This is a genomic window from Polaribacter vadi (assembly GCF_018861005.1).
In the GTDB taxonomy this organism is placed as follows: Bacteria; Bacteroidota; Bacteroidia; order Flavobacteriales; family Flavobacteriaceae; genus Polaribacter; species Polaribacter vadi_A.
The window spans coordinates 1-57,671 of the sequence record NZ_JAHKQL010000017.1; the positions used below are offsets into that span (position 1 = coordinate 1).

Annotated in this window: 49 protein-coding genes (1 of these 49 running past the window's edge); 16 read left to right on the forward strand and 33 right to left on the reverse strand. The window is 28.8% G+C overall.

Features of this window, described 5'->3' with window-relative positions; all coding sequences use genetic code 11:
- Positions 1–104 precede the first annotated feature (104 nt).
- The 15 genes from KO506_RS09680 to KO506_RS09750 all read right to left on the reverse strand — a co-directional run bounded on the left by KO506_RS09680 (position 105) and on the right by KO506_RS09750 (position 13,362).
- On the reverse strand, positions 105–353 hold the full coding sequence (locus tag KO506_RS09680) for a glutaredoxin family protein (RefSeq protein ID WP_215994709.1): 249 nt from the start codon (positions 351–353) through the stop codon (positions 105–107).
- A 2-nt stretch (positions 354–355) separates the two neighbouring features.
- Entirely contained in the window at positions 356–889 is a 534-nt protein-coding gene (locus KO506_RS09685) for an NADPH-dependent FMN reductase (RefSeq protein ID WP_215994710.1), read from the reverse strand.
- Between the two features lie 116 nt (positions 890–1,005).
- On the reverse strand, positions 1,006–1,413 hold the full coding sequence (locus tag KO506_RS09690) for an OsmC family protein (RefSeq protein ID WP_215994711.1): 408 nt from the start codon (positions 1,411–1,413) through the stop codon (positions 1,006–1,008).
- Positions 1,406–1,765, reverse strand: coding sequence for a DoxX family protein (locus KO506_RS09695; protein WP_215994712.1), 360 nt, complete (start codon positions 1,763–1,765; stop codon positions 1,406–1,408). The genes KO506_RS09690 and KO506_RS09695 overlap by 8 nt, the downstream gene beginning before the upstream one ends.
- A gap of 344 nt (positions 1,766–2,109) precedes the next feature.
- On the reverse strand, positions 2,110–3,798 hold the full coding sequence (locus KO506_RS09700) for a hypothetical protein (protein ID WP_215994713.1): 1,689 nt from the start codon (positions 3,796–3,798) through the stop codon (positions 2,110–2,112).
- 65 nt (positions 3,799–3,863) lie between these two features.
- Positions 3,864–4,391: a hypothetical protein gene (locus tag KO506_RS09705; RefSeq protein WP_215994714.1), complete on the reverse strand. Its 528-nt coding sequence runs from the start codon at positions 4,389–4,391 to the stop codon at positions 3,864–3,866.
- Between the two features lie 249 nt (positions 4,392–4,640).
- Positions 4,641–5,876 (reverse strand): DUF6638 family protein, encoded by a 1,236-nt coding sequence (locus KO506_RS09710; protein ID WP_215994715.1) that lies wholly within the window; start codon positions 5,874–5,876, stop codon positions 4,641–4,643.
- A 71-nt stretch (positions 5,877–5,947) separates the two neighbouring features.
- Complete coding sequence (locus tag KO506_RS09715) at positions 5,948–6,400, reverse strand: RDD family protein (protein WP_215994716.1); 453 nt, start codon at positions 6,398–6,400, stop codon at positions 5,948–5,950.
- Positions 6,397–6,987: an NUDIX domain-containing protein gene (locus tag KO506_RS09720; RefSeq protein WP_215994717.1), complete on the reverse strand. Its 591-nt coding sequence runs from the start codon at positions 6,985–6,987 to the stop codon at positions 6,397–6,399. The genes KO506_RS09715 and KO506_RS09720 overlap by 4 nt, the downstream gene beginning before the upstream one ends.
- Positions 6,988–6,999: 12 nt before the next feature.
- Positions 7,000–7,767: a YwqG family protein gene (locus KO506_RS09725; protein ID WP_215994718.1), complete on the reverse strand. Its 768-nt coding sequence runs from the start codon at positions 7,765–7,767 to the stop codon at positions 7,000–7,002.
- A 6-nt stretch (positions 7,768–7,773) separates the two neighbouring features.
- A complete protein-coding gene (locus KO506_RS09730; RefSeq protein ID WP_215994719.1) occupies positions 7,774–9,735 on the reverse strand; it encodes an AAA family ATPase in 1,962 nt (653 codons plus the stop codon).
- Positions 9,736–9,883: 148 nt separating this feature from the next.
- Positions 9,884–10,210 carry a four helix bundle protein gene (locus KO506_RS09735; protein WP_354667552.1) on the reverse strand — a complete coding sequence of 109 codons (327 nt, stop codon included), beginning with the start codon at positions 10,208–10,210 and terminating at the stop codon, positions 9,884–9,886.
- A 41-nt stretch (positions 10,211–10,251) separates the two neighbouring features.
- Positions 10,252–11,295 (reverse strand): hypothetical protein, encoded by a 1,044-nt coding sequence (locus KO506_RS09740; protein ID WP_215994720.1) that lies wholly within the window; start codon positions 11,293–11,295, stop codon positions 10,252–10,254.
- Positions 11,296–11,847 (reverse strand): hypothetical protein, encoded by a 552-nt coding sequence (locus KO506_RS09745; RefSeq protein WP_215994721.1) that lies wholly within the window; start codon positions 11,845–11,847, stop codon positions 11,296–11,298.
- Positions 11,848–12,018: 171 nt separating this feature from the next.
- A complete protein-coding gene (locus tag KO506_RS09750) occupies positions 12,019–13,362 on the reverse strand; it encodes a microtubule-binding protein (RefSeq protein ID WP_215994722.1) in 1,344 nt (447 codons plus the stop codon).
- 245 nt (positions 13,363–13,607) lie between these two features.
- Here KO506_RS09750 and KO506_RS09755 point away from each other — a divergent pair, with 245 nt between their 5' ends.
- The 4 genes from KO506_RS09755 to KO506_RS09770 all read left to right on the forward strand — a co-directional run bounded on the left by KO506_RS09755 (position 13,608) and on the right by KO506_RS09770 (position 23,159).
- Positions 13,608–18,074 carry a T9SS type B sorting domain-containing protein gene (locus KO506_RS09755; RefSeq protein WP_215994723.1) on the forward strand — a complete coding sequence of 1,489 codons (4,467 nt, stop codon included), beginning with the start codon at positions 13,608–13,610 and terminating at the stop codon, positions 18,072–18,074.
- 72 nt (positions 18,075–18,146) lie between these two features.
- On the forward strand, positions 18,147–19,775 hold the full coding sequence (locus tag KO506_RS09760) for an acyl-CoA carboxylase subunit beta (RefSeq protein WP_215994724.1): 1,629 nt from the start codon (positions 18,147–18,149) through the stop codon (positions 19,773–19,775).
- A 100-nt stretch (positions 19,776–19,875) separates the two neighbouring features.
- Positions 19,876–21,969 carry a phosphate acetyltransferase gene (gene pta, locus KO506_RS09765; RefSeq protein WP_215994725.1) on the forward strand — a complete coding sequence of 698 codons (2,094 nt, stop codon included), beginning with the start codon at positions 19,876–19,878 and terminating at the stop codon, positions 21,967–21,969.
- A 2-nt stretch (positions 21,970–21,971) separates the two neighbouring features.
- The gene (locus KO506_RS09770) at positions 21,972–23,159 is read left to right on the forward strand and encodes an acetate/propionate family kinase (protein ID WP_215994726.1); all 1,188 of its coding nucleotides are present in this window, start codon (positions 21,972–21,974) and stop codon (positions 23,157–23,159) included.
- 62 nt (positions 23,160–23,221) lie between these two features.
- Here KO506_RS09770 and KO506_RS09775 read toward each other — a convergent pair whose 3' ends face one another.
- Complete coding sequence (locus tag KO506_RS09775; protein WP_215994727.1) at positions 23,222–24,352, reverse strand: T9SS type A sorting domain-containing protein; 1,131 nt, start codon at positions 24,350–24,352, stop codon at positions 23,222–23,224.
- Between the two features lie 160 nt (positions 24,353–24,512).
- Between KO506_RS09775 and KO506_RS09780 the strand changes: the two genes are divergently transcribed.
- Positions 24,513–25,229 (forward strand): YebC/PmpR family DNA-binding transcriptional regulator, encoded by a 717-nt coding sequence (locus tag KO506_RS09780; protein WP_215994728.1) that lies wholly within the window; start codon positions 24,513–24,515, stop codon positions 25,227–25,229.
- A 240-nt stretch (positions 25,230–25,469) separates the two neighbouring features.
- Positions 25,470–26,732, forward strand: coding sequence for a helix-turn-helix transcriptional regulator (locus KO506_RS09785; protein ID WP_215994729.1), 1,263 nt, complete (start codon positions 25,470–25,472; stop codon positions 26,730–26,732).
- Positions 26,733–26,796: 64 nt separating this feature from the next.
- Here KO506_RS09785 and KO506_RS09790 read toward each other — a convergent pair whose 3' ends face one another.
- Together KO506_RS09790 and KO506_RS09795 are read right to left on the reverse strand one after the other, a co-directional pair.
- Complete coding sequence (locus KO506_RS09790) at positions 26,797–27,597, reverse strand: TIGR00266 family protein (protein ID WP_215994837.1); 801 nt, start codon at positions 27,595–27,597, stop codon at positions 26,797–26,799.
- A 99-nt stretch (positions 27,598–27,696) separates the two neighbouring features.
- Entirely contained in the window at positions 27,697–27,915 is a 219-nt protein-coding gene (locus KO506_RS09795; RefSeq protein WP_215994730.1) for a hypothetical protein, read from the reverse strand.
- 356 nt (positions 27,916–28,271) lie between these two features.
- Here KO506_RS09795 and KO506_RS09800 point away from each other — a divergent pair, with 356 nt between their 5' ends.
- Complete coding sequence (locus KO506_RS09800) at positions 28,272–28,418, forward strand: hypothetical protein (protein ID WP_215994731.1); 147 nt, start codon at positions 28,272–28,274, stop codon at positions 28,416–28,418.
- Here the strand turns inward: KO506_RS09800 and KO506_RS09805 are convergent.
- A complete protein-coding gene (locus tag KO506_RS09805; RefSeq protein ID WP_215994732.1) occupies positions 28,415–28,876 on the reverse strand; it encodes a DUF4442 domain-containing protein in 462 nt (153 codons plus the stop codon). The genes KO506_RS09800 and KO506_RS09805 overlap by 4 nt on opposite strands.
- 232 nt (positions 28,877–29,108) lie before the next feature.
- Between KO506_RS09805 and KO506_RS09810 the strand changes: the two genes are divergently transcribed.
- The 7 genes from KO506_RS09810 (at position 29,109) to KO506_RS09840 (ending at position 36,593) form a co-directional block, all read left to right on the forward strand.
- A complete protein-coding gene (locus KO506_RS09810; RefSeq protein WP_215994733.1) occupies positions 29,109–29,549 on the forward strand; it encodes a DUF4870 domain-containing protein in 441 nt (146 codons plus the stop codon).
- Positions 29,550–29,657: 108 nt separating this feature from the next.
- Complete coding sequence (locus tag KO506_RS09815) at positions 29,658–30,002, forward strand: PadR family transcriptional regulator (protein WP_068358205.1); 345 nt, start codon at positions 29,658–29,660, stop codon at positions 30,000–30,002.
- Positions 29,995–31,680, forward strand: coding sequence for a PspC domain-containing protein (locus tag KO506_RS09820; RefSeq protein WP_215994734.1), 1,686 nt, complete (start codon positions 29,995–29,997; stop codon positions 31,678–31,680). The genes KO506_RS09815 and KO506_RS09820 overlap by 8 nt, the downstream gene beginning before the upstream one ends.
- A gap of 96 nt (positions 31,681–31,776) precedes the next feature.
- Positions 31,777–32,502: a head GIN domain-containing protein gene (locus tag KO506_RS09825; protein ID WP_215994735.1), complete on the forward strand. Its 726-nt coding sequence runs from the start codon at positions 31,777–31,779 to the stop codon at positions 32,500–32,502.
- A 73-nt stretch (positions 32,503–32,575) separates the two neighbouring features.
- Positions 32,576–33,079, forward strand: coding sequence for a nuclear transport factor 2 family protein (locus tag KO506_RS09830; protein WP_252726833.1), 504 nt, complete (start codon positions 32,576–32,578; stop codon positions 33,077–33,079).
- Between the two features lie 271 nt (positions 33,080–33,350).
- Positions 33,351–35,684, forward strand: a complete 2,334-nt coding sequence (gene eutB, locus KO506_RS09835) for an ethanolamine ammonia-lyase subunit EutB (protein WP_215994736.1) — start codon at positions 33,351–33,353, stop codon at positions 35,682–35,684.
- 120 nt (positions 35,685–35,804) lie between these two features.
- On the forward strand, positions 35,805–36,593 hold the full coding sequence (locus KO506_RS09840; protein WP_215994737.1) for a T9SS type A sorting domain-containing protein: 789 nt from the start codon (positions 35,805–35,807) through the stop codon (positions 36,591–36,593).
- A gap of 200 nt (positions 36,594–36,793) precedes the next feature.
- Here KO506_RS09840 and KO506_RS09845 read toward each other — a convergent pair whose 3' ends face one another.
- The 12 genes from KO506_RS09845 to KO506_RS09900 all read right to left on the reverse strand — a co-directional run bounded on the left by KO506_RS09845 (position 36,794) and on the right by KO506_RS09900 (position 51,277).
- Positions 36,794–37,624, reverse strand: coding sequence for a prohibitin family protein (locus KO506_RS09845; RefSeq protein WP_252726834.1), 831 nt, complete (start codon positions 37,622–37,624; stop codon positions 36,794–36,796).
- Positions 37,625–37,687: 63 nt separating this feature from the next.
- Positions 37,688–39,715, reverse strand: a complete 2,028-nt coding sequence (locus KO506_RS09850) for a VWA domain-containing protein (RefSeq protein WP_252726835.1) — start codon at positions 39,713–39,715, stop codon at positions 37,688–37,690.
- A gap of 161 nt (positions 39,716–39,876) precedes the next feature.
- A complete protein-coding gene (locus KO506_RS09855) occupies positions 39,877–40,086 on the reverse strand; it encodes a hypothetical protein (RefSeq protein ID WP_215994738.1) in 210 nt (69 codons plus the stop codon).
- A gap of 216 nt (positions 40,087–40,302) precedes the next feature.
- A complete protein-coding gene (gene fabG / locus KO506_RS09860; RefSeq protein ID WP_215994739.1) occupies positions 40,303–41,049 on the reverse strand; it encodes a 3-oxoacyl-[acyl-carrier-protein] reductase in 747 nt (248 codons plus the stop codon).
- Between the two features lie 179 nt (positions 41,050–41,228).
- A complete protein-coding gene (locus KO506_RS09865; protein ID WP_215994740.1) occupies positions 41,229–44,192 on the reverse strand; it encodes a M16 family metallopeptidase in 2,964 nt (987 codons plus the stop codon).
- Between the two features lie 104 nt (positions 44,193–44,296).
- Entirely contained in the window at positions 44,297–45,169 is an 873-nt protein-coding gene (gene sucD / locus KO506_RS09870; protein WP_215994741.1) for a succinate--CoA ligase subunit alpha, read from the reverse strand.
- A gap of 70 nt (positions 45,170–45,239) precedes the next feature.
- Positions 45,240–46,157 (reverse strand): UDP-3-O-(3-hydroxymyristoyl)glucosamine N-acyltransferase, encoded by a 918-nt coding sequence (locus KO506_RS09875; RefSeq protein WP_215994742.1) that lies wholly within the window; start codon positions 46,155–46,157, stop codon positions 45,240–45,242.
- 61 nt (positions 46,158–46,218) lie between these two features.
- On the reverse strand, positions 46,219–46,785 hold the full coding sequence (gene efp / locus KO506_RS09880; protein WP_215994743.1) for an elongation factor P: 567 nt from the start codon (positions 46,783–46,785) through the stop codon (positions 46,219–46,221).
- 9 nt (positions 46,786–46,794) lie between these two features.
- A complete protein-coding gene (gene lpxA / locus KO506_RS09885; protein ID WP_215994744.1) occupies positions 46,795–47,580 on the reverse strand; it encodes an acyl-ACP--UDP-N-acetylglucosamine O-acyltransferase in 786 nt (261 codons plus the stop codon).
- Positions 47,581–47,583: 3 nt separating this feature from the next.
- Complete coding sequence (locus KO506_RS09890; protein WP_215994745.1) at positions 47,584–48,975, reverse strand: bifunctional UDP-3-O-[3-hydroxymyristoyl] N-acetylglucosamine deacetylase/3-hydroxyacyl-ACP dehydratase; 1,392 nt, start codon at positions 48,973–48,975, stop codon at positions 47,584–47,586.
- Positions 48,968–50,008: a UDP-3-O-(3-hydroxymyristoyl)glucosamine N-acyltransferase gene (gene lpxD / locus KO506_RS09895; protein WP_215994746.1), complete on the reverse strand. Its 1,041-nt coding sequence runs from the start codon at positions 50,006–50,008 to the stop codon at positions 48,968–48,970. Before lpxD ends, KO506_RS09890 begins: the two co-directional genes overlap by 8 nt.
- Positions 50,009–50,053: 45 nt before the next feature.
- A complete protein-coding gene (locus KO506_RS09900; protein ID WP_215994747.1) occupies positions 50,054–51,277 on the reverse strand; it encodes an HD domain-containing protein in 1,224 nt (407 codons plus the stop codon).
- Positions 51,278–51,527: 250 nt separating this feature from the next.
- Between KO506_RS09900 and KO506_RS09905 the strand changes: the two genes are divergently transcribed.
- The gene (locus tag KO506_RS09905) at positions 51,528–53,075 is read left to right on the forward strand and encodes a bifunctional response regulator/alkaline phosphatase family protein (RefSeq protein WP_215994748.1); all 1,548 of its coding nucleotides are present in this window, start codon (positions 51,528–51,530) and stop codon (positions 53,073–53,075) included.
- Positions 53,076–53,097: 22 nt separating this feature from the next.
- A complete protein-coding gene (locus tag KO506_RS09910) occupies positions 53,098–53,667 on the forward strand; it encodes a DUF1287 domain-containing protein (protein ID WP_215994749.1) in 570 nt (189 codons plus the stop codon).
- A 75-nt stretch (positions 53,668–53,742) separates the two neighbouring features.
- Here the strand turns inward: KO506_RS09910 and KO506_RS09915 are convergent, their stop codons facing one another.
- Both KO506_RS09915 and KO506_RS09920 read right to left on the reverse strand, forming a co-directional pair.
- The gene (locus tag KO506_RS09915; protein WP_215994750.1) at positions 53,743–53,910 is read right to left on the reverse strand and encodes a hypothetical protein; all 168 of its coding nucleotides are present in this window, start codon (positions 53,908–53,910) and stop codon (positions 53,743–53,745) included.
- 7 nt (positions 53,911–53,917) lie between these two features.
- Positions 53,918–57,671, reverse strand: partial view of a BspA family leucine-rich repeat surface protein gene (locus KO506_RS09920; RefSeq protein ID WP_215994751.1) — the 3' portion only. 632 nt of this gene lie beyond the right edge of the window; the window shows 3,754 of its 4,386 coding nt (coding positions 633–4,386); the start codon falls outside the window, past its right edge — the gene reads right to left on this strand; the stop codon is at positions 53,918–53,920.

A 57,671-nucleotide genomic window follows, 5' to 3' on the forward strand; every position in this document is an offset into this window, starting at 1 on the left:
TTTTTTTTTTATTTTTTTTCTTTCTTGTCTCTTGTCTCTTGTCTCTTGTCTCTTGTCTCTTGTCTCTTGTCTCTTGTCTCTTGTCTCTTGTCTCTTAAAATTATTTACGCTCTTAACTTTAAATCTTGCATTATTTTATTAAATTCTTCTGTAGTTGGAGTTAAAAAAACTTTATCGTCTACAAACAAAGTTGGGTATTTTGCAACTCCATTATACAATTCTTTACTGTGTTCTCTGGCTTCAACATCCTTAGAAATATCTTTATAAGTGTAAGGAATATCAGTTGAATTTAAAAAATTTTTAAAGGCTACAGTATAGGCATGACCCGCTTTTCCGTATAAAATAATTTTCATAATTATTGATTTACATTATTTTCGAATTCTACAACTTTTGTTTTTAATGTTGATAAAAGATCGTCATTAACAATTTTACCTTCTTTAAAATTATCATAAAAACTTGGTAAAGAAAAAGTGGTAATAGTTTTGGCTCCTTGTCTTGGAAATCTTTGTTCTGCAGCTGCTAATACAAACCTACCTCCCATTGCTCCTGGAGAAGTTGCCATTAATAATAAAGCTTTTTCTCTAAAAACATTTACTTCTAATCTAGAACTCCAATCAAAAATATTTTTAAATGCAGCTGTATAAGAACCATTGTGTTCTGCTAATGACAGGATAAATCCATCGTAATTATTTAAAAGTGCATTGAACTTAATTGCGTTTTCTGGAAAACCATTTTGTTCTTCATCTGAACTATATACAGGCATAGAAAAATCTCTTAAATCAATTACATCAAAATATGTGTTTTTTAAATTTTCTGCGGCAAAAGTTGCCAATTGTTTGTTTATAGAAGTTGAGCTTGTGCTCCCTGCAAATGCTAATATTTTTTTCATAATTTTATAATTGTCTGTTTATATATTCATTTAATAGCTCTCGATTCAATTTTTCTAAAAAGAAAAATCACTTGAACTGACATACTGAAAACTGATTCCGCCAACTGAAGACCGATTTACTGAATACTAGTTGCTATTTCTGTTTCTCCTTTAACCATTTTTGCAACAGGACATTTCCCTGCAATTGTTAATAGTTTTGTTTTTTGTTCTTCAGTTATTTCGTTTTCGAAAGAAATTTCTTCTACTAAAGATTTTTTAATTCCATTTGGTGTTAATTCTTCTTTTTGAGATAGGTTAACAGTTATTTTACCAACATCCCAACCTTTTCTTTCTGCATACATTCTTAAGGTTATTGAAACACAACCACCAACAGCAGTTAATAAATATTCTACAGGAGTTGGCCCATTATCATCTCCACCAGAAGCAACTGGTTCGTCTATTACTAAGAAATGATTTCTAGCTTTTACTTCTGCTAAATAGTTTTTATCTGATAAAACAACTGAAACATTTTTATTTTTAGCCATTAGTTATTTTCTTTTTAGTGATGTATGATGTAATTAAAAATACCATTGCCAAAACTGCTCCCATTTGTTCTCCATCACCAATCATTATATGTGCGAAAAATGCTAATATAAAAGCAAAGAAAAAACCTGCATAAGCCCATTCTTTTATTGTTTTAATGGGTATAAACCATAAGGCTACAATACCTAATATTTTTGCAACAGCATATGGATATATGATATAAGTTGGATACCCAAAATTGGCAAACATGGTTGCTACTTCTTGATGATTAAAGAAATACATTCCTGCAGAAAAAAGCATTAAAGCTGTTAATAATGCTGTTGAAACGTAATATATTATCTTGGTTGTTTTCATTTGACTGATTATAAATTCTGTACAAAGTTACAAATTAAAAATATATTTACCAAGGAAAATATATCCGTGGAAATATTTTAAAGTACTATTAATAAATAAAGATTAATTTTGTTATATATGTTCTACAGCAAAAAGTCTAACTATGAGTAAGAATATTGTAAATAAAGAATAATAAAACATATAACAAACTAAATGCTAGCAAACAAGTCTAGCCCTGATTGTAGCAATTGTTTGAGCTCTTTTTTGCCTTTTGGGGCAAAAAAAGCGAGTGCGAAAAGCAGGAAATAGCTTCAAATAAAAATATATTTATACTAAAAGTTTGTTTCGTAAACTTGCAACAAAAGTTAGTTATTCATTTTAATGGAATCTATTCGTTTTTGCAAACGCTTAATTTCTTCTAACTTTTGTTGTTGATTGGATAACAACTGGATGGAATCTAATATTGCTCTGTTTTGCTCTAAAATGGTTTTCTCTTTTTCGAAATAAATATTCTGATTTTCGCTGCTTCTCCAAGCTTCATTCAATTGCAAATAAACCTCTTCATTCCACTTGCTTGGGTGCTTGGCATCTATCCAAACTACATCTCTGTATTCACTATCAATTAAAGCCAAATCTGGAGTTGCAGAACCATCAAACTGTGAGTTTTCTTTTTTTATGGCAGATATTGTACTTAAAAAAAACATACGTTTTCTACCTGCAATTTCTTTAATATAAGGTCTAAATTCAACAGGTTTATTTACAGACCAATCGTATTCTTTTCTAGATTCAATTACCTTTAAAGGCATTGCAGAAACCCCTGCATACCCTTCTTTTTTAGAAGCATGATCGTAAAAATATAAAGCATTTGTACCATCTGCAGGTATAAAAACACTAAAGGTTAAACTGGTTCTTTCTGAGCCAACTGGCTCTAAACCAAACCAATGATACAAACCACTGTAAGCACCTGTTTTGGTATCTGAAAAATCGAAATCGGTTACAAAAGGTTGTTGATTTTGATCGTCTGCTAAATCTGGAATTTTAACAGCGGTTTTCATATTCCAAGGTAATGGATCTGAAAAACCTGCTAAGAATTTTAAACTTTCGGCTTGCAAACGCGATACTTTTTCTGCTACTGTATTTTGTTTGGTTAAAAATTGATAGTTTTTCATTTCATCTGGAGAGATGTATTTTCCTTTACCAATGGTAATTCTTTCTAAATAATCAGAAAAAGTATGTTCTCCATTTTCGATAACCATAACTCCACCAAAAGTTGGGTATGGAAAAAAGAAACCTTTCCATTTTATTAAACTTACAACCTCAACCCAAGCACCTTTATCATTTTTCATATAATAGGTATCACTTGGTTCGTAATTAAATAACATCCAAGGATTTAAACGTTGAACAACTGCATTGTACGTATTTCTACTAAACTTTAGAGATTCGCCAATTGAAAAGGTTACAGGAATTCTATTTTCTGATGAAAAACGTGGAAAAGGTGTTGTACTTGACACAGAAAAAACTTCTTCTGTATTGTCTTTTAAACCTTGCCAGTAATATTTTTCTGTTGGCTGAATAGCCATTGTCCATTGATTAGAATCGTCTATTCTTACCAAATGTGGTAATGAAACGTCTTTGGTTTCTCCCACAGATTCATTTGCCATAGAAAAGATGTTTCTTAATGGCTGAATTCTTTCGTTTTGGGTTAATGGTAATTCTACAATTTCTATTCTATTTAAATCGTTAAATACATTATAGGTTTGCATATAATTGTACATTTTAGAATGAAAACCTATGTAATAAATAGCTCCAAAAAACAAGGCTAGGAAAAATAAAATTCCTATTCTGCTACCTGTTTTTGCTGATTTTCTGAATTTTCTTAATCCGAAGAATAAAACCGTAAAACATAAAATTATTATGAAAATAAATTTTCTGAAAAATAATAACGCAGGTTGATAATCGTCTCTTAAAAAGAAAAGTAACCCAATGAATACTATACTTAAAAGAATGACTATTCTTTTTTGTTTTGCTCCTTTATTCCAATAATTTTTTATCATCTTTTAGATATTTTGCCACGAATTCACTTATTATTTTTCATCTGATTACAGCCAAATAACGATTACTATTTTAAGTACCCTTTATCTTTTAATCTGTCTCTTGCACTTTTTTGATTTTCTTTTGGTGCTTCTTTAATTTCTTCTTGAGCTTTTTCTATTGCAACTGGTTCTTTATTCTGAATATCTTCGATAAAATCTTTTCCTTTTTCAATAACATCTTGAAATTTATCTTCTAAAGATTCTGATTGTTCTTCGATTACTTCTGATGATTTAAAAATAAAACCTGCAACATAAGTGCCTAATAAAGTTCCGAAAATCATGGAAGCAAATAAAGAAATTGTTGCCAAATCTATAGGAATTAAAAAACGAGTTATAATTATACCTATTAAAAAAAAGGCAACAATAAAAATCAATCTTAGAAAAAATGATTGTTGGTATACAAAACCTTTTTTATCTGAAGGTTTCATTTGTAATTCTTTGGAGTTCATTATTTTATTAAAAAAACGATATACTCCATTTGTTTGAGATTCTCTCCAGAAAATAACGGCTCCAAATAATATGGATGCTATGAAAATTATTAATTCTAATGTCATATTTTTTTATTTATCCTGCAAGATTTTGTACACCTTGTTGGTTTGTTATATTTTTTTGATTTTATGTTTTTAAACGCAACTTTTAAAAAATAGATTTTATATTGATTATCTTAAGTTTTGTCTATATATACCTGCCAGGTTTTTGAAACCTTGCAGGAAATGAATCTTATTTTTTCTTTTTATAAATATACAATTTTATAGTTTTAAGTTCATTTTCAAATTTCAAATTTTAAACTTCAATTTACAGAACTAAAACCCAGTTTTAATTGTTTCAATTACCCAATCTTTTTTTGATTCTTGCCAGGTTTTAAAATTTGCATAAAAATCTTCTTTATCATACCAATACCAAAACAACACATCTTTTGGTGCGATATTAATTAGTAATTTCCAAATTAAATCTTGATGATTTGGTCTTAATGATGAATGAGGTTTGTGCAATGAAAAATAAAATTCTTCATCTACAATATCTTTAATTTTAATATCTGGATTTATTTGTTTTTTCTCCAAATATCGTTCTACACTCATTACTTTTTTACGTGTTTTAATATCAACCTTGTTCAAATAACTTTTAAACAACATTTTATCCTTTAAAATATCATTTACAGGATGTTGTGTTTCTTTTAAAGCTTCTCCGAAAATGAATTTCTTAATTCGCTCATATCTTTTTGAAGCAACCTCTTTTGTTAAATCACACTCAATAATTACGTGATCTCTTAATTGTGTAATCAATTCTGGTTGTGAAATATGAAACATCAACACATCATAAGTTGTGTCATTTATTGCTTCTTTATAAGCTTCTTGATTTTCGAAAACAAGAATTGGTTTTATAAAGTTTCTCAACAAATAGATACCCCCAAACGCCTTGGTATAAAATGAATCTGATGTATAAATAATAGACTCTAAACTAATATCTCTTTCTCTTAAATCGCCATATTTTTTTGCTGATTTTAATAATTTTTGATGCAAGTTTTCATCAATAAAATTATTGTCTTTATGAAAAGTTTCTATAAGTTTTAATTGTTCTTCTTTTGCTTTGTGCAAATTATCTATTAAATGAAATTTGATTTCTACATCTTGATATTTTAATACATCTAAAGGTTCGTAAAAAACATCAATACTTTGATCAAAATCAATACAAAGTGCAGAATCTCTTGTTATATTTTGAATTTTTTGTTGATGTGTTCTAAACACTAATTTCATCAGTTCTACATCAAAAGAATGAAATGGATTGTAAATTGGCAATCCTTTTTGCAATGGTGTAATTATTATTGCTTGCGGATTTGCTTCACCATTATTTAAATAAAACACCTCATTTTTTTCTTCTGCAATTTCTGGACTCCAACCAATTCCGTCTATAGAAAATGATGTTAATTTGGTTTTTGTAAAACCTAATTTTACTAAACATTTATTATAACGTTCTACTAATTTTCCGCTAATAGGAATTAGTTCGCTTCTGTATAAATTGGCTTTGATTAGTTTTTGCATATTCTTATTTCACTGAGAATCTCTGAGTTTTTTAAAAGTTATTCTTACCTATTAAAAAATAACATCTTCTTTTATTCTTTATATTTACTATTAATTACAAATGTTCCTGCAGCCATATCTCCAATTCTCTGGTTGTCTTTATTTATTATTGCTACAATAATTCCGCTAATAAAAGAACAATCAATAAATCCTAATACAAAACGACCAAAAGCTTGCCCCATATTAACATCTAAATAATCTTTAGAAACCACTTTAATATCTATAAAACGTTTTCCTATAGTTTGTCCCCAAATCCCTTCGCTAATTGGCCAAAGAAAAAAACCAACTAAAAATGCCACTAAAGCTGAAAAACCTTCTAAATGAAAGCTAAAAATGCTTTCAGAAGAATTATCTAAGACTAATGCCAAAAAGACACAAACAAAGTAATAAATAATAAAATCTATTACAGACGCAACTATTCTTCTTCCTATACTTGCTTTTTCAAATTTAGCATGATAATTATCAAACTCTTCTAATCCACTCATTTTAGCAGTTTATTAATCTGTAAATATTGCAATAACATAATTGTTCTTGCATCAATAATTTCTTCGGTTTCTGTCATTTTTAAAGCATCTGAAAACTCAGTTTCTAACACTTCTATTTCTTCATCTTCTGCTAATACTCCTCCTCCATTTTCTGTTTTATTTTCATCAGAATATTCACCAATAAAAAGGTGCACTTTTTCGTTTACAATTCCTGGTGATAAAAAAACCGTACTTATTCTTTTAACTTTATCTATTTTGTACCCAACTTCTTCTTCAGTTTCGCGAATTGCAGCATGTTCTGGAGATTCATCTTTATCTATTGCACCACCAACAACTTCAATAGAAAATCCATCAGAAAATCCGTGAACATAAACAGGAACTCTAAATTGTTTGGATAAAATTACTTTATTAGTTTTAGGATTGTATAACAAAATGGCAATTCCATCACTTTTACCATAAATCTCGAAAGTTAGGTTTTTTGATGTTCCACTTTCAAAAGTATAATCGAAATTTATGTCTTCTAATTTCCCCCAACCATTCGATTTTATGGTTGATGAAACGTTGTTAATTTTCTTTTTAATTTCCATTTTTTTTTATTTTTAGCAACAATCCCAATAAAAATATGCTTTAGAAAAATCTTTTTCTAATAAACTTTTCTTATTAATAAAAATATGTCCCAAACCACTATCACCAAACATTATATCATCCTCAGAATCAATTTGTAATAATTGAATATCGTCTACATTATTCCCTTCATAATTTCTAGGATCAGATTGAGTAAAATCTGCATAACCTCCAATTTTATGGCTTTCACAAGTAAAAAAATCGAACAAATCATTTCTTTTATCTTCTGTTAATGTTTCCTCAAACTCCCAATAAGAAAGTCCGTCAAATGAAAAATCAAATTGTAAATCTTCGGAATTACCTTTATCGATTGATTTTTCAAAAGATAATTTGTGAATTTTAAAGATTGGAGATTCTTCATAATATGATTCATTTAGAAAAGAAAAATCAGTTAAAAAGGCTTTATCTAAATTCTCCTTTGGGTGATAAAATATTTTAAAATCTTCCTCATACCAATCAAAAGGTGATAAAAAAAGTTGTAAAATACCATCTTTTGGAAAGTTTTCTAAATTTGGAATTTCTTCAAAATTTAATTGAGCAATCATAATCATAGGATTACCATTCTTGTCTTTAGGATATTCTATATCTAAAGGTAAAAAAGGTTTACCTAAAAACTTACTTTCTTTTAAACTTAAACCATCTTTTAGAAGTTCACATTTAATGGGTTTAGCATTAATTTTAACAAACTCTCTTTCATACTTTTTAAGCTCATCTTCGTATTTCTTAAGAAATTTTGGAATCATAAACAGTTACTTACTTTTTTCAAATTGTTCTCTCGCTTCTAAATCTATATTTAATTGATTTACTCTTGCATCAACTTTACGTTTAAAATCGGTATCTGCAATTGTGGCAACATTGTCTAAATATCTGACAACTTCTTGTCTTCTAATTTCAGAAAAATCGAGGCCTTTCATATTGGCCTTCATTAATTCTTGTAACATATTAAACTTCGTTTGATAATCTTTTTTAAAGTAAATTTCAGGCTTATCAAACCAATCTTGTTCTAAATCAAAATCTGTTAATCGCAATGAAATTGCAGACTGAATGTTTCTAACATCTCTTGATGAAAAGAATGGAAATATATTTTGAATTTCTTTATACAAACTTGCAAAAAACGAATGTTCGTTCGTTTTATGATTCTGATTTGCAATATCATAAGCTTCTAAAACTCTTGCTTCTGATGGCTTTTCTACAGCATTTAGAATTTCTCCCATACTTTTGGTTAAACCTTGATCTTTTAAAAAATCGTAATTTTTAGGGTTTTGCATATTCACAAAATCTGGAATTGTTTTTTCAAATTTCTTCCACCAAATGTAATCTTGATCTAGAAAATCGTGCTCGGTTCTTGCTCCATCAATCTTAAATCTACCTTGAATTCTAGAAATTACAGCCTTGTCTAACATTTCTGGCAAATTGGTAAATAAACCTACAGAAGAATTTCCGTAATTTACAGCATAAGCACCTTCTGTATATCTTAAGAAAACACCTATAACCTCTTTAACTCCTGCAGAAACACCTTGTGCAGTTCTTTCTTGTAAATTATTTTCTGCATCATCAATAGGCGCAAAAATTATTTTTGTAGGGTCTTGCATAGGCTTCATCCATTCTACCATTTTTTCTGCAGAACCTCCTTGAAAAGTTGAGATTAACGTGTCTGGCATTGGATGAAATAAAAACGGAATGTCTAAATTGTCACAATGTTCTTTTAAACGAGTGGCAATGGCTGCAATTAACATCGATTTTCCTGTTCCAGGGATTCCATATCCCATAAAAACAGGCATAAATCCACCTAATTCTTGAAACGGATTTTTTTGCGCTTCAAAATCATAACTCAGCATTCTTTCTGTTAATCTACGTGCAAAATGTTTGGCATCTTTGTTCCCTACAATTTGCTCGAACTGAATTTTGTTAAACTCAACACTTTTTGCTGTACCCTGAAAAACATTTTCCCAACCAGAAACTGCAAAATCAGAATTTTCTAGTTTGTAGGTTCTATCAACAATAGTTTCTGTGTGTTCTAAACTACTTTTACGTAACTGAATTTCATCAATTAAAGCTTCGAAATACACTACTGTAAAATCGATAACATCTTTGTCTGATTTTATGATTTCTGGATGTGCAAGATATTTATCAAAATAAAATAAAGCACAGGCAATTCCTTTTAAAGGTGATAAAAATGATACTTCTGGAATTCCTGCAAATTTCTGTTTCATTACAGATAAATCATCACTAGCAGATGGTTTTAAATCGTGCAAAATTTTATAAGCAGTTGCAAATAATTGAAATGCGGTTGCTGTTTGTAATTTACTTTCAAACTCTCTTTTTCCTGATGAATTTAATGCTGATTTACGCTCATTTAAAGAAGATAAACCTGATGCATCATAATAGGAATCTTTAATCCAAATTCCTAAAGTTAAGCCTTCTTGCACTGCAAATAAAGTTTGATTTAAATGCACAGGAATTGCAATTGAATCTGGCAATAATCTTTTTTTAAGCGCTAAAATAGTTTTAGAAACAGATGTAATTTCTACATTACTTCCATTATTTGCTCTTGATAAATACAGCAAAATAGAATCGTCTTTTGCGTCCTTTTCTCTACTTTTTGCTTTATTACCTTGCTCCCATTGAACGGATTTTATATAATCTGTAGCTTCATCACGAAGCATATCTAATTCGTTTTGTTTGATTGGGAAAGTTGAGTTGTGTTCCATTTTTCAGTTGGCAGTTTTTCAGTTGGCAGTTGGCAGTCATCATCTGACTTTCTTACTGAACTTTTATTATTTTATATTTTTATTAATCAGTTATACTTTAAAATGTTTACTAATTTATCTGAACTTATCAGGATTGTTCATCATATAATTAAGAAGTTTTTCCTACTTCTTCACTTTTAAATTGTAAATCATTTTTCCTCTCTTCTGAAATATATTTACATGCATTTGCAAAATCTAACCATAATTGAGTTTCAGAGTTTTCACTATCAGCATCTGAAATTTTACTTTTAAAATGTTTTTCATATTGCCTTTTTCTATATCCCTCTGATATATTTGAACAAACTGATCTGCTTGAACGGATTATCTGAGATGATAAACCAAAAAGTTCAGATTTTGGAAAAGTTTTTGTCAATTGAAAAATCTCCATAGCTAAACTAAATCCTTTTTTATATGCTAATAATGATTTAAAACTCATTTTTATTTTTTTAAACTGATTACTGACATACTGCAAACTGCCTACTTAACTTTAAGGTCTGCCATTTGAATAGGTTCTTTGGCTAAATTATCTAGTGACCTAGGAATTTGATTGTGCAAAAGTTGAATAATTCTATGTGGTGCAAAAAGGTATTTTTGTTTGATAACATCGCTCCATTTTTGCATGGTTTGTTTTGAGAAAAATCCGCCTTCTGTAAATGTGTCTCCAGAAAAAACTTCATCAATCGTTAAAGAAACCGCATAAGATTCTAAAGAAACAGTTTTACTTGAAATTCCGCCTAAAATAGCGTGTGTAATTTGGTTTTCATCCTTAGCAAAAACATTGTGTAAAGGCCCAAGATCTATTCTTTTGATGTGTTTTGGTTGAATTCCTGTTAATTTTCGATCAATATTATAAGCCATTGTGTCCAAAGACATTTCTCTATCTGCACTTTCTTTTAAGGTTTGATAAATTTTTTCTTTATCTTTTATCGCATTATTTCCATCGTAATTGAAATACATAAAACAGATAAATGGTCTATTATGACTAACATCGTAAAAACTCCAGCTGGTAACATAATCGTAATTCGCATCTTTTGGAGCATCTAAAATTTTACCTTGCACAAATCGATTAAAGATGAATTGTCTTTCTACTGATGTATAATAAATGATTGATGATGCTTTAAAAAGTTCTGTTTTTTTGATGGGTTGTTTCTTTCTTAAAAGCGTATCTAAAAATTGTTCTTTTAAAACATAAGTATCAACTAGTTTATCTAAATATTGTTTCCTCAGCTCTAAATCGTTATATAAATATCTAAACTCTAAATAATTAGGAAATCCAGAATCTGTTAAATCTACTTTCATATTATCTTCTTCATCATACATATATTTAATACGCATGGCTTCTATTGAATATAAAAGTAAATCTGAATATTGCTTAAAAAAAACCACTTCTTGTTGGCTACATAATTGCTCTTGCTGTATTCTTACAATGATTTCTTTTAAAACAAAATCTACCATTTTGTGATAAAAAACGTATTGTTCTTTGGTGTTTAAAACAGCAGAATCTAAAGGTGTTGTTATCATTTATAAATGGTTATTTTTACTAACAATAAAGTGAAATTCTCTTTCTAAATCTCGTTTCAGTTTTTTTAAACCACTCCTCATTGCAAAATATGGAATACCAAACATAAAAGCAGCGTGAATAATTATAAATGGAATTGCAATATAACTTCCATCATCAAAAGAATTAACATTAAAAATAAAGCTTAATATAAAAACTGTATAAATTAGTACTGCAAAACCAAAAAAGAAATACATAAAATTATTCCAAGATTTTATTTGCCCAGTAACTATTAATTTATCATCCTTTTCTCTATAATTTCCTGTGGCTTTTGCAAAACCAAATTGCCTATCAAAAAACCTTTTACGTTTTCTTATTTTAAACCCTGAGTGATTTGCTCTACCCTTAAAAACGTTTTTACTTTGTGAGAAAATTTCAAAAGCACTAGAAAAAAAACTATCAATATCATCTTCATCAACGTTCTTTCTCAAAACTGTAACAAAATCATTTTTATTTGTATTTAACGAAATTGAAAAATTGTCAATTAGCTTTATTTTTCTTAAAAACTCTTCCATAATCTAATTTAATATTCTTTTAGCTATTTTCAATCAATTACCTTTTTAAAGAAGCCTGCGTTAAGGATTGAAATGGCATCCTTTTTCCTTTTTCAGAAAAAAGATATAATGGAAAGCCTGACCCTGATTTTTCATCAGGGAAACGCCCTACCAATTACTTTCTTTTAAAAATTAGCTTAACATATCATCATCAGAAACCTCTTTTTTAGGTGCTTCTGTTGTGGAATTATCTTCTAAAACTGGAGTTTCTTTATCTGCTTTGTAATAATCTTCGAAAATCTCTTTCATGTCTATTCCATATCTATCTGCAAAGTTCTTCTGAATATCTCCGTCTTTTTCTCTAATTTCTTGCAACGCTTCTGCATAAGTGCTGTATACACCTTTCATTACTTTTTCGTGAACAGGAATATTGTCCATCATTTCTTGACGAGCTCTGGCACTTGCAGAATGCATTGATGCTAAAGTAGCACCTATATGCTCATCAGTTTTTACACCTAAATGTTCTAAAATAGCCGCAAATTCTTGATCTGTTCTTGCTTTTAAGGCAACTACATATCCATCATAATACTTTAATCTCTCTTCAGTATCTGACTTTAATTTTGCTCTGTGTGTTTGTAAATTAGAACGTAAAGAAGTTAATACTTTAATGGTTAAATTATGTTTATGCACAAAACTATCTTTTGAGGCAGCTAATGTTGTATACGCATTTTTAAGACCTTCTAACTCTTCTACTTTTTGCTCAAAAGTGGTTACTTTACCTATGGCTTCTGAATATTCTGTAGATTGTTTGTCTGCAATTTCATCTAACTCTTGACGAGATTGTTTTAATAAAGCATATTGCTCTTCTAACTTACCTTCTATTTCTTTCTTTTTTTCTAAAGCTTTGGTATGGTTTTTAGAAGCCTCTACTATAGCCGTTTTTAACTTTTCTTCTACTTCTTTAATTTCTACCTCTCTATTTTTTAAACGACTAACAGCGGCTTGAGATTTATAAGAAAGTTCGCTCAATAAAGTTTGAATATCTGCACTTTCTATACGTTGTTGAAACATTGCTTTCGCTTTATTATCAGCTCCTGATCTAATTTTTTCTGCTTCTGCAAACTCAACTTCTTCTTTTTTAATCTTCGATTTACGTCCCCAAAGGTTATTCCACCAAGTATCTGGTTTATTTTGTGCATCTTCTAGTTCTATTCTAGCTCTTTCTAATTCTTTTTGAGCATCGTCTATAACTTTTTGTTCTGTTGGGTTTAATGCCGAAAACTTTTCGAACATAATACCAACTTCATCTTGATAATCTGTAAGGTCTTTAATGGCATCCAACAATGTAGTTCTATCTTTTTCAGCCATATGCACAACATCATCTAAGGTAGCATTTAAGATTTTTTGACGTTGTTGAGGGTCATCTTCTTGAGCCAATTTAGACTTCATAGTATCTACAGCTTTACCCCAATTTACATCTACCTTTTCAGTTTTTTCAGCAGAATTAGTTTCTAATAAATCAAAATCATCAGACATATTTTTTTAGTTTTTAAGGTTGTACAATTTTTAGACAAGCAATTTCGTTATTTTTTTTTAGTATAAGAAATAATATTATCACTAAATATATGTTGCCAAAATTTAAATTTTGTTACAATTATTTTTACTTTTTTAAGAAAAATCTTACTTAAACTTTAAAATCATTAGTATTTAACATTGTTAAAAAAAATATTTTTCAATACTTTTTAAATATATTTGAACTCTTATTTTTCTAAAATTCTTAAATGAAGAAATTATTACCTTTTTTTATATTTATTTTTACAATTAATTTATTCTCTCAAAAAGAAGCTAACATTTGGTATTTTGGTCAAAATGCTGGTTTAGATTTTAGTACTAGTCCACCAACAGCACTTACAGACGGTCAAATAAATACAGATGAAGGTTGTTCTTCATTCTCTTCTCCTACTGGAGAATTACTCTTTTATTCTGATGGTATTGAAGTTTACACTAAAGAGCATCGTTTAATGACTTATTCTGATGGTAGTTTGGCTAATAATTTAAAAGGAAACCCATCTAGTACACAATCTGGTATGATTATACCTAAACCTGGCTCAACTACTATTTATTATTTATTTACAGTTGGTACAGATTTTGTTGGTAGTGCAAATAATCCGAATCCAGGTTTTAATTTTTACACTATAGATATGTCTAAAAATAGTGGCTTAGGAGAGATAACTAGAGGGCCTACAAATTTAGCTATTAATCCTAACACAAATACAGACAATAGCAGTATTTGGTCTGAAAAAGTAGCTGCTGTTAAAGGAGCTGATTGTAATGTTTATTGGGTAGTATCTTATGCTGGAAACACTTTTTATAGTTATAAAATTACAGATGCTGGAGTTGACATCAGTAATATAATAACAAGTCAAGTAAATTTTTCTGCTTCTGATAAAAGAGGGTATTTACAAGTATCACCCAATGGAAAAAAAATTGCTTTTGCAGATTTTAATTCTTCAGGAAGTAATATAAGTGGTAGTTTAGTTTTATTCGACTTTGATAATGCAACTGGTAAAGTTGATCAATTTTCATCAGAAACATTAATTTCAAGATTTTCAGGAGAATCTCCTTATGGAGTTTCTTTTTCTCCTCAATCTAACAAACTATATGCCTCTAGTTATAATGGAGGTTTTTCTGTTTTTCAATTTGATTTAGAGAGTAGTAATATTGCAGCAAGCAAAAAAACAATTGTAAATAGAAACGGATATAGAGGTGCTTTACAGTTAGCTCCTGATGGTAAAATATATGCATCCATTCCTGATTCCTTTTTTCTAGATGTTATAGAAAATCCAGATGAAGATGCTGATAAAGTTGTTTACACAGAAAATGCAGTAAATTTAAATGGTAGACTTACAGATGAAGGTTTGCCTCCATTTATATCATCATTATTATTACCTATCGAAATTTTAGATACTGACACTAATGTATCTATTAATAATACAGACGCACAATTTTGTATTGGTCAAGATAAAACCATTATTTCTGAAGACATTACAGGAACTGGAGCTACTTATAGTTGGACGTTTGATGATGGTATTAATCCGCCTACAGATATTACACCTACAACAAACCCAGGAACCTTAGTTTTAACCAACATTCAACTTTCTAATGCAGGAGAATATGCTTTAAAGATAGAAATAACAGATGATTGTGGTGTAGTTACGCAATATAATGGAACTTTTAATGTAGAAGTTTTTGAAGCTGCTTATGCTAACAAACCTGATGATATTTATTTTTGTGATATAGATAGAAATGGTTTTAATAAGTTTGATTTTCAAGCAGATTTAAATAATGAAATATTAGATGGTTTAGACCCAAAAGTTTTTGATGTTTTATATTTTAACACATTAGATGATGCCAATTCTGGTAACAACCCTTTACCAAATCCTTATAATAATCCTACTGCATTTTCTTCTGAAACTATTTATGCTAGAGTTCAAAACACTAATGCTATAGATGCTTGTTTTGCAATTACTGATTTTGTTTTAGCTGTAACAGATTACCCAACACCAACACAACCACAACCTTATCGAATTTGTGATAACACAGAAAGTTCTAGTGATACTGATGGAATTGTAAATACCTTTTTATTAAACACTAAAGATTCTGAAATTTTAGGTTCTTTAAATAGTACTCAATATCTTATAAGTTATCACACCACTCAAATTGGAGCAGAAAATAATGATGTTGCAACAATTGTTGATAAAGACTCAAATTATTCAGTTACCAACTCACAAACTCTATATATTAGAGTAGAAAATAAAGATAATTTTGGTTGTTATGATGCCAATACAAGTATAGAATTAATTGTAGATTCATTACCAGATACAACTCAAGAAGTAGATTTGTTACAATGTGATGATGATTTAGATAGAGTTTCTACAGTAAATCTAACAGAAGCTGAAATTAGTATTTCTACCAATTCTCAGAATGAAACTTTTGAATACTTTGCAACAGAAACAGATGCAATTGCTGGCACTCCAGAAGTTGCTGATAAATTACGTTATCCTGTAAATCAAACTGGTGAAGCTTGGGTTAGAACAATTTCAGATCAAAATTGTTATCGCATTTCTAAAATAAATTTATCTGTAGAAGCTTCTGCAGATGTTATTTATTATAAAGAGTTTCCTGCTGTTTGTGATGATTTTTTACAAAAAGATGGAACAGATGGCACTTTAAATGATGATACTGATGGAATTACTAATTTTGATTTTAGTGATGCAAATACTGAAATTTTAGCATTTTTCCCAGTTCTATTACAACCTGATTTAGAAGTTTCTTACTACGAAACTACAGAAGACAGAACTGCTGTAATCAATGCTATTGTAGACATATCTAATTATAGAAACACAGCATATCCATCAAACATAACAAGACAAACAATCTATTTTAAAATTACAAACAAAAACAATAATAATTGTTCTGGAACAGGAGAGTTATACTTAAAAACAAATTCAGTACCAACAGCTGAAATAGTTCCAGATTTAGAATTATGTGATGACGTTTTAGATGGTGATACTGCAAACGGAATTGTACAATATTTTGATTTAGAATCACAAACAACAGACATTTTAAATGGTCAAAATGCTACGGATTTCACTGTAACTTATCATGATTCTAAAACTGATGCTAATGTAGGAATTGACGAATTAACTTCGCCTTTTGAAAACACAATTCGCGATTCTCAACCAATTTATGTTCGTGTTACAAATAATACAACTGGTTGTTTTACAGATCACACTTCTTTTAATCTAGTTGTAAATCCTGTACCAATTGCCAATTTTGTAGATGATTTAGAGGTTTGTGATGACAATTCTGATGGTTCTGCAAGAAATGGTTTTTCGCAATCTATTGATTTAGAATCGCAAACTGCTGGTATTTTAGGCACTCAAGATTCCAATATTCACACTGTAACTTACCATCGTTCTTTGGCTGATGCTCAATCTGGAAATCTGCCTTTGGTTTCTCCTTACACAAATAATACTCAAGATAGAGAAACTATTTATGTTAGAATCTTAAACACAAATTCGATGTGTGTTAACGGAATTTCTAATTTTGATGTTATTGTAAACCCAGAACCAACTTTTGAAACACCAACAAACTTAGCCTATTGTGATGATGATTTAGATGGTGATGATGCCAATGGAATTGTACAAAACATAGATTTAGACAGTAAAATAACAGAAATTTTAGGTGCTTCTCAAAGTCCTAATGATTTTAATGTTACTTTTCATAAATCACAAACAGATGCTACTTCTGGTGATGATCCTGTAGTTTCTCCTTATCAAAACACAAATACCACAGAAACATTTTATGTTCGCATACAAAACAAACAAACACTTTGTGTTAATGATGATGCTACTTTTGATGTAATTGTGAATCCTTTACCAGATATTATGGTAACTACTCCTCAAATTTTATGTTTAAATGATTTGCCATTAAATATATCAGCTGAAAGCCCAAGAGATGTGTATACTTATGTTTGGAAAGACGAAAATGGAAACACTTTAAACACAACTTCTGTTGATAATATTGATGTAACAACTGCTGGTAAATATACAGTTACAGCTACAACAACCAATGGTACTTTTTGTGAAAGAGTAGAAACTATTGAAGTAAATGCATCTAACATTGCTACTTTAGAAAGCAGTTTTATCACCATAATTGATGAATCTAACAATATTAGTAGCGAAGATAATTTATCCGTTTCTATTGATGTTATCAATAATGATTTAGGCCCTGGAGATTATCAATTTGCTATAATAAACACCACAGAAAATAATGAAAGAATTCCGATGATTGGTTTTCAAGACGAACCTCTTTTCGAGAATTTAGAAGGCGGAATTTACACCATTATTGTAAATGATAAAAATGGTTGTTCACCAGACACAACCTTAGATGTTTCTGTAATTCAATTTCCAAAATATTTTACTCCAAATGCAGATGGTTATAATGACACTTGGGTTGTAAAAGGAGCAAATAAAACATTTTATCCAAATGCGAGTATCAATATTTTTAATAGATATGGTAAATTAGTGGCACAAGAACCTATAGACAGCCAAGGTTGGGATGGAATGTATCAAGGCAAACTACTCCCTTCTGATGATTACTGGTATAATATTACACTAATTCCTGCTGATACTAATAAACCCACCATCAATAAAAAAGGAAATTTCTCACTGTTAAGAAAATAGAAAGCCAAAATTTTTGTTAACAAAAGCCACTATTATTTCTTAATTTAGCATAAACTTAAGAAATCGATGTAGATGGATATCAACTTCAATAAAAACGAAGATTATAACAAACTTTTAGTTTCTGATTTAAAAAGACGTTTTGCCAAAGTAAAATTAGGTGGTGGACAAAAAAGAATAGACAAACATCATCAAAAAGGAAAAATGACAGCTCGTGAAAGAGTTGATTATCTCTTAGATACTAATGCAAAATCTATAGAAATAGCAGCTTTTGCTGGTGATGATATGTACGCAGAACATGGTGGTTGTCCTTCTGGAGGTGTAGTTGTAAAAATGGGCTACATTAAAGACAAACAATGTATTGTTGTGGCTAATGATGCAACTGTAAAAGCTGGAGCTTGGTTTCCAATAACAGGAAAAAAGAATTTACGTGCACAAGAAATATCCATAGAAAATAAAATTCCGATAATTTATTTGGTAGATTCTGCAGGTGTTTATTTGCCAATGCAAGATGAAATTTTTCCAGACAAAGAACACTTTGGTCGTATTTTTAGAAACAATGCCATAATGAGTAGTATGGGTATTACCCAAATTTCTGCAGTTATGGGTAGCTGTGTTGCAGGTGGTGCTTATTTACCAATTATGAGCGACGAAGCTTTAATTGTAGATAAAACTGCAAGTATCTTTTTAGCAGGTAGTTATTTGGTAAAAGCTGCAATTGGCGAAAGCATAGATAACGAAACTTTAGGAGGCGCAACAACACATTGCGAAATATCTGGTGTTACAGATTATAAAGCAAAAGATGATAAAGATGCTTTAGATAAAATAAAATTTATTGTTGATAAAATTGGTGATTATGATAAAGCTGGTTTTAGTAAAACAGAAGCTTTTCCGCCAAAAGAAAACGAAGACGATATTTTCGGAATTTTACCAAAAGAAAGAAATGCACAATATGATATGTTAGAAATCATAAAACGCTTGGTAGATAATTCTGAATTTGAACAATACAAAGAAGGCTATGGAAAAACCATAATAACAGGTTACGCCAGAATTGATGGTTGGGCTGTTGGTATTGTTGCCAATCAACGTAAATTAGTAAAAACTAAAAAAGGAGAAATGCAATTTGGTGGTGTTATTTATAACGATTCTGCTGATAAATCTACACGTTTTATTGCCAATTGCAATCAGAAAAAAATACCTTTAGTTTTCTTACAAGATGTTACTGGTTTTATGGTAGGTTCTAAATCAGAACATGGAGGCATTATAAAAGATGGTGCAAAAATGGTAAATGCAGTTAGTAATTCTGTAGTTCCAAAATTTACAATTGTTATTGGTAATTCTTATGGAGCAGGAAATTATGCAATGTGTGGTAAAGCTTACGACCCAAGGTTAATTGTAGCTTGGCCAAGTGCAGAATTGGCTGTTATGAGTGGTAATTCTGCTGCAAAAGTTTTATTGCAAATAGAAACAGCTTCCTTAAAAAAACGCGGCGAAGAAATTACACCAGAAAAAGAAGCTGAATTATTTGATAAAATAAAATCACGCTATGACAAGCAGATTTCACCTTATTATGCTGCAGCAAGAATCTGGACAGATGCAGTAATAAATCCTTTAGAAACCAGAACTTGGATTTCTATGGGTATAGAAGCTGCAAACCACGCTCCTATTGAAAAACAGTTTAACATGGGAGTGTTACAAGTATAATAAAAAACAGGATTATTTTTAATCCATATTTAATGATTAATATCATAAATCGCACTTGGTATAACTATTATTTTTGTAATCTAACAAATTTTCATAAAACATGAGTAAAGCTATATATATTGCCACAATAGAATCTGATAGTGGTAAATCTTTAATTTCTTTAGGTCTTTTAAGAATGATGTTAACCAAATCTTCTAAAGTTGGTTATTTTAGACCTATAATAAATGAAGTAAAAGACAGTAAGTATGATGACCATACAAATACTGCTATTAATTTTTTTAATTTAGATATCGATTATGATGACTGCTATGCTTACAAACAAAGTGAAGTTGTAGAGTTATTAAGTGAAGGTAAATCTGATGATGTAATTCACAATGTCATCAAAAAATATAAAAAATTAGAAGCCAAATACGATTATGTATTAGTAGAAGGTACAGATTTTTCTGGTGAAGGTGGTTTTACTGAATTAGATGTTAATTTAATGATTGCCAAAAACTTAAATGCACCCGCATTAATTGTTGGTGCAGGAAATGGTAAAAAGAAGAAAGATTTTATAAATACAATGCAACTTACCTACAATTCTTTTATTACTAAAGAAGTAGATGTGATTGGTATTGTAGCTAATAAAATAGAGGTTGATGAAGTAGATTATATAAGAAATGAACTTCAAAAAAGTTTTCCTAAAAACCTACAAATAGACATTATTCCTAAAGTTGATTTCTTAACATTTCCAACTGTAAAAGAAGTAGTTCAGGCTTTAAATGGTCGTGTTTTATTTGGCGAGCAGTTTTTAGATAATGCTATTGGTAGTTACAGTACTGGTGCAATGCAACTTCGTAATTATTTAACACGTATTAAAGAAAATGCTTTAGTAGTAACTCCTGGAGATAGAGCAGATATTATTTTGGGTGCATTACAAGCAAATGCTTCTAGTAATTATCCAAAAATTGCTGGTATTATTTTAACGGGTACATTAACTCCTGAAGAATCTATACTTAAATTAATAGAAGGTGTACAATCTACTGTGCCAATTATTTTAGCTGATGGTGGAACTTTTAAAATCACCAATAAAATTGGTTCTGTTAAATCTAAAATTTATGCAACACACGAAAAAAAGATTTTATTGTCTTTAGATACTTTTGATAAATACGTGAATGCAGAAGGTTTAACAAATAAATTAACGTCTCATAAATCAGACAAGTTAACACCAAGTATGTTTCAATATAATTTATTGCAAAAAGCAAGAATTAAAAAGAAACATATTGTTTTACCAGAAGGTGATGATGAAAGAATTATTAAAGCTGCAGCTCGTTTACAATTATTAGATATTGTAGACTTAACTTTATTGGGAGATAGAAATACAATTCAGCTAAAATGTGATCAAATAGGTTTACAAATTGATTTAGATAGTATTAATATCTTAAATCCTGAAGACTCTATTCATAATGATGATTTTGGTAAAACTTTATACGAAGCTCGTAAACATAAAGGAATGACTGAAACTACTGCAAATGATTTAACCAGAGATGTTTCTTATTATGGAACCTTAATGATTATGAATGGTTTAGCAGATGGAATGGTTTCTGGAGCTGTACACACTACAATGCACACTATAAAACCTTCTTTACAACTAATAAAAACAAAGCCAGGTGTTTCTGTAGTTTCATCAGTATTTTTTATGTGTTTATCAGATAGAGTTTCTGTAATGGGAGACTGTGCTGTAAATCCCAACCCAAATGCAGAACAATTAGCAGAAATTGCAATATCTTCTGCTCAATCTGCAGAAGCTTTTGGTATAGAAGCCAAAGTAGCTATGCTATCCTATTCATCAGGTAGTTCTGGAAAAGGTGAAGAAGTAGAAAAAGTTAGAAAAGCAACAGAAATCGTAAAAGAAAAAAATCCTAATTTAAAAATTGAAGGACCTATACAATATGATGCAGCTGTAGATATGTCTGTGGCAAAAACTAAAATGCCAAATTCTAAAGTAGCTGGCCAAGCATCAGTATTAATTTTTCCAGATTTAAATACAGGTAACAACACTTACAAAGCCATTCAAAGAGAAACAGGAGCTTTAGCTATTGGGCCAATGTTACAAGGTTTAAATAAACCTGTTAACGATTTAAGTAGAGGTTGTACAGTAGATGATATTTTTAATACAGTTTTATTAACCGCAATTCAAGCAGAACAAGAATAATTATGAATATTTTAGTTTTAAACGCAGGGTCTTCTTCATTAAAATATCAGGTAATAGAAATGCCTCAAGAAAACGTTAAATGTGTAGGTTTAGTAGAAAGAATTGGTATGCAAGATGCTATTTTCACACACGAAAAAGGTGGTGAAAAATCTACTGAAACGTTACCAATTTTAAATCATGAAATAGGTTTACAAAAAGTTGCCAAAGCATTATTAGATAATAATGTTGGTGTTATTAATACTGTTGATGAAATTGAAGCTGTTGGTCATAGAGTTGTTCATGGAGGAAACAAATTCAGTAAAACAACAATTGTAAACAAAGAAGTTAAAGATAATATTCGCGATTTATTTGATTTAGCTCCTTTGCATAATCCTGCAAATTTAACTGGTATAGAAATTGCAGAAACAATTTTTACATCTGCAAAACAAATTGCAATTTTTGATACTGCTTTTCATCAAACAATGCCTAAAGAAGCCTATCAATATGCAATAAAAAATAAATTTTTAGACGAACATTATATTAGAGCATATGGTTTTCATGGCACAAGCCATAAATATGTATCAGAAAAAGCAATTGAGTTTTTAGGTGCTGAAAAATCAAAAAAAATCATTACAATTCATTTAGGTAATGGCTGTAGTATGGCTGCAGTAAAAGATGGTAAATGTGTAGACACTTCTATGGGGTTTGCACCTTCTAATGGTTTAGTTATGGGTACACGTTCTGGAGATATAGACCATTCTGTAATTTTCTTTTTAATTAAAAAGCTTAACAAAACTGCTGAGGAAGTATCTAATTTATTAAATAAAAATTCTGGTATGCAAGGTCTTACTGGTTTTTCTGATTTAAGAGAAATTTCTGAAAAAGCAGAAAATGGTAACCAAGATTGCCAAAATGCATTAAACCTAGCTGCTTATAGAATTAAAAAAATTATTGGTACTTATAGTGCTGTTTTAAATGGTTTAGATGCAATTATTTTTACTGCTGGTATTGGAGAAAATTCGGCATTAATGAGAAAATTGTCTTGTGAAAATTTAGATGGCTTAGGTATTGATTTAAATATTGATAAAAATAATGTTCGCTCTAAAGAAATTAGAGAAATTCAAACAGAAACATCAAAAGTAAAAATATTAGTAATACCTACTAATGAAGAGATAGAAATAGCTAAACAATCTTACGATTTAATAAAATAAAAAATAAAGGTATTTCTGAAGATAAAAATTTTCAGAAATACCTTATTAAATTGGAGAACTAATTATTTTTTTACAATTCTTTTTGTAACAATATTTCCCTCTTCTGTTTCTAGTTTCATCAAATAAACACCATTAACTAAATTTTCAATATTAATTTTATTTATATTGGTACTTAATACTTTTTTACCAAGAACATTGTATAATTCTATTTTCTTGATTGTAAAACTATTATCTTTTATAGTTAATAAAGAAGTTGCTGGGTTTGGATAAACCTCAAAATCTACCAATGTTATATCTTTTGTATTTGCTGTATTTTCATTATAATTATAAGTTATTTTACTATCATCTGAGCTTTCACTTAAAATTTTATTTATAAAATGATGCTTTACATCAAAATATATTTTTGTACCAATTTTATCTTTAAAAGGATGAGTAATATCACTCATATTAACATTTAAATCATACTGATAAGTTAAAGGCTTAAAATTATTCATTGTAGATGATTGATCTCTATAACCTCCCTCTTGTGTAGCAATATTATTATTAGAATCATAAGTATAATCATAGAACTCTTCTAGAGTATAAATATCATTATCTTTATTATAATACTCTTCTTTAATTAACCTATTACTAGCATCATAAGTAAATACTTCTTTGCCACTTTCTATCCAAGATGAATTTATGTAATCTTCTTCAGTTGTTGTAACTAAGTTATTACCTTGATATATATATTTAATTCTTTCAGATCCATCTTCTTCTAAATACCAATTTACTCCATCCCAACCATAACCTATATAATAATCTATGTTAGTACCATTATAAAATATTTCTGCTTTATAATTATTAACCCAAACATTATTTTCTTTCTCTGAACTAATGTATGTTGTTAAAAGATTATCTGCATTATAAGTATACTCACCTTTATACTCATTATTATAATTTTCTTCTATAAGTCTACCAAAAGTATTATAAGAATAAGTTGTCGTTTCTTCTAACTCTAAAACATCGTCTGAATTATAATCAGCATAGTATTTTTCTTGAATTAAATCTCCATTTGTATTATAACTATAATCTGTCTTAGAAGAAATATACCAACTAGAACCTGAAAAATATTCTTCTGTTACAGAAGTTAATATTTGCCCAAAAGAACTCTGTATGGTACAAAATAAAAATAATAAAGTAATTTTTTTCATAATTTATTTAATTAATTGTGAATAGTAAACTTAAAACAAATTAATAATTAAATAAATACCTACATGTAGGTATTTATTATTATAAATACGTCTTTAAAATAATTGTAAAAAAACATTGTAATCTTTACATTTGTAGGCATTTTAAAAAAAATCAACAGAAATGGGTAGAGCATTTGAGTTCAGGAAAGCAAGAAAAATGAAACGTTGGTCAGCAATGGCAAAAACTTTTACCAGAATTGGTAAAGACATTGTAATGGCTGTAAAAGAAGGTGGTCCTAACCCAGATTCAAATTCTAGATTAAGAGCAGTTATACAAAATGCAAAGGCTGCTAATATGCCTAAAGATAATGTTGCTAGAGCCATAAAAAAAGCAACAGATAAAGATACAGCTAATTATAAAGAAGTTTTGTTTGAAGGTTATGCACCTCATGGTGTTGCTATTCTTTTAGAAACTGCTACAGATAATAATAATAGAACAGTTGCTAATGTTAGAGCTGCCTTTAATAAATGTGATGGAAATTTAGGTACTTCTGGTTCTGTAGTTTTTATGTTTGACCATACTTGTAACTTTACTGTAAAAAAGGAAGACATTACTATTGATATGGAAGAATTAGAGTTAGAATTAATTGATTTTGAAGTTGAAGAAGTTTTTGATGATGAAGAAGGAATTATAGTTTATGCTCCTTTTGAGCAATTTGGCTCTTTACAATCTTACTTTGAAGATAACAATATAGAAATTCTATCTTCTGGTTTTGAAAGAATACCAACTACAACTGTTAAGCTAAATGAAGACCAAAAAGCAGATGTTGAAAAATTGTTAGAAAAATTAGAAGAAGATGATGATGTAAATTCTGTTTACCATTCTATGGAAGAATAAAAATTATATTTTTTATATTATAAAAAGCAAAAGTCGTGATTTTAACAATCACGACTTTTTTTTAATCTAATGTAAAATATCCCCCAATATTTAATACATTAATAATAAATATTAATGCTACAAATATAACATAGTTTTTTAAATATGTTAAAATTTAGGCACAACTAACCTACTACATAGGTCTTATTTTAACTATTAAACTACTATATTTGTGCCTCTAAGCCTATTTTATCTTAAAAAATGAAGAATCTTTACAAAATAGAAACTATTTTATTTTTTTTATTATTTATTAATATCAACTCAATTTTTAGTCAAGATATTCTTATAAAAAATGAAGAAACCTGGCATTATTACGATCAAGGTTATTTAAATAATGATTGGTATAAAGATTTAGATTTCTCTGATTGGAAATCTGGTATTTCTCCAATTGGTTATGGAGATAAAAAAAATAGCACTACAATTTATGCAGAAGAAGATAGAGAAAACCGAAAAATAACAAAATATTTTGCAAAGAAAATTTTTATAAAAAACCTTCATTTAGCTTATGAATTTAAATTATTAAGAGATGATGGTGCTGTTGTTTATATTAATGGTAAAGAATTGTTTAGAGATAATATGCCTAACTCTACAATAAGCAACAAAACATTTGCTATCAGTACAGTTAAAGAGAAAAATGAACATAAATATTTTCAACACTACTTTGATAATAATGTTTTTAAAGAAGGTGAAAATACCATTGCCATTTCTATACATCAATCTTATGTAACATCTAGCGATTGTATTTTTAGTTTAGAATTGATAGGTCATAACAATTCAGATGTATTATCTTTTGTAGTAGAAAATAAGAATAAAACAAACCAAGAGTTAGCTAATAAGCTTGAACTTTTAAATTTAAAATTCGAAAATGAAAAAACTCTCATTAAAAAAGAAAGCTTAGAAAACATAAAATTTAGTTTACAAATTTTAGTTTTTATTCTTAGTACTTTACTAATTTTATCTTTAGTAGGTTATTATTTTATTTTACAAAATTATAAGAAGAAAATTATTGAAATTAAACAAGTATTAAAAGATTTAAAATCTGAAAATTTAGATAAAGAAAAAGAAATGATTTCTTTATCTACAAACCTACTACATCACAAACAATATTTTAAAGAAATAAAAGCAGATGTTAAAGGAATTAAAACTGAAGATAATAATCTAATAAAAAGTATAAATAATCAAATTGATTATGTTTTAGAGAATGATGAAGATTGGAAAGTTTTAAAACAACACTTTAATGCTGTACATGAAAAGTTTTTTGATAAATTAATCTCAAAATATCCTTCTATTACAGAAACAGAATTAAGACATTGTATGTTTATTAAACTACACTTACAAACTAAAGAAATTGCAAGAATTTTATCTATAGATCCAAGATCTGTACAAACTGCAAGATATAGAATTAAAAAGAAAATGGAATTAGATGAAGAAGTAGACTTAAGAGACTATTTGTTAAACATCTAAATTTCTGATAAAAGAAAAAAAAATCCCAAACTAAAAAGTTTGGGATTTTTTTTCTTATCAACTATTAAAACTTATTATCACCATCTAAAATATCTCCTATACCACCTAAAATAGAACCTTCTCCTCTACTACCATTTCCTGTTTTTGGTGCCATAGCTAAAACTCTACCAGCTAACCTACTAAAAGGTAAAGATTGAATATAAACAGTACCTGGCCCAGTTAAATTTGCAAAAAACAAACCTTCACCTCCAAAAACAGTATTTTTAATACCTCCAACAAATTCAATATCATAATTTACACTTTGCGTAAAACCAACTATACAACCAGTATCTACTTTTAAAACTTCGCCAGGTTGTAAAACTTTTTTTGCCATAGTTCCTCCTGCATGAATAAATCCTAAACCATCACCTTCCATTTTTTGCATGATAAAACCTTCTCCTCCAAACAATCCTCTACCTAATTTTTTAGAAAACTCAATTCCTATAGAAACTCCTTTTGCAGCACACAAAAAAGCATCTTTTTGGCATATAAATTTACCACCAAAATCATTCAAATCAATAGGTATAATTTTTCCTGGATAAGGAGATGCAAACGATATTTTTTTTTTTCCTACACCATCATTCGTAAAAACAGTCATAAATAAACTTTCTCCTGTTAAAATTCGTTTACCAGCAGAAAATATTTTCCCTAAAATTCCTTTATCTTGATTAGATCCATCACCTAAAATAGTATTCATTTTAATATGATTATCCATCATCATAAAAGTACCAGCTTCTGCAACAACACCTTCTTGAGGGTCTAATTCTATTTCTACAAACTGCATTTCTTCACCGAAAATTTTATAATCAATTTCGTGAGCATTCATATTATTATTTTGCGAATTATTTGGTAATCTATCTTGGAACATATGATTTAAGTTTTATTATTAGAATGATAAACTAAACTTTTGTTACAAAAAAAAGCATCATTTCTCAAATTTAAGAAATTTAGCCTCAATAAAAAGTTTTTCAGAATCTCTAGAAATTATTCTATCAGAAAATTCTTTTTGAATGTTAGTAGAAAATTTTGTTACTAATACAGCATCTGCACCTACTTCTTTACCTTTATTAATAATTAAATCAGACACCTCTCTGTTATCGTGATTATCATATATTGGTTCTGTATTAAAAGTTAACAAACCCATAATCTTATATTTTCTTACTATCTGGTCTGCATCATAATAAACAGAAACATTTGTTGTTGGTGTGTAATTATTGCCTATATAATTTAAAGTTGGGGCACATTTAATAAAAAGAAAAGTAATAATAAATAAAAAAATGATTGTTTTTTTAGTTTCATATTACTAAGGTTTTGAGACTCTTAACTTCAAAATTTATACCATACTACAAATTTTAAAATGAATTTTAAATTTAATTTATTATGTTAACATAATAATCTATAATAAACATAGATTTAAAATTAAACAGTCAATTTTAAAGTTTTCTTAACTTATCACTTTTAACAAAAGAATTACTTTTGGTATAAATTTAAACAACAAATATGAAATATTTAACTCCAGAAATCGAAGCATTATCAAAAGAATTTGAAATCACTAAATCTTTAGCAAGAACAAATGTGTCTTGTGGAATTTTTCAAGATTGTGATTATAATGAACAAAGACCTCAATTATATCAAAAGCAAAGTTAAGCTTCGCTTTTTACTTTTATACTCCAATTAAATTGGAATTTAGATACTTCAACTCCATCTGAATTCTTACCTATAGAAGTTAAAACAATCAACTGCCCCTCACCTGTTTCTATAGATTTTTGAATAGCTTCTCTAATCTCATTACCTCCTGAGCATGTAAACGTAATTCTACCAGTAGCTTTTTTATAAAAATCTGCTTCTTGGTGAGTAACCAACATCGAAACTTTTCTTTTAGAATTGTAAATAGCTTTCATTACTAAAATACCTGTTGGCATTTCTGCAGCCATACCTTGTGCAGCCCAAAACATACTTTTAAACGGATTTTGATTCATCCATCTATGTTTTATAGTAACAACCACTTCAGAATCTGTAATTGACTTTACTCTTACACCTCCAAAAAATGCTAAAGGCAGTTTTATTAGGTTAAAAAAATTGACTTTTGCAGGCGTAAACTTCATTTATAGTTTGTTAAAATTGATAATAAATATTTTTTTTATCTTTTTCTAAAATCGATTAGCAATATAGTTAATTTATAATAAAACTCAATCATATCAAACGTTTTCAGGAATAATCAACACTAATAATTACAAATTTAATATGTTAAAAAAATGTTAATTATAGTACTATGTATTGCATAATACCTTTTTTAGGATATATATTTGCATAAGAAAGTATTATATATTTTATAAAATGAAAAAAAATAACGAAAACACTAACGCATTTTTAATTCATATATCTGCATTTGCAGGTTTAATGTTTCCTTTTGGCAATATTATAACACCATTAATTGCTTGGCAAACCTTAAAAGACAGAAGTGTTTTTTTAGATGAACAAGGTAAAGAAGCTGTAAACTTTAATATAAGCTATACACTTTATGTATTTCTAATTTCTATATTGTTTATTCCTTTTGCATTTGGTTCTATTTTTAATAATCATCGTCGTCATTTTAATTGGAATAACATCAACTTAAATTTTGATTTCGATTCACATAATCTATTTGGTTTTTTAGGTTTTGGTTCTCTTGCAGGTTTAGTATATATCATAGGCATTGCTTTGGTAATTATAGCATCTATAAAAGCTAGAGAAGGCGAAAATTACAAATACCCATTAACAATTAAATTTATTAAATAATTACAGTTATTTAATGACAAGAATTGAAACAATAATAATTAACAAAAAACACTCGACAACATTTTCTTATAATAATAAGATTTAGAACGAGTAAATAAATCACAATATATGAAGATTGAAAACACAAAAGCGCAAATGCGAAAAGGTGTTTTAGAGTTCTGCATTTTATCTATCCTAAAAAATGGTGATGCTTATACTTCTGAAATACTTTCTACGCTAAAAAGTGCAGAAATGATTGTGGTTGAAGGAACTATCTATCCACTACTAACTCGTTTAAAAAACGCAGGGTTATTAACTTATAGATGGGAAGAATCAACTTCTGGACCACCAAGAAAATATTACGTTTTAACCGAAAACGGAGGCATGTTTTTGAAAGAGTTAAGCAAAACATGGAATAATTTAGTAAACGCAGTACACCAAGTAACTAGTAAAAAATCGACTACCAATGAATAAGACAATAAATATAAATTTAGGCGGATTTTTCTTCCATATAGATGAAATTGCCTATCAGAAATTACGAAGATATCTAGAATCGATTTCTAGATCTTTAAGTGATGATCCGCAAGGAAAAAACGAAATTATTGCTGATATTGAGGCTAGAATTAGTGAGCTATTATCAGAAAAAATAACAGATGCTAGACAGGTTGTAAATGAAGGTGATATAGATGATATCATTAAAATTATGGGCCAACCAGAAGATTATGCAGATGCTGAACAAGAATATAGCGATTCTAGTTATTCTTACAGAAGAAATAGCGCTTCTGGTAAAAAATTATTTAGAGATGGTGATGATAAATTTCTTGGAGGTGTTGCCTCTGGTGTTGCTCATTATTTTAATATTGATACCATTTGGATTCGTTTAGGTTTATTAGCATTATTCTTTGGTGCTGGTTTTGGAGTGTTACTTTATATTATCCTTTGGATTTTGTTACCTGAAGCAAAAACTACTTCAGAAAAATTACAAATGGAAGGCGAACCTGTAAATATTGATAATATTGAGAAAAAAATTCGTGAAGAATTCAGCAATGTATCAGACAAAGTAAGTGTGGTAGCCAAAGAAGCATCAGAAAAAATAAAAGATGGTGCTAATGAATTTTCTGATAAAATGAGTAAAACTTTTTCGGGAAAGACCAAAAAAAATAACGGAGCAAGCGATTTTTTAGATACTATTGGTAAAATTATTTTAGCCATTTTTAAGGTTATTGGTAAGTTTATTGGTATCTTAATTATCTTTATTTCTGCTGCTGTTATTTTATCTCTAATTGTTGGAGGGTTTTCTTTAGGAAGTTTAGAATGGTTAAATGTTGATGCTAATTTACAGTATCCACCATTTTTCTACGATTCTGTAATACCAACTTGGGCACTTACTTTATGTAGTTTTCTATTAATTGGTATACCATTTTTATTATTATTTATTTTAGGTTTAAGAATCTTATCTACTAACGTAAAAAAGTTAAGCAAACCAACATCTTTAACACTTTCTGGTATTTGGATTGTTAGTTTATTAATTATCATATTTACGGGTATTGAATTTGGTACATCTCATTCAATTAATGGGCAATCATCAGAAAAAAAGAGTTTAAATATTATAGAAAATGATACTTTAAACTTAAAAATTATAAATGATGATGAAATTTATTATAGACATAATTTAAGATCTAACACTTATAGAGAAGAAGTTTATGTTGATAACCAACAGATGGTTTATAGCAACAATGTAAATGTTGATGTTAAAAAGAGTAATTCTGATGAAAGCTATATGATCATCTTAAAAAAATCTCAAGGTAAAAATAAAGGTAATGCCAGTCATAATGCAAAAAGAGTGAGCTATAATTATAAAATTGAAAACAACACAATAATTTTAGATGCTTACTATTTGTCTTCATTTAAAAATATTTGGAAAGATGAAGAAATAGAAATTACCATTTATCTACCTAAAAATGTGAGTATTTATTTTGATAATTCTACCAAGAATTTTTTAGATAATGTGAAAAATGAAGGAGATATTAGAGATAAAGATATGGCTAACCAACATTTTATTATGACAGATAGAACTTTAAAATGTACTGATTGTGAAATTGAAATTGAAGTTGAAGAGAATACAGAATCTGAGTTAAAAGAAACTTTTTAAAACAATTCATCATAAAAAAACAACAACTGAGTAACCTTTGTTTCTTTTTAAGCGTCTAATAAAAGACCTTTATCAAGTAAACTTAAAACAAACACCATGAAAACATCAACCAAATCATTATTAGCAATCGTATTTTTAACAACATTATTAAGTTCTTGTAACGTTAATATGTTTAATAGAATTAACGGAAATAGAAATGTAGTAACAGAAGACAGAAGCCTAAAAGAAGATTTCACTAAAATAAAAGTAAGCACTGGCTTAGATTTATATCTTTCTCAAGGAAAATCAACAGAAATTACTGTAGAAGCAGATGAAAATTTACAAGACATTATTATCACAGAAATTAATGATGGTGTTTTAAAAATTTATTCAGAAAAAAATATTTGGAAAGCAAAATCAAGAAAAGTATATGTTACTGTAGAAACTTTAGAAGGAGTTACTGCAACAAGTGGTTCTGATGTGTATACTAAAGAAACTTTAAAAGTAAACAACATTTCTGTTAGCGCAACAAGTGGTGCAGATATTAGAATGACTTTAGATGCTAATTCAGTATCTAGTAGTGCAACAAGTGGTTCTGATATAGAAATATCTGGAATTACAAACCAACATTCTGCAAGTGCTACAAGTGGTGCTTCTATTGATGCTTACGATTTAGAAAGTAAAAACGTAACTGTAAAAGTTACTAGTGGTGCAGATATTAATGTTTATGCATCAGAAAGTATAGATGCTAAAGCTACAAGTGGAGGAGATATTGACTTTAAAGGAAGCCCAAAACAAGTAAATAAAAAATCGTCTTCTGGTGGAAGCATTTCTGCCAAATAATTACACAATTATCAATCAACCAAAGATTTCTTGAGGCTGGAAACAGCCTTGAGATTTCAATTAAAAACAAGCTATGTACTCTTTTATAGACTCTTTTAAAGAATCTTTTATCATAAAAATATTTATTGCTATCCTCCTATTCTTACACAGTTTTTTTACTGCTGCTCAAGTAGAAGAAATTCCTGAATATAAAATTGCAAATGTTAAATTATACAATGATATTGTAAAAATGGATAGTATTTATTTTACAGCTTACAATAACTGCGATATAAAAACTCAAGCTGCTATTTATAATGAAAATATTGAATTCTTTCATGACAAAGGCGGTTTATTATCAGACAAAAATCAACTTTTAAAATCTCTAGAAGATAATATCTGTAATAAAGTAACCAGAACTTTAATTAAAGGGAGTGTAGAAGTTTATCCTATACATAATTATGGTGCTATTGAAATTGGTTATCATAAATTCTTTAATAAAGAAGAACCGAAGGCAAAATCGGTTCCCAGTAAATTTATTGTTACTTGGAAAAAAGAAAACGAAAATTGGACAATTACTAAAGTAATTAGTCTTCATTAAAATATTTAAAAAACTGCCATTAGAATAGCTAACTCTAATAACAGTACTAATACTTGGTTTTATTAGTTTACTTGGTAAGTCGTCGTTTTGTAAAAAACGACGCTTACTTTTTTATACTGAATTTGTTTTACAGCTTACCTTAAGCTTATTTTGTATTAAAAGATAGATAAACAATTCATAATCAATAAACTTAAAAACATTTTACAAAACCTTAACTTGTCTTTCTTATCAAAAAAAACTAAATTAGCTTACAAAAAATTTAGTAATCGTTATGAATAGAAAAGAATTTTTAGAAAAAACTTCATTAGCTAGTGCGTCATTATTATTACTAAATAGTTGCGATTTTAAATCCACTAAAAATAATACAATACCTAAAATTAAAACAGCAGTAAACATTAAATCACCAAAAGTAGATGAAGATATTTTCTCATATATCAATAGAGAAAAAGGTGAGTTTAATATTACTTTATACAGACAAATCTTAGGAGCTGCAAACGCGTACAAAGAAGGTGATGAAACCATAAAAGTAGCTGCTTTAAATGAAAATTCTCGCAAAAACGCAAGACAACTTTTAGCTAATTCAAAGATAAAAGACCTAGTTCAGAATTCCGTTTTTACTGATGAACTTCAAGAACTCATTCAAAAAACAACATTTCAAGAAATTGAATTTTTTAATTGGTCCATGCAAGAATTAAAAGCATTTTGTTTGCAAAAACCTGAATCTGAAATTAAAAAAATATTACCTAACTTATCTAGTGATGTTATTGCATGTTTGGTAAAATTAATGAGTAATGAAGAACTGATTGCAATCAGTCAAAAAATATTTAACCCACTACCAAACAGTAAAATAGGTAGTAGAGGTTATATGGGTGCTAGAGTTCAACCCAATTCTCCAACAGACAATACAGATGATATTGCTTGGCAAGTTTTTAATGCGTGGTCTTATGCTGTAGGTGATGTTGTTTTAGGTACAAACCCTGTTTCTAGTGAACCTGAATCTGTGGCTAGAATTGAAAAAACACTCTTAGATATCATCCAAACTTTTGATTTGGAAGATACAATTCCCAATTGTGTATTATCTCACGTAGATATACAAGCACAAGTGGAACAGGAAAATCCTGATACTACTGGTATTTGGTTTCAAAGTATTGCTGGCACAGTAAATGCCAACAAAACTTTTGATGTTTCTATTGAAAAAATGTTAGAATATGCATCAACTAGGAATGGCCAATATGGTTTTTATGCAGAAACTGGCCAAGGTGCAGATTTAACCAATGGACATAGTGAAGGTTTTGATATGGTAATGCACGAATCTCGAAAATACGGATTTTTAAGAGCCTTAAAACAAAAGATAAATGAAGTAAAAGGTGGTAACGAATCTTGGGTACACGTAAATGATGTTGCTGGTTTTATTGGACCTGAAGTATTCAAATCTAAAGAACAATTAGTACGTTGCTGTTTAGAAGATACAGTTATGGGTAAATTGCATGGATTAACCATTGGTTTAGACATCTGCTCTACCTTGCATATGAATGTAAATTTAGAAGATTTAGATTGGTGTATTGAACAAGTAATGCCTGCAAATCCTGCTTATTTAATGGCTTTACCAACCAAAAACGACCCTATGTTAAGCTATTTAACCACAGCATTTAGCAATCATGTAAAAATTAGAGAACAGTTTGGTTATAAAGTGAATGATGCAATGTGGAATTTCTTCAAAAAAATAAAAATTATTGATAAAAAAGGAAAGCCTACCAAACATTTTGGAGACCCTAATTGGGTATTTTATCAATATAAAAAGGCGAAAAAAGACAAACGTTCAAAAACTGAAATTTATAAAGAAGGAGAAACCATACTTTCACAAATAGAAAAAAGAGGTATTTCTATTGCAAAAGGTTATGGAGAAAATATTTGGGATTTAGATCCTAATTTAAACAAAGAAGTACATCGTTTGTATAATGATGCCAAAGTAAGTTTATGGACGGAAATTAATCCGAATTTTAAAAATAGTATTCCATCTGCAATAGCAATTTCAACCCAATCAAAAGACAGAAAAGATTATGTGTATCATCCAGAATCTGGAGAAATTTTAGGTGATGATGCTACAAAAATGATTAAAAATATTAGAGCTTCTTGGAATGGTAAAACTCCTGATATACAAATTATTATTTCTGATGGTTTAAACGCAAGAGCTTTAATGGATGATGGACATTTACATCCTTTTTTAAATGAATTAAACAAACAATTAAAAACAAGTAATTACACCATTAGCAATAGCTCAATTTTTATAAATAACGGACGTGTAAGGGCTGGTTATGCATGTGGAGAACTTTTATTTGGCGAAAAAACCAACTACCCAAAAAGTCATGGCATCATTCACATAATTGGTGAAAGACCTGGTTCTGGACATCATAATTTTTCTGCTTATTTAAGTGTAACCAAATCCACAACTTGGTATCATAAAGGTGTTGTAGATCATAACATTTCTAGAGTTGTTTCTGGTATTTCAGATACAGCATTACACCCCAAAGATGCTGCACTAACCACCTCAAAAATTCTAAGTGAGTTATTTTTAAATACTACTGATGAGAAGTTGATTTCTTAAAATAATAGTTGTTTTTTTGACGAAATCACAATTATTGTAATAATCTAAAAATTAAGGACTTATAATTTTTATTTATTTAATTAAAAACTTAATTTGTAAAAAATTAAAAAATAATTAGATATGAAAAAGATTCTTAAATTTACATTTTTACTATTAATTAGTAACCTAAGTTTTAGCCAAATTGAGTTAGATAAATCTATTAGCTATAATGATGCAGAGGGTTGGTTATTACCATACTCTACTTCAGAAGGTAGTTTTTATTATTTAGCTGGACCTGGTTTAAAAACATTTAAAATTTTTAATTCTGACTATAGTCTTAAATCAGAATTCACACCTAACTTACCATCTGGAGTAGAAACATTTGATATATCATTATATACAGAAAACTTTGGTGTATCAAAACATATTTTTAATTCAGATGATTTGTTTGAAATAGTTATTAGCTTTTCAGAAGACGAAGATTCTTCTAGTAAAAAAATAATAATTTATAATGAAAATGGCGAAATTGTAAAAGATTTTGGTGATAATGAATTTTACATTTCAGATATATATGATTTTATAATTTTTAATGATAAAGCAGAAAATGTAAACAAATTAATAATCTATAACACTACAACTGAATCTACTGAAATTTATACACTTCCTTCATCTACTTTAGCTACAAAAGAAATTGATTACGTTAAATCATTAAAATCATTTCCTAATCCTGCTATAAACTATTTGTATATAGAAAACGTAAATACCAACCAGAGTAATTTGACGCTTTTTGATGTTAATGGAAAAGAATTTAACACAAAACTAATTAAAACTAGACAAGAAAATAGTTTTAAAATTAATTTAGAAAACTTAGCAACTGGTCTATATTTCTACGAAATAAATAACATTAAACATAAGTTTATTAAAAAATAAGATTTATCAGTTCAAATTCAAAGTTTTAATCAAATTTTCATTCAGCTTTTACCTGCTAATAATCATCCTTTGAAATGAAAAATATAGAATTAATTTGAAGAGCTATAAATTTTACTTTACTTATTCTAAATACAATTTTAGAAAACAAAAAAAATCCAGCTAAAAGCTGGATTTTTTAATACCTTAAAAGTAAAAACTTCTTATTGGTTTCCTAAAATAATTGGCATTCCAGATTTACCAGAACCAATTACAATCACTTTACTGTTTGTTGATTCAGAAAGTTTTAAAGTAGCTTCAATACCTTTTTCTTGTAAAATTTTATCGGTTAAAGACGCACTTAAAATCTTATTTGCAGTTGCTTTACCTTCTGCATCAATCTTTTGTCTTTCAGCTTCTTTTTTAGCTTTTGCTAAACGAAACTCATATTCTAAAGATTCTTGTTCTTGCTTTAATTTAGTTTCAATTGCAGTTCTAATTGTATTTGGTAATTTTACATCTTCTACCAAAACTCTTTTTACTGATAAATACTGTCCTTTTAAAACATTCTGAACTTCATCTAAAATTTCTTGCTCAATAACATCTCTTTTACTAGAATATAATTGCTCTGGTGTATATCTACCAACAACGCTTCTTGCAGCTGCATTTATTGCAGGATCTAACAACTCACGTTCATAATCTTCTCCTTTAGTTTTTATAAGTTTACCTAAATTTTCAAATTCTGGCTCATACCAAATTGTACCATTTACTTTAACTTCTAATCCGTTTACAGAAAGTACATTCATTTCATCAGAAATAGATTGCTGACGTACTTTTCTTACAATCATCTTGTTCCAAGGTAATACAATATGAAAACCTTCTCCATAAGATTTTTCTGTATTAATACCTTTACCTAAAGATTCGAAAATTACGCCACCTTCTCCAGGACCAATTGTAACTGTAGATTTAGTGAATAGTATGATTGCAACAACTGCAATTATAATTAGGAAAACTCCACCTTTAGGGAAATTCAAATCCATTTGATTATTTGCCATTTTAATATTTTTTAAATTTTATCAAATTTACAATTTCTATTGATGAAACCCAATGCATATATTTTATATTTTACCAAAGTATTTTCTAAGAAACCATTCTGCTGTTAAAAGTGCGATTACTAAAAATAAAATCCATTGCCAATCAATTAAATTTACTTGCTTTTTAGTTGCTTTTTGTACTGTATAAAAAGACTCATTGGCTAACAATTTTTTGGTGATTTTTGCTGCCTGATTTTTATAAAACAGATTACCCCCAGTTTTATCTGCCAGCTTTTGTAATTTTTGAATATTAGCATTTGTAAATTGCTCTTCAATATTATAATCTGTTATTTTAAAACGCCCATTTTTACTGATGCTCTGACCTAAAACAGTAACTTTATAAGTATAGTCTCCAGAATTTAAATTTTCTATCTCTGTTTTAAAAGCGTTATTTACCAAAGAAAAAGGTACTTTAGTAACTACTTTAGTTGTTGTATTTGTAACAGTAATCTCTAAACTCGCTCTTGGGTCGAATTGATAATTTTTATCTGTGTAAAAAGCAGAAATAGTAATTGTAGAATTTGCAGGATATAAACTTTCTGCATCTACTTCTAATCGATTTCTTTTTTTGTTTGAAGCCAAAAACTGAACAATATTCCCAATAAATTTATCAAAATCTTCGAAAGAATTTGTATTTAAAAAACTGTTGGCTCTCCATCTCCAAATACCTTCACCAAGTAAAATTCCAGATTTTTGATTGTTGATATCAAAAGTAGCTAACAAAGGTTGTTGTGTTTCTAAACCATTAATATTTTGATACAATAAAGTTTGGTGTTCTTTGGTAAAACTTACTTCACCAAATTTATCTTTTAAAGGCGGATAATTATTAAAGCCAATATCTTCTTGTAAAAAATTTAGAAAGCCATCATTAAAAACTGCTCCATAATTTTCGGTTTCATTAATTGAATTTTTTCTAACACCTAATTCTTTTTGGTTGATGAAATTCCAGTCTGAACTTGCACCAGAAACCAATAAATAATTATTATTGTTTTCTTTAATTTGATCAATAACTTTATTAAACTTATTATTTAACTGAAACAATATAACCAACTGATAATCTTTAATATTATTTTTAAAATTATCAATATGATAAATTTCTACAGAGCGTTGTTTATTACTTTCTATTGCCTTTTTAAAAGCTCCTAAATCTGGATGCAAAACGGATGTTAACAACAAAACTTTTGTTTGCTCATCTATAACTTCTACAGAAAAACTTTTTGAATTATTCTTAGTGTTTTTCTCATTTTCTATTTTAGAAATGGATGCAGTATAATATTGTAAACCTTCTTTAATAGATGTTAAATTTGCAATAACTGTTAGCGATTTTTTTGATGCAGAAAAACGTACATTTTTTCTGAAAACAGTTTTTCCTTTATTAAATATAGAAAACTGAGTGGTTACATTTTCATTCCCTTCGTAATTTAAAATAACTTCTACAGGAAACTTGTTTTTAATATAACTGTATTTATTTACGTTTAATTGACTGATTTTAACATCTACATATTTTGTAGTATCACCAATTACAATTGGGTAAATAGGTTGTTTTACATTTATAAATTCGTAATCTTGACCTATAGTTTGGTTGCCATCCGTAATTAAAACAATTGGAGAAATCTTATCATTTTGCAGTTCATTTACATTAAGTATTGCATTAGAAATATTTGTTTGATTTTCTGTAAAAGAAAGACTATCTAAAACTTGTAAATCATTAGCAAATGAAAATTTTTGAACATCAAATTTTTGTTGAATTTGTGAATTTTTTTCTAATTCTTTTATAAAAACCTCAACATTTTTATCCTCTTTAAAAAAAGAAACAGAATTAGAATTATCAACCAAAAAAGTTAAAACTGGTTTTATATTAGTAATATTGGTTTCCTCTATTTTTGGATTTATCAATAATAAAATCAACAAAAAGATACTTAATCCTTTTAAAACAAAAAGAGTACCTGTTATTTTTAGTTTGTTTTTTACTTTAAAATAGTATTGAAAGTATGCAATTGCTAAACCAAATAACAATGCTAAAATGAGATATAATATTAAAGTAGTCTGCAATCGTTTTATTTTAATGGGAAAGATATAAAGAACTATTTAAATAAGAATAAACCTGCAATGTTAAATATTGCAGGTTATTTTTAAACTCTATTTACTTAGGGGTAAATTAGGAGTAGATAGGGTATTTAGGAGTACTTGGGTTTTATTTTTAGGGTAAAATTTTAATTAGATTCTATGTAATGATATTTAACATTCTGTTTCATATAACTTTTTAATATTCCCATATTTTTAAGTTCGTCTAAAACATTATAAACTACAAGTATTAATTTAATACTATTAATTCTGTTTAAAATTTGAAAGCTTGTTAAATGCTCATTTTTTAATTCATTAATTACTTCTAATTGTCTGTTAGTTAAATTATTAGTTTCCATAGGTTTTGTTGTTTTACACTGTAAAGATACTATGGATTTAAGACGTAAAATTAAATTTTAGATAGGTAATGATTAAAGTTAGGTGATTGGTATTTAAATATAGACGAATAAAAAAACACCTGTTTTCACAGGTGTTAAGTATATGTTAATTAAACGTTTAGAATATAATTATTATTACTTTTTTATTGATTAAAGCTATTTATCAAAAAAAACAATCTAAGTTAGCATTCCACCATCTACAGAAAGAGTTTGACCTGTAATATATGAACTCATATCAGAAGCTAAAAATACACAAGCGTTTGCAATATCTTCTGGCTTACCTCCTCTTTTTAAAGGAATTCCATCTCTCCAACTTTGTACAGTTGCTTCATCTAACTTGTCTGTCATTTCAGTTTCTATAAAACCAGGAGCAATTACATTACTTCTTACATTTCTAGAACCTAACTCTAAAGCTACAGATTTAGAAAAACCTACAATACCTGCTTTAGATGCTGCATAATTTGTTTGCCCTGCATTACCTTTTAAACCAACTACAGAACTCATATTTATAATAGAACCTGCTCTCTGCTTCATCATTGGTCTAATAACAGCTTTAGTTAGGTTAAATACAGATTTTAAGTTAACTTCAATTACTTTATCAAAATCTTCTTCAGAAATACGCATTAACAAATTGTCTTTGGTTATACCTGCATTGTTTACTAAAATATCTATAGCACCAAATTCTTTTTGAACATCTTTAGCTAATTCTTGAGCAGCAGCATAATCAGCAGCATTAGATTGATATCCTTTAGCAGAAACACCAAATGCTTTTAATTCTTCTTCTAAGGCATTTGCAGCATCTACAGAAGAACTATACGTAAAAGCTACATTTGCACCTTGTTTTGCAAATTCAATAGCAATACCTCTACCTATTCCTCTAGTTGCACCAGTAATTATTGCTGATTTATTTTCTAGTAATTTCATATAGTTTAGTTGTTTTTAAGGCATCAAATATAATAAAATAAAAAAACTCGTAAAGTAAAATTACCTTACGAGTTAAAATTTAATAAGACTATAATTTCACTAATTTAAAGAAATGCCAAAACCTTTAAAATTTATATTTATGTAATTTATTTTAAATGATAATTTAAAAATTATAAAATCTAAGATTTAACTTTCTTCTCTTCTATATAATTAAATAAATAGTCTACTTCTAATTCTTTTATTTTACCTAACTTTTTCAATGATTTTACGTCTAAATCTTTTTTATTACCAATAACCATAACATTGTAAGATTCGCCTTTAATATTTTTATCAAAAAATGCTTTTAAATCTTCCATTGTCATGTTTTTGATGGTATTGTACATTTCTTCTCGGTTATCATTATCAATTCCTAATTTTTGTAATCTTTCATAAGACCAAAAAATGCTAGATTTTGTAATTCTTTGTGCTGCTAATTTTTTTAAAGTTGATTCTTTTGCAGCTTGGAATTGTTTATCAGCCTCTGGCATATCATTCATTAATTCCATCATAGCATCTACAGCTTGTTCTAATTTATTAGCCTGTGTACCAACATAAGCCATTACATAATTTGGTGAGTCTTTTTTTGATGCTCCTTGATAAGATGCAAAAGCAGAATATGCCAACGATTTAGATTCTCTAATTTCTTGAAAAACAATTGACGACAATCCACTACCAAAATACGTATTAAATAATGTTGATGCAGCCATATTTTCTGGCTTAAAAGGATCTCCTTTTGCCAAAAACAACATTTCAGTTTGCACCATATCATAATTTGTGAAGAAAACATTACCTCCTGTTTCTGTTTCTTCGTATTTTTTTGCAATAGGGTATTCTTTTAATTCGCCGTAAATTTTATGCTGATTGTTTAAAGCTGTTACAGCATTATCTACATCTTTACCATAATAGAAAACACGTTGCTTGTAGTTTTTCATATCTTTAATTAAAGCAACTAATTCTTCTGGGTTTATGGCTTTTAATTCATCGATTTGCATAATATCTCTTAATGGAGAATCTTCACCGTATTTACCATAGTTCATTAAACCATTCCAAAGGATATTTCCTTTTTGGGTTTTTCCATCTTGACGACCTTTGTAGATTTTCTCTACATATTTATTATAAGCATCTTCATCAGCTTTAGCATTGTCCCATAAATGTTCTAATAACTCTAATCCTTTTGGTAAGTTTTCTTTTAACCCGTTTAAACCTACATATGTTTTATCACTACCTGTGCTTACGTAATAAGAGATTCCTAATTTGTAAAACTCTTTTTTTAATTCTTCATTTGTATATTTATCTGTACCTATATATTCTAAATAACCAGCAGCTAAAGATAATTTTTTATCATTATCACTCCCCATATCAAAGATGATATTCATATCGAACAAATCGTTTTTTTCATTCAATACATAAGATACTTTAATATCATTTTCTGTTTTAGTTTCTTTAATGGCCGTTTTATAATCTACAAATTGTGGTTTTAATTCTGGAGATTCCATTTTATTGAAATCTTGAATAAATTCAGAACTTTTATCTCTATTTAATTTTACTGGCGTAATCCCTGGGTTTTCAACTTTTACAATATTTTTATCTTCACCTTTTCTTTTGTATGTTACTACATAATTATCTTGATAAAAATTATTAGCAAAAGCAACCAATTCTTCTTTAGTTACTTTCTTTAAATCGTCTAAAAACTTTACTCTATCAGCCCAATTTTGTTGATATATAAAGGCATCTACATATTTATTAGCCAAAGCTGAATTATTTTCATATTGGCGTGTTTCACTTAGTTTTAAGTCATTTACAACTGCACCAATCATCCATTCATCAAACTCACCATTCTTTAATTTTGTAACTTGTTCTAATAACAAATCTTTTACCTCATCTAAAGATTGACCTGATTTTGGTGAACCTGTAAACGTATGATATCCATAATCATTTAAAAAAGTAGGTGAACAAGATGCGTACTGTACAACTTGTTTTTGATTTAAATTTAAGTCGATTAAACCCGCATTTCCATTTGCCATTATCATATCAACTAAAGTTACCATTTTTTCATCAGTTGTATTTACACCTCTAGATCTGTAAGCAATAGAAATATTTTCTGATGTTGGCCCGAAAACCTCGTTTACAATAGGTTGTGTAATTGGTTCTTCTTTTGGTAACGTTGGATGAGTAAGTTCCTTCTTTTCGAACTTTCCAAAAGCTTCGTTTACTTTTGCTATTGTTCCATCAAAATCTAAATCACCAACTAAAACAATAGCCATATTATTGGGTACATAATATTTGTCAAAATAATTATGAATATCAATCATTGATGGATTCTTTAAATGCTGCCCAGTACCAATTGTTGTTTGTTGACCATAAGGATGATTTGGAAATAAACCATCTAACATGGCTGCATAACGTTTTCTAAAATCATTATCTTGTCCTCTGTTAAACTCCTCAAAAACAGCTTCTAATTCAGTATGAAACAAACGTAAAACTAGTGTACTAAAACGTTCAGATTCTAAAGTTATCCATTTATTGAATTCATTTGCAGGAATTTTATTGGTATATACTGTTTGCTCAAACCAAGTGTAAGCATTAGTACCTGTTGCTCCTAAAGAAGCTGTCATTTTATCATATTCGTTAGCAATAGAATGGTTAGAGGCTTCTAAAGAAACTTTATCTATTTCTTGATAAATGGCCTTCTTTTTCTCTGGATCTTCTTCTGTTCTGTGTTGCTCATACAAATCAGAAATTTTTGCTAAAAATACTTTTTCCTTTTCCCAATTAGCAGTACCTACTTTGTGAGTCCCTTTAAAAACCATGTGCTCTAAATAATGAGCTAAACCTGTAGATTCTTTTGGATCGTAATTGGAACCAGCTCTTACAGCTATATAAGTTTGAATTTTGGGTTCGTCTTCATTTTTACTGAGGTACACTTTTAAACCATTGTCTAAGGTATATAGTCTTAAACCTGTAGGATCGTTTTCTACAGTTTCATAGGTTATACCATTTGTGTCTTTTTGCGAAGTTACTTCGTAGCTCTTTTCCTTATTTGTATTACAGCTTATTGCTGAAATTAATAACATACTAAAAGCAAATACTTTAATCTGTTTCATAATATTTAATTTGGTTGAATAAAAAAATCCGTTGAATTTACAAATTCAACGGATTTTAATAAGATTTATTATAAAACTTTAACAAATAATTAAAGAAATAAAGATTACTTTAATACTTTCGCAACCATTTCTCCAATTTTAGCTGGTGAACTTACAACGTGTACACCATTTGCTGCTAAGATTTCCATTTTAGCTTGTGCAGTATCATCTGCTCCACCAACAATAGCTCCTGCATGCCCCATTGTTCTACCAGCAGGTGCAGTTTGCCCAGCAATAAAACCAACAACTGGTTTTCTATTACCATCAGCTTTAATCCATTGTGCAGCTTCAGCTTCTAAATTACCACCAATTTCACCAATCATTACAATTGCTTCAGTTTCATCATCATTCATTAACATTTCTACAGCTTCTTTAGTTGTAGTTCCAATAATTGGATCTCCACCAATACCAATTGCAGTTGTTATACCAAAACCTTGTTTTACAACTTGGTCTGCAGCTTCATAAGTTAAAGTTCCTGATTTAGAAACGATACCTACTTTACCTTTTTTAAAGATAAAACCTGGCATAATACCAACTTTAGCTTCATCTGGAGTAATAACTCCTGGACAGTTAGGCCCAACTAATCTAGTGTCTTTATCTGCAATGTAAGCTTTTACTTTTACCATATCTGCAGTAGGTATACCTTCTGTAATACAGATAATTACTTTAATACCTGCATCTGCAGATTCCATAATTGCATCAGCAGCAAAAGCTGGTGGTACAAATATAATTGAAGTATCTGCAGCTGCTTTTTCTACAGCTTCTGCAACTGTATTAAAAACAGGTTTCCCTAAGTGTTCTTGACCACCTTTTCCTGGAGTTACACCTCCAACAACATTGGTTCCATAATCAATCATTTGACCTGCGTGAAAAGTTCCTTCACTACCAGTAAAACCTTGTACAATAATATTTGAATTCTTATTAACTAAAACACTCATTTGCTCTGATATTTATTTTGTGTTACAAAAATAGTTTATTGTTTACTTTTATAAAAACGATATTAGTTTTTTATTTTTCTTTTAGCAATCTTTTTAAGCCTGCTAACTGTTTTAATTTTTCTCTTGATTCTTCTATTGGCGTACCAAAATAAGATTTGCCTCCAGCAACAGATTTTGTAACCCCTGTTTGCCCAAGAATAACAGCTCCTTTACCAATTGTAATTCCGCTGTTTGTACCAACTTGTCCCCAAATGGTAACCTCATCTTCAATAATTACACAACCTGCAATACCCGTTTGTGAAGCTATTAAACATTTTTTACCAATAACTGTATCATGACCTACATGTACTTGGTTATCAATTTTTGTTCCTTGTTTTATAGTGGTATCTCCTGTAACACCTTTATCAATTGTACAAGAAGCACCTAAATCTACATTATCTTCTAAAACTACTCTACCTCCAGAAATTAATTTATCGAAACCTGTTGGTCTGTTTTTGTAATAAAAAGCATCTGCTCCTAAAACTGTATTTGCATGAATTGTACAATTATTACCAATTATGGTATTATCATAAATTGTTACATTTGGGTGAATAACACAATTAGTACCAATCTGCACATTATTTCCTATAAAAACATTAGGTTCAATTATAGTTCCTTCTTCAATAATAGCATTTTTTGCTATACTTACTTTGGATGCTATAAATGGATTAAAATGTTTTGTAATTTTATTAAAATCACGAAAAGGATCATCAGAAATTAACAAAGCTTTACCTTCTGGACACGCTACTTTTTTATTAATTAAAATTGTAGTTGCATCAGAATTTAAAGCTTTATCATAATATTTAGGATGATCTACAAAAACGATATCTCCTTTTTTTACAACGTGAATTTCATTTATCCCAAGAATTGGAAATTTTTTATCACCTATAAAATCTACATCTAAAAGTGATGCAATTTGTTGTAAAGTTTGTGGAGTTTTGAATTTCATAGTTCGCTATTAGCTTTTGGCAATTCGCTATTAGCTAAAAGCTAATTGCTAAAAGCTTTTTTTACTCTTTAATACGTTCTTGATAAGTTCCTTTTGTAGTCTCTACCTTAATTTTATCACCTTCATTAATAAATAAAGGTACATTTACAGAAGCTCCAGTTTCTACAGTTGCTGGTTTTGTTGCATTTGTAGCTGTGTTTCCTTTAACACCTGGTTCTGTATGCGTAACCTCTAAAATAACGCTTAAAGGCATTTCTACAGATAAAGGCATATCATCTTCAGAATTGATGATTATTGTAACTATCTCACCTTCTTTCATTAAATCTGGTGAATCTAAAGCAGCTTCTAATAATCTTATTTGACTATAGTCTTGCTCATTCATGAAATGATAAAATTCACCATCATTATATAAAAACTGAAACTTATGTGTTTCAACTCTTACATCATCTATTTTTCTACCTGCAGGAAAAGTGTTATCTACTACTTTACCATTGGTAACACTTTTTAATTTTGTTCTTACAAAAGCAGGGCCTTTACCTGGCTTTACGTGTAAAAACTCTACAATTTTATAGATATCATTGTTATACCTAATACATAATCCGTTTCTAATATCTGATGTTGTTGCCATTTATATAATTTAATTTGCTTTATAATATCCTTTCATTATTCCTCTGTGAGAATCTTTAATAAACTGTATGATTTCATCACGTTCAGGAGTTGCTTCCATTTCTGCTTCTATAATATCTATTGCTTGAGAATTGTTGTAGTTTCTTTGAAATAGAATTCTAAATATTGCTTGAATTTCTCTAATTTTTTCTGTGGTATACCCTCTTCTTCTTAAACCTACAGAATTAATACCTACATAAGATAAAGGTTCTCTTGCTGCTTTTACATAAGGAGGTACATCTTTTCTTACTAAAGAACCACCCGTAACAAATGCATGATTACCAACAGATGCAAATTGATGCACAGCAACCATACCTGCTAAAACTACATTACTACCTATAGTAACATGGCCAGCTAAAGTGGTATTGTTAGAGAAAATACAATTATCACCCACAAAACAATCATGAGCTATATGACAATATGCCATTATTAAACAATTGTTACCTACAACAGTTTTTAATCTATCTTTGGTACCTCTATTTATAGTAACACATTCTCTAACTGTAACATTATTACCAATTTCTACTGTTGTTTCTTCGTCATTAAACTTTAAATCTTGTGGAATAGCGGAAATTACTGATCCTGGAAAAATTCTGCAATTTTCACCAATTCTTGCACCTTCCATAATTGTTACGTTAGAACCAATCCAAGTTCCAGAACCAATTGTTACATTACTATGTATGGTAGTAAAAGGTTCTATTACAACATTTCTTGCAATTTTTGCTTGGGGGTGTACATAAGCTAAAGGCTGATTCATATTTTAATTTTTTCTTGCTATTTGAGCCATTAATTCTGCTTCTGCTACTAATTTTCCGTTTGCATAAGCATAAGCTTGCATATGACAAATACCCCTTCTTATAGGTGTTATTAACTCAGCTTTAAATGTTAAAGTATCTCCAGGTAAAACTTTTTGTTTAAATTTAACTTTATCCATTTTCATAAAATAAGTTAAGTAGTTTTCTGGATCTGGTACAGTACTTAAAACTAAGACTCCACCACATTGTGCCATAGCTTCTACTTGTAAAACTCCAGGCATAACTGGTGCTCCAGGAAAATGACCAACAAAGAAGTTTTCGTTCATTGTAACATTTTTCATACCAACTACATGTTTATCTGATAGCTCTAAAATTCTATCTATCATTAAAAATGGTGGTCTGTGAGGTAAAATATCCATTATTTGATGAATATCTAATAAAGGTGGCGCATTTAAATCGTATTGAGGAACATAGTTTCTCTTTTCTGTTTTTATAATTTTTGCCAATTTCTTTGCAAACTGAGTATTTATTAAATGCCCTGGTTTGTTTGCTATTACTTTACCTTTTATTCTTGTACCTACTAAAGCTAAATCACCTATAACATCTAATAATTTATGACGAGCAGCTTCATTTGCCCAATGTAAAGTTAGGTTGTCTAGGATTCCGTTTGGTTTTATAGAAATATTGTCTTTTTTAAATGCTTTTTTTAATTTCTGCATTGTATTATCAGACAATTCTTTATCAACATAAACAATTGCATTATTTAAATCACCTCCTTTAATAAGATCATTTTCTAGCAACATTTCAATTTCGTGTAAAAAACTAAAAGTTCTTGCATCTGCAATTTCTTCTTTAAAATCAGAAATATCTTCTAAAGTAGCATTTTGAGTTCCTAAAATTTTAGTACCAAAATCTACCATAGTTGTTACTTGGTATTCATCTGAAGGCATTAAAATAATTTCGCTACCAGAAACATCATCTTTATAAGAAATTATTTCTTTTACTACATATTCTTCTACTTCTGCATCTTGTTCTTTTATACCTGCTTTTTCTAAAGCTTCTACAAAGTACTTAGATGAACCGTCCATAATTGGTGGTTCTGATGCATCTATTTCAATTAACAGATTATCTATATCTAAACCTACTGCTGCTGCTAAAACGTGTTCTGAAGTTTGTATTTGAACACCATTTTTTTCTAAATTAGTACCTCTTTGAGTGGTAACTACATATTCAGCTTTTGCTTCAATTACTGGTGTACCTTCTAAATCTACTCTACTAAAAGCAAAACCATGATTTATTGGAGCTGGTTTTAGGGTCATTGATACATTATTACCAGTGTGTAAACCTACACCTGATAAAGTAATTTCTGATTCTATTGTTTTTTGTTTCTTACTCATGCTTTTTACTTAGAGTATTTAGTCTTTTTTCTAATTTATTAACTGATTCTACTACTGTTGGCAAGTTTTTAAAATGTACATAAGCTTTAAAATAATCTCCATAATTAAAAGCTGGTGTACCTTGCACTTTTAAACCATCTTTTAAATTTTTACTGATACCAGATTGAGCTTGTATTTGTAAATTATTACCTAAAGTTAAATGTCCTGCAATACCAACTTGACCACCAATCATACAATTTTCGCCAATTTTAGTAGAACCTGCAACACCTGTTAACGCAGCAATTACAGTGTTTTTACCAATTTCTACATTATGGGCAATTTGTATTTGGTTGTCTAATTTTACGCCTTTTCTTATTATTGTTGATCCTAAAGTTGCTCTATCTATTGTACAACCAGAACCTATATCTACATGATCTTCTATAATTACATTTCCTATTTGAGGAATTGCATTAAACTCTCCATCATTATTTGGTGCAAATCCAAAACCATCAGAACCAATAATGCTACCTGAATGTATTTTACAATGGTTACCTATTTGAGTTTCTGAATAAATTTTTACTCCAGCAAAAATCATACAATTATCACCAATAATAGAATTATCGCCAATATAACAATTAGGATATATTTTTACATTATTACCAATTATTACATTTTCTCCTATATAAGAAAATGCTCCTAAATATTCATTTGTACCCACTTTTGCAGAATCTGCAATAAAATGTGGTGCTTCTCTACCAGTTTTATTATTTTTTACTTCGTTGTAAAATTCTAATAATTTAGAAAATGATTTGTAAGCATTTTCTACTTTAATAAGTGTTGTTGAGATTTCTTTTTCTAATTTAAAATCTTCATTTACAATAGCAATAGAAGCATTTGTTGTGTATAAATATGGATCGTATTTTGGGTTAGACAAAAAGGTTAAAGATCCTTTTTCTCCTTCTTCTATTTTAGATAATTTAGAAACTTCTTCATCAGGATTACCAACTACTTTACCTTCTAAAATATCTGCTATTTGTTGTGCTGTAAATTTCATCAAACGCAAAAGTATAAAATTTATAGGTATTTGGCTAATCTCATTTTACTTTGGATAACAAATAAAGTGTTTTATTACTGGTTTTGTGAGTGCTTGCAAGTTTAATTGATCTGATGCTTTTGCAATATCTTTTAACTTTCCTTTTTTATTTAAAATATAAATTGGCTTATCTGTTTGATATGCTAAGTTTCTTATTTCTTGAGAAAATATAAAATAATCTATATCTAGTTCTGATATTTCTAATTTCTTAGAAAACTTATTTTTCTTTTTATTGATGTAAGTCTTGGCAAATGGTTTATTCTGTATTTCTATTCTTAAGAGTTTACGATCTACAATCATTTTAGATAATAATGATAAAACTTTATCTTGATGATGTACCCATTCTTTTATTGCAGACAATACATCATAATCATCTAATTTAGAAAACATTTCTAAAGTTTCTTCTGTAAAATTATCTTGGTTTATCTTATTATATAAAAAATAATTTAAAGCTGTACTTGCATATAGCTCCACTCCTTTTTCTGCTAATTCTTTTGCTCTTTTTAAAACATTAACTAACATATTTTCTGCAACCAAACCTGTTTTATGTAAATATACTTGCCAATACATTAAACGTCTGGCAATTAAAAACTTTTCTGCAGAATATATTCCTTTTTGTTCTATAACTAATTCATCATCTTTAACATTCATCATTGCTATTAATCTATCTGATGAAATATTACCTTCAGTTACACCTGTATAAAAACTATCTCTTTTTAAGTAATCTAAACGATCTATATCTAATTGACTAGAAATTAATTGACATAAAAATTTACGATGATAATTACCTTCAAAAATATTTATTGCTAAATCTAATTCCCCATCAAATTCTTCATTTAACTTCTTCATAAACTTTAAGGAAATTTCTTCATGCGAAATTCCGCTAACAATACTATGCTCTAATGCATGAGAAAAAGCACCATGACCAATATCATGCAATAAAATAGCGATATAAACAGCATTTTCTTCGTCTTTAGAAATTTCTATTTGCTTAAAACGTAGCACTCTAACAGCTTTTTCCATTAGGTGAATACAACCCAAAGCATGATGAAAACGTGTATGATTTGCTCCTGGATACACCAAATTAGACAAACCCATTTGTGCAATTCTTCTTAAACGCTGAAAATATGGATGTTCTATAATATCAAAAATTAAAGAATTCGGAATTTGAATAAATCCGTAAATAGGATCGTTTAATATTTTAAGTTTATTAGGCTTTTTTTTCTTCAAAAGATGTGTTTTATCAATCTAAATGCAAAGTACGATTTAATGCCTTTAAATCACAAGTTTTACATATTGGTTTTGTATAAAAATTATCAAAATTGTTTTAAATTGATAGTTATTTTATCATTTTCTGATTATAGATTATTAATTATTGATTACTTTATCAATTAAAATTAGCAATATTTTATCATTTTAACCTACAGAAAAATATAACAAAATGGTACATTTAACATTGAAAATTAAAATTTAAAAATATATGAGTAGCATACAAATTTTATGGGTGGATGATGAAATCGAATTATTAAAGCCTCATATTCTTTTTCTAGAACGTAAAAACTATAAAGTTACAACTTGTACAAATGGTGCTGATGCTATTGATTTAGTTGATGAAACGAATTTTGATATTGTTTTTTTAGATGAAAATATGCCTGGCTTAACTGGCTTGGATACACTTGGAGAAATTAAACAAAAACAGGCAAATTTACCTGTTGTAATGATTACAAAAAGCGAAGAAGAGTATATTATGGAAGAAGCCATAGGTTCTAAAATTGCTGATTATTTAATTAAACCTGTAAATCCGAATCAGATTTTATTGAGCTTAAAGAAAAATTTAGATCATTCTCGTTTGGTTTCTGAAAAAACAACTTCTAGTTATCAGCAAGAGTTTCGAAAAATTTCTATGGATTTGGCAATGGTAAATTCTTACGAGGAATGGATTGATTTATATAAAAAACTAATTCACTGGGAATTAGAGTTAGAAAACATTAGTGACCCTGGAATGTTAGGCATTTTAGAAAGTCAAAAACAAGAAGCTAACAATCAGTTTTTTAAATTTATCAAAAAGAATTATGAAGATTTTTTAACGGCTCATGATAAACCTACTTTTTCACATACTCTATTTAAAGATTATGTAGTGCCAGAATTAAATAAAAATCAAGGCGTTTTATGGGTTGTGATTGATAATTTACGTTACGATCAATACAGAATTTTAGAACCATTGATTAACAATCATTACAAAAAAGACGAAGAATATTCTTATTTTTCTATTCTGCCAACAGCAACTCAATATGCAAGAAATGCCATTTTTTCTGGCTTAATGCCATCAGAAATGGAAAAACGTCATCCAAATTTTTGGAAAAATGATACTGATGAAGGTGGAATGAATATGTTTGAGGATGAATTTTTATCTGCCCAAATAAAAAGATTAAGTTTAAATATTAAACACGAATATTACAAAATTACTTCTTTAAAAAGCGGTAAAGAATTAGCGGATAATTTTAACGGAACAAAACAAAACGACTTAACAACAGTTGTTTATAACTTTGTTGATATGCTTTCACACTCTAAAACAGAAATGGAAGTGATTAAAGAGTTGGCTGGCGATGATAAAGCGTATAGAAGTTTAACTTTAAGTTGGTTTAAGAATTCACCTTTGTTCGAAATTATTCAGAAAGCTCAAAATTTAGGGCAGAAATTAATTATTACTACAGATCATGGAACAATTAACTGTAAACATCCTACAAAAGTAATTGGCGATAAAAATATCAGCTCTAATTTACGTTATAAAACGGGTAGAAGTTTGAGTTATGAAGATAAAGATGTTTTTGCAGTTCGTAATCCTAAAGACATATTTTTACCAACAGTGGCTATGAATAGTCCGTTTATTTTTGCGAAAGAAGATTTGTTTTTTGCGTACCCAAATAACTTTAATCACTTCGTAAAATATTACAAAAACACTTATCAACATGGAGGTGTTTCTTTAGAAGAAGTTATTATACCTTGTGCTGTTTATAGTCCGAAATAAAAGTAGTCAGTAGTCAAAATTAATGAAAAAGTTATTTTTAATTTTATTTATAAGTTTAATTCAAATTTCTTTTGCTCAAGAAGACAAACTTTCTAATGCTGCTTTAGAATTAACAAAAGACAACGTAGTTTACGACCCTAGTTATTTTTCTATTGCTTACCCAAATGGAGATGTACCTAAAGGGAAAGGTGTTTGTACAGATGTAATTATAAGAGCTTACCGAAAATTAGGTATTGATTTACAAAAGGAAGTTCATTTAGATATGAAGAATAACTTTAATCTCTATCCTAAAATTTGGGGATTAAAAAATACTGATAAAAATATAGACCATAGAAGAGTACCAAATTTAATGACTTTCTTTTCTAGAAAAGGAGTTGTAAAACCAATTACTAAAAACCCAAATGATTACAAACCTGGTGATATAATTTGTTGGAATTTGGGTGGTGCAATTACACATACAGGAATTTTAGTGAATAAAAGATCTAAAGACAATCAACGGTTTTTAATTGTCCATAATATTGGTTCTGGACAAGTTTTAGAAGATTGTTTGTTTAGGTTTAAGATTATTGGTCATTATAGATATTTGAATTGAAAGCATTTTTAAATAGTATCAATAAAAAAGAGGAACATAATTGTTCCTCTTTTTAACTTTTCTAATGAATTATAATTAGAATCCTGTTCCTAAATCTGTGGGTGCAGCACTAAAAGCTTGAGCTTTTTTAGGATTTAAAATTAAATATGTTCCAATAGCTGTTAAAGCTGCATATTTAGAATAATTTCCTATTTTCTTAATTGCTTCTTTTCTTGTAATCTCTTTATTATCTTTATTTTTCATAATGTTTTTATTTTAAAATTACTTTTTTTACATAATTACCATTGTTCGAATTTAATTTGATCATATAAACACCTGTTGTTAAGTTTGATAAATTTAAATCTTCATCTGAATTCAAAGACTTAACAAAAACTTTTTGACCAATTGTATTTATAATTTCCATTTTTGAAACTGCTTTTAAACCTCTTACATACAGTATTTTATTATTGGAATACACCTTTAAATTATCGTAAATATTACTTTCTATATTAAGAGATTTGTTTGGTAAAATATGTAAGTAAAATCTATCTTTAGTAATATCAGAATCACTAAAATTAACTGTATAAATATCATTTTCGTTGGTAATATCTACAAATGATTTTGCAAACTTATCTTCTAAATATAAACTTGTTGATGGTTCTAAATTTAAATGCTTTGCAGAAAAAACCACCTCCATATTACTTGCTGAAACACCTAACGGAATTATCATATCTTCATTTAACTCGTTTGGTAATGATTGAATTGTATAGTTTTTAGCATTACTAAAATCGACCAATTTTGTAAATAAATCGAAAGTAGCATCAAAATTACCAATATCTAAACCTACATCAAATCCATTGGTTGCGTTTTCAAAAAACTTGATATTAGTTTCAACTTTATTGCTACCATTGTCCGCAAAAAGTTGAATATATTTTTGTTGTGTTTTATTAAAATCGGTATCACCTGTTACAGGTTTTAAAGTACGTTTGGCTTCATTAAAATCAATTTCAAATTCGCCTTCTTTTACTTTAATAAAGAAACCTTGACCAGGTGTTAACGATTTATTTTCTATGTCAGTTTCACTAGCAGCAACATATTTATTTTGAGTATTATCCCAAACATAAATTCCTTTAAAATTATCATCTAGAATATCATAATTATCATTTATAAAACTACTTGCTCCATTTTTATTTGCAGGATAATAGGTTGTAAACGGATTACCAATCGCATTCCACTCACCTGGTTGTAACGTTCTTGTTAAGTTACTTGTAGTTAAAGTACCTGTAAAACTAACAGCACCATCTGTAGCTCTAGATATCGCATAACTTTGTCCAGCTGTAAAGGTTTGATTTTCATCTATAGTAGTATCATAATACACCCATTCATTACCATCGTCCTGAGCATCATCATAAAAACCAACAGCATAACGTACAGGAGAAACGGTTTCGTTAGTACGAATATCATTGTCTGTATTTGTAGCAAATTCTTTTATTTTTTGCCCAGAAACTGGAGGTGTAACTAAACTCCATTTATTAGCTTTTAAACCTCCTCGTTTATAAACAACTTCTCCTGTAGATGTACCTTCAATAAATAAAACTGAACTATCTCCATTATCTGAATCCATAACAATAGTACCATTATTTACCATATTACTCATAGATTTTAAGGAAAAGGTTGGGTTGATAATAATAGTTCCTTCATTTTCCAAAGAGTTTACCTCAGATATATCTGCACTTATTTGTAAGGTTGTTGTTGCAGGAATTACAACATTGTCTGTTGCTGAGGGCACAACACCATTAGACCAGTTTGCAGGATCGTTCCACATACCATCTACATTTGTTGGAGTATTTATGGAAGAGCAGTCTTTACTATCGCCTGTAAATGTCCAATTGTAATCATTGATTAATTTTGTTCTTTCTGTTTCTGAATTACAATAATTTATATTTAATGCTCCTAAATTAATATTAGATTTTAAAGAAGATAATGCACTCCAACCTTTAAGAGTTTTGTCATAATTAATTACAGAGATTCCTGAGTTATCAAACATTGAAAGCATTGTATAAACCTTACCAATATTCCAATTACTCAAATCTTGGTTAAAACTGTTAGCATTTAAAAACATCTCTTTTGTATCCAAACATTTATCAACTTGCCAATTACTAATATTTTGATTAAAATTGGTTGCTCCTTCAAACATAGATGCCATATATTTTACCTCACCCACATCCCATGAACTGATATCTTGATTAAAACTAGTTGCTTCTTCAAACATTCTTGTCATATAAGTAACATTACTTGTATCCCATGAACTGATATCTTGGTTAAAATTTGTTGCCCCAGAAAAAACACCAGACATAAAAGTGATACTACTTGTATCCCAAGAATTTAAATTTTTATTAAATTTAGTAGCTCCTTTAAATATATTTGCTAATGAAGTAACTTTTGAAATATCCCAAGAACTAATATCTTGATTAAAATTTATTGCTCCAGAAAACATCTCTTCAACATAGACGACATTGCTAATATCCCAAACTCCTAAATTTTGATTAAAACTTGTAGCTCCAGAAAACATTCCCATCATACTAGTTACCTTGCTAGTATCCCAAGAACTGATATCTTGATTAAATTTTATTGCTCCATTAAACATTCTATACATAGCGTCTGTGAATACACTAGATATACCACTTACACTACTAGTATCCCATCCTCCAATATCTTGATTAAAATTAGTAGCATTATAAAACATTTCTGACATATCTGTAACTTTACTTGTGTCCCAATTTCCAATATCTTGATTAAAATTGGTAGCATAAGAAAATATCTCTGACATATCTGCTACCTTATTTGTATCCCAACTTCCAATATTTTGGTTAAAAACCTTAGAAGAATAGAACATACTTGATAAATTTGTAACATTACTTATATCCCAAGTACTAATATCTTGATTAAAATTATCCGTATTTGCAAACATTTTATGCATATTTGTAATTGAAGAAACATCCCAATTTTTAAAACTGTTGTTTCCAACTAAAGCATAACAGGTATAAAAAGCTTCTTCTAAACTGGTTAAACTGGTTAAATCAGGAGTATCTAAAGCAGTTATATCCATATTAGTACATTTGGCAAATGACAATTTTTCAGACCACTCAACATTACCCCAGTTTAATACTTCTAATAGTTTTTGAGCATTGCTTAAATACGTAAATTCTATACCTGCAACTTCACCTGAAATTTTAATTATATATTCACCTACTGATTGATAAGTATGTCTTATATTATTATATGGACTACCCCAATATTCAAAAAATTCAGAATTACCATCTCCCCAGTCTATAGTAAAGTTTTTACTATTGCTAGTTAATGGTATCCATAAAAGTTCGTTTGCAGCAGTTGTTTTCCATTTGGTGATGAAAGGATTAGGTATAAAACTATCATTCTCATACACTCTTATCATTCCAGGGCCAGCACTACCAAATCCTGTACCATTTAATTCTGGAACACCAATTGCTAGAATCGTACCATTTGAAGATAGGCTTACTGAGCTACCTATTTGTCGTCGATAATCATTAGCCTCAATAGACTCTATTTCATTGTCTATTTGCGACCATATATCGTTTTCATTTATAAATATTTTAACTGAACCTGAATTTGAATAAGGATTGCTGTTAAAAGGAGCACCTACTGCAATTACATCCCCATCAAAAGAAAGGCTTAAGCTTTTCCCAAAACTATCCCTGCCTTGATCACTACTAATAGTGGCACCTATCTGAGACCAACTCCCTGCACTTTTTTTATATATCTTAACGTACCCTGTTCCACTAGAATTAGGGGCTCCAATTGCTATTATTTCACCATCGCCAGATATGTCTACCTCATTTCCAAAACCTTCTGAACTACTTGCTCCTAATAATTCAGAACCAACTTGTTGCCAATTTCCTGCATTATTTTCAAACACTTTTGCGCCTGCTCCATTTATTTGTGAACCCATTACCAAAATATTTCCATCATCAGATATACTTACAGAC

Excerpts from the sequence above, each read along its gene's own strand:
- fabG (WP_215994739.1), bottom strand. The coding sequence starts at position 41,049 with ATGAAATTACTAGAAAATAAATCAGCAATAATTACTGGTGCAACTAGA.
- KO506_RS09725 (WP_215994718.1), bottom strand. The coding sequence starts at position 7,767 with ATGATTCCAAAATTTCTTAAGAAATACGAAGATGAGCTTAAAAAGTAT.
- KO506_RS09690 (WP_215994711.1), bottom strand. The coding sequence starts at position 1,413 with ATGGCTAAAAATAAAAATGTTTCAGTTGTTTTATCAGATAAAAACTAT.
- KO506_RS09915 (WP_215994750.1), bottom strand. The coding sequence starts at position 53,910 with ATGAAAAATAAAGATAATAAAGAGATTACAAGAAAAGAAGCAATTAAG.
- KO506_RS09705 (WP_215994714.1), bottom strand. The coding sequence starts at position 4,391 with ATGACATTAGAATTAATAATTTTCATAGCATCCATATTATTTGGAGCC.
- KO506_RS09825 (WP_215994735.1), top strand. The coding sequence starts at position 31,777 with ATGAAAACATCAACCAAATCATTATTAGCAATCGTATTTTTAACAACA.
- KO506_RS09780 (WP_215994728.1), top strand. The coding sequence starts at position 24,513 with ATGGGTAGAGCATTTGAGTTCAGGAAAGCAAGAAAAATGAAACGTTGG.
- KO506_RS09715 (WP_215994716.1), bottom strand. The coding sequence starts at position 6,400 with ATGAGTGGATTAGAAGAGTTTGATAATTATCATGCTAAATTTGAAAAA.
- KO506_RS09805 (WP_215994732.1), bottom strand. The coding sequence starts at position 28,876 with ATGAAGTTTACGCCTGCAAAAGTCAATTTTTTTAACCTAATAAAACTG.
- KO506_RS09800 (WP_215994731.1), top strand. The coding sequence starts at position 28,272 with ATGAAATATTTAACTCCAGAAATCGAAGCATTATCAAAAGAATTTGAA.
- KO506_RS09820 (WP_215994734.1), top strand. The coding sequence starts at position 29,995 with ATGAATAAGACAATAAATATAAATTTAGGCGGATTTTTCTTCCATATA.
- KO506_RS09685 (WP_215994710.1), bottom strand. The coding sequence starts at position 889 with ATGAAAAAAATATTAGCATTTGCAGGGAGCACAAGCTCAACTTCTATA.
- KO506_RS09755 (WP_215994723.1), top strand. The coding sequence starts at position 13,608 with ATGAAGAAATTATTACCTTTTTTTATATTTATTTTTACAATTAATTTA.
- KO506_RS09865 (WP_215994740.1), bottom strand. The coding sequence starts at position 44,192 with ATGAAACAGATTAAAGTATTTGCTTTTAGTATGTTATTAATTTCAGCA.
- KO506_RS09760 (WP_215994724.1), top strand. The coding sequence starts at position 18,147 with ATGGATATCAACTTCAATAAAAACGAAGATTATAACAAACTTTTAGTT.
- KO506_RS09845 (WP_252726834.1), bottom strand. The coding sequence starts at position 37,624 with ATGGCAAATAATCAAATGGATTTGAATTTCCCTAAAGGTGGAGTTTTC.
- KO506_RS09910 (WP_215994749.1), top strand. The coding sequence starts at position 53,098 with ATGAAAAAGTTATTTTTAATTTTATTTATAAGTTTAATTCAAATTTCT.
- KO506_RS09795 (WP_215994730.1), bottom strand. The coding sequence starts at position 27,915 with ATGGGTTTGTTAACTTTTAATACAGAACCAATATATGATAATCACGAT.
- eutB (WP_215994736.1), top strand. The coding sequence starts at position 33,351 with ATGAATAGAAAAGAATTTTTAGAAAAAACTTCATTAGCTAGTGCGTCA.
- KO506_RS09830 (WP_252726833.1), top strand. The coding sequence starts at position 32,576 with ATGTACTCTTTTATAGACTCTTTTAAAGAATCTTTTATCATAAAAATA.
- KO506_RS09890 (WP_215994745.1), bottom strand. The coding sequence starts at position 48,975 with ATGAGTAAGAAACAAAAAACAATAGAATCAGAAATTACTTTATCAGGT.
- KO506_RS09810 (WP_215994733.1), top strand. The coding sequence starts at position 29,109 with ATGAAAAAAAATAACGAAAACACTAACGCATTTTTAATTCATATATCT.
- KO506_RS09740 (WP_215994720.1), bottom strand. The coding sequence starts at position 11,295 with ATGATAACAACACCTTTAGATTCTGCTGTTTTAAACACCAAAGAACAA.
- KO506_RS09770 (WP_215994726.1), top strand. The coding sequence starts at position 21,972 with ATGAATATTTTAGTTTTAAACGCAGGGTCTTCTTCATTAAAATATCAG.
- KO506_RS09855 (WP_215994738.1), bottom strand. The coding sequence starts at position 40,086 with ATGGAAACTAATAATTTAACTAACAGACAATTAGAAGTAATTAATGAA.
- KO506_RS09710 (WP_215994715.1), bottom strand. The coding sequence starts at position 5,876 with ATGCAAAAACTAATCAAAGCCAATTTATACAGAAGCGAACTAATTCCT.
- KO506_RS09720 (WP_215994717.1), bottom strand. The coding sequence starts at position 6,987 with ATGGAAATTAAAAAGAAAATTAACAACGTTTCATCAACCATAAAATCG.
- KO506_RS09785 (WP_215994729.1), top strand. The coding sequence starts at position 25,470 with ATGAAGAATCTTTACAAAATAGAAACTATTTTATTTTTTTTATTATTT.
- KO506_RS09750 (WP_215994722.1), bottom strand. The coding sequence starts at position 13,362 with ATGTCTGATGATTTTGATTTATTAGAAACTAATTCTGCTGAAAAAACT.
- KO506_RS09745 (WP_215994721.1), bottom strand. The coding sequence starts at position 11,847 with ATGGAAGAGTTTTTAAGAAAAATAAAGCTAATTGACAATTTTTCAATT.
- KO506_RS09700 (WP_215994713.1), bottom strand. The coding sequence starts at position 3,798 with ATGATAAAAAATTATTGGAATAAAGGAGCAAAACAAAAAAGAATAGTC.
- KO506_RS09730 (WP_215994719.1), bottom strand. The coding sequence starts at position 9,735 with ATGGAACACAACTCAACTTTCCCAATCAAACAAAACGAATTAGATATG.
- sucD (WP_215994741.1), bottom strand. The coding sequence starts at position 45,169 with ATGAGTGTTTTAGTTAATAAGAATTCAAATATTATTGTACAAGGTTTT.
- KO506_RS09840 (WP_215994737.1), top strand. The coding sequence starts at position 35,805 with ATGAAAAAGATTCTTAAATTTACATTTTTACTATTAATTAGTAACCTA.
- KO506_RS09735 (WP_354667552.1), bottom strand. The coding sequence starts at position 10,210 with ATGAGTTTTAAATCATTATTAGCATATAAAAAAGGATTTAGTTTAGCT.
- efp (WP_215994743.1), bottom strand. The coding sequence starts at position 46,785 with ATGGCAACAACATCAGATATTAGAAACGGATTATGTATTAGGTATAAC.
- pta (WP_215994725.1), top strand. The coding sequence starts at position 19,876 with ATGAGTAAAGCTATATATATTGCCACAATAGAATCTGATAGTGGTAAA.
- KO506_RS09680 (WP_215994709.1), bottom strand. The coding sequence starts at position 353 with ATGAAAATTATTTTATACGGAAAAGCGGGTCATGCCTATACTGTAGCC.
- lpxD (WP_215994746.1), bottom strand. The coding sequence starts at position 50,008 with ATGAAATTTACAGCACAACAAATAGCAGATATTTTAGAAGGTAAAGTA.
- KO506_RS09815 (WP_068358205.1), top strand. The coding sequence starts at position 29,658 with ATGAAGATTGAAAACACAAAAGCGCAAATGCGAAAAGGTGTTTTAGAG.
- KO506_RS09905 (WP_215994748.1), top strand. The coding sequence starts at position 51,528 with ATGAGTAGCATACAAATTTTATGGGTGGATGATGAAATCGAATTATTA.
- KO506_RS09695 (WP_215994712.1), bottom strand. The coding sequence starts at position 1,765 with ATGAAAACAACCAAGATAATATATTACGTTTCAACAGCATTATTAACA.
- KO506_RS09790 (WP_215994837.1), bottom strand. The coding sequence starts at position 27,597 with ATGAATGCTCACGAAATTGATTATAAAATTTTCGGTGAAGAAATGCAG.
- KO506_RS09875 (WP_215994742.1), bottom strand. The coding sequence starts at position 46,157 with ATGAAATTCAAAACTCCACAAACTTTACAACAAATTGCATCACTTTTA.
- KO506_RS09775 (WP_215994727.1), bottom strand. The coding sequence starts at position 24,352 with ATGAAAAAAATTACTTTATTATTTTTATTTTGTACCATACAGAGTTCT.
- lpxA (WP_215994744.1), bottom strand. The coding sequence starts at position 47,580 with ATGAATCAGCCTTTAGCTTATGTACACCCCCAAGCAAAAATTGCAAGA.